Below are 57,671 nucleotides of genomic sequence, written 5' to 3'. Positions count from 1 at the left end.
ATGATGGCAGGCAAAGAGGCTAAGGCAGCTCAGGAGCTAGCCAAAGATACGCTTAAAGACAGTATCTGGAAGCACAAGACTCCTTTTGACAACAGCCCACTCGCCTACTGCTTCAATCGCCTTAATACTAAGGATCGAGTGCTTGAAGCAGTCGCACAGGTGGCATTGGCACCCACGACGGATACGCCCGAGGATCTACGTGCAGAGGCCGCAGTCCTTCACGGAGCAAGTGATACCGTGCTCCCGCCTATACCTGCGATAAAATTTACAGGCGTTGAAATTGAAGCAGACCCGATCTTAGTAGAGGTAATTTCAGGTAGCGGAGATTCCTACCTTTCGGCTCTGATACAGGAATTTGGTAACTCAGATTGGGTGAAACACGCACTCAAATTTGAGTCACATGCGAAAGACCAGTGCCCCCTGTGCCAGCAGTCGCTACCTCATGACTTTTACGGAGAAGTGCGCAAGGTCTTTGACGTGACCTATGAGAAACGCCTGGCTGCATTGAACGCACTACAGCAGAGGTACCAAGGTGCTGTCGAACAGCTTCTCCGCCAGTGCAATGGGGCAGCCTATGAAATAGAGGCGATCCAAATCCATGCCGTAAATCTGCGGGCGCTTCTGCAAAGGAACCTTCAAATCTTAGCGACGAAGGTTTCTAACCCTACAACTGCCGTATCTCTGGACTCTAGCGCAGCCCTGCTCAAGTCTTTGAATGACTCTATTGCCGTTGAGCAGCATAAGGTTGATGAGTTCAACGCCAAGGTCAAGAACAAGCAAACACACCTGGATAGCATCAAAGACCGTTTTTGGGTTTGGCTAAGAAATGCTTGCGAACCCCAGTTAGCGGCGTTCGAGACAGAAGACCAGCAGCTATCGAAAAAAAGGCAGCAGGCCAAGGACGGCGTCGTGCAAATGAGGGCTGAGATCGCCGTTCAGCGAAATTTAATTGCCGCATCGCGCGCCGCGACCACGAACGTAGATCAGTCCGTGGAAAGCATTAACCAATGGCTCAAGATCCTTGGGTTGAAAGGGTTCGAGTTGGTCAAGGAGGAGGGCGCGGTTCCCCGATACCGCCTTCAGCGTGAGGCGGTGAACGATGGCGTGTTCAGGACACTGAGTGAAGGGGAAAAAACCCTGATTTCATTCCTGTACTTCCTGGAGGTGTGTAACGGTGAGCTGAATGCCCAAGGAGGTACGCTGAAAGGTGAGCGCATTATTGTTATTGACGACCCTATTTCGAGCCTGTCACATAACTACGTCTACGACATTGCTTCCTTGATTCGCCGCCAGGTGCTTCACCCGAGGACTCGTTTCAAGCAAGTAGTCATCCTGACCCACAATTTGTTCTTCTTCCATGAGATGCACAAGCTGTTAAAAGAGGACAAGGAAGACTCTCTGGCCCTTTTCCGCATTACCAAGGCCGACTACAGCACCGTGGTGCCTATGGGTGAAAACGAAATCCAGAATGATTACCAAGCCTGCTGGCACACACTCAAGGACGCCTTGAATGGCTCAGCTTCAGCCAGCGTCATTCCCAACGTCATGCGTAACATCCTTGAGCATTACTTCACCTTCGTACATCAGAAGGAGAGCTTGCGCAGGGCATTAATGGAGCTCAGTGACGAGAACCCACAGTTCCGGGCCCTCTATAGGTATGTAAACCGAGAGTCCCATGCCGACTCCATCAATTTAACGGACTTCGGCGAAATTGATCCACACGCGTTCATACAACGGTTCAGAGAGGTTTTCGTAAAAACCAATTTTGAGGCCCATTTCGACAAAATGATGGCCTGACAGCGATACGTGTTTACCCAAGGGACTGGCCCTAGCTATCGCGCGCTGATAGCATAAGGCCTGCAGCTACCACCTAGGACTCTCCATCCTGCCTGTCATGCATAAGCGCGCTTTGCATATGTCGTGTAAAGGCTGTCAGCGGCCCGCTGAGATCAGATGGAGAAAACGCCATGAATGATGGAAAAGTTGTCCTGGTTCGCCAGTATGACCGGTTCCGGCTTGGGCAATGGGAGACCGTGTGCCAGCACATGCGCTCCCTTCCGCGCCGGTAATTGAACGTCTCCCTACGTGGTAGCTGCACCTCTCACAGCCCCCCCCGCCAAGCTGCATATCTCACGCCGTAAGTCTCCCTTCCCAGCCTCTGACGATGCCTCGGCATCATGGTTCTGCTCAAAGATGCTACGGCTGTGGCGCGAGTTTTCGCTATGAGACCTTTAGCAGCTTTTCGTAAGGGGCCGGTGAACACACCTACCGAACCCCAGCATTAAGGGCGATGTTGTCCGCCTATTTTTAAGCGGACGCGATCACCCTAATCGCCAGGATTTCCATGCGCCAACGAAGCTCTTATCCGAAGCCCTTCAAAGCCCAGGTCGTTCAGGAATGCCTGCAACCTGGAGCCTCAGTTTCCAGCGTCGCCATCAGCCATGGCATCAACGCCAACGTTATCCGCAAGTGGCTGCCGCTATACCGCGACAAGGCGGTCGCTCCACTTCCGGCATTCGTACCATTGCACCCCATGCCCAAGCGGCACGCTGATGAGGCGGTGGTTTGGCCAAACCATCACGGTCAAATGGCCCATCTCCGACCCGGAAGGCTGCGCCCGCTTTATCCGCTGCCTTTCCCAATGATCCGCATCGACGCCATCTGGCTCGCCACCGAGCCTATGGACATGCGCGCCGGTACCGAAACTGCCCTTGCCCGTGTGATCGCCGTGTTCGGTGCGGCGAAGCCGCACTGCGCTTATCTATTCGCCAACCGCCGCGCCAATCGGATGAAAGTCCTGGTGCACGACGGCGTGGGTATCTGGCTGGCTGCGCGCCGCCTGAACCAAGGTAAATTCCATTGGCCTGGCATGCATCGAGGCCACGAAGTTGAACTCGACGCCGAACAACTTCAAGCGCTGGTGCTTGGCCTGCCTTGGCAACGGGTGGGTGCTAACGGCGTAATTACGTTGCTCTGAATCGGGTCTGGGCTGCTTTGGTAAAATCCACGGCATGACTTCCACGCCCAATCTCGACCAAATGCCCCCTGATCAACTGCGCGCACTCGCTGCGCAGTTGCTGTCGAAGGTCGACACCATGGGCCGCAAGATCCATCGTGACGAGACGATCATCGAGCAGCTCTCTCACGAGATCGCCATTCTCAAACGCCACAAGTTTGCCAAGCGCAGTGAGCAGATCAGCCCGGCGCAAGGCAGCTTGCTGGATGACTTGCTCAACACCGGCCTCGAAGCCATCGACGCGGAGTTGAAAGCACTTCGTCCCGCTCCCGCACCGGACGAGCCACGCCAACAACCCAAGCGTGCAGCGTTGCCACCGCAGTTTCCTCGTACCGTCATTCATCACGAGCCTGAGAACACCGAGTGCTCCTTGGCTGCCAACTTCAACGCATCGGCGAAGACGTCAGCGAGAAGCTGGATTACACGCCGGGCGTGTTTACGGTTGAGCAGCATGTACGTGGCAAGTGGGCCTGCCGTCAGTGCGAAACACTGATCCAGGCACCTGTACCTGCACAGGTGATCGACAAGGGCATCCCCACCGCCGGCTTGTTGGCTCACGTGATGGTGGCCAAGTTCGCCGATCACCTTCCGCTATACCGGCAGGAAAAGATCTTCGGTCGTGCCGGCCTGGCGATTCCGCGCTCGACACTGGCTCAATGGGTGGGCCAAACCGGCGTACAACTGCAACCACTGGTAGATGCACTGCGCGAAGCCGTGCTTGCCCAGCAGGTCGTCCATGCGGATGAAACACCGGTGCAGATGCTGGCACCGGGCGAAAAGAAAACACATCGAGCATACGTCTGGGCCTACTGCACCACACCGTTCTCGGCACTGAAGGCGGTGGTCTACGACTTCAGTCCCAGCCGTGCGGGCGAACATCCGCGTAACTTCCTGGGCACTTGGAACGGCAAGCTGGTGTGCGATGACTTCGCAGGCTACAAAGCCGGCTTCGAGCAGGGCATCACCGAAATCGGCTGCATGGCCCATGCCCGGCGCAAGTTTTTCGATCTGCATGTGGCGAACAAAAGCCAGTTGGCCGAACAGGCGCTGCACTCTATCGGTGGCTTGTACGAAGTCGAACGGCAGGCCAAGGACATGAGCGATGAAGATCGCTGGCGATTACGCCAGGAAATGGCGGTGCCCATTGCTGAAAAGTTGCATGAGTGGATGCTGGCTCAGCGCGCACTTGTGCCCGAAGGGTCGGCCACGGCCAAGGCGTTGGATTACAGCCTGAAACGCTGGGTCTCGCTGACGCGCTACTTGGCTCACGGTGCCGTGCCCATCGACAACAACGCCGTGGAGAACCAGATCAGGCCATGGGCGCTTGGTAGGTCGAACTGGCTCTTTGCTGGATCGCTGCGCAGCGGTAAACGGGCGGCGGCGATCATGAGCCTGATCCAGTCGGCGCGCATGAACGGGCATGATCCGTACGCGTATCTCAAAGATGTGCTGATGCGGTTGCCGACGCAGAGGGCGAGTCAGATCGAGCAACTGCTGCCGCATCAGTGGATACCGGGCTGACCTGCGCAAGGCTTATTCCCCGTACGCTTACCGCTTACGTACAGTGAAGTCTACAAGAGCTTAAGATCCCACGTTCGTGACGAAATTAAAAATGGCCAGGGTGAGTTTTTGGTTCGGTACGCACAGCGAATGAGACCTGAAGCAATCCCATTCTGAATTGCCATTCGTCAGAGTTGCCCTTGTCGGGTGCCAAGGGCTGAAATAGTTGGAAAGGTCTAGGTGTGCCCAGATTTTTCGCCGTTACTCATCCAGTCGAAGCCCGGCAACACCACAGGGAGATACGTCGCTTTTATGCGTTTTCCATCCCATCGTGTATTGCCCACCCTGAGAGAACGATTTGTATTTCAGAATTTCGGCCTCGATTTGGACGGTGTCTGGGTCTGTTTCAGGTGTTTCAGTGATAATTAACGAGTCTGAATGTGGGGGTGGGTTTTTCCAAAATCGACTATCGCGTTCAAACGAGAGAATCGCACCATAGATGGGGGCGCCAGTAATGAGATAGTCGTTCAGATGGCCTTCCATCAGTTCATGGCTGTGGTGCGTGAGCCTGACTGCGTTTCGGGAGTAGCCAGAGAGGGGATTCTGCGAATTTATCTGCGTGACAACGACAGAACCTATATTTGAAGAGATTATTAGCGCTGGGAGCTCAGAGATGTTGAAGGTTGTTCCTTGTACGCGCTTTGTTTCTGCATAGGCTTTTGCGGACTTGAGTGTCGTATGCATGCAGCCGGGAGAGTATCTGGCGATCCAAGTCGAGTGCCATGCGTTTCTCCCGGTATGAACGTAAAATGCGGTGATTTCCTTGAGTCCGGTGATGCTCTCACCGACATAACGCCTGGCATTACTAAGCTTAGAAAGCTGGGTCATGGCTCTAACTCTGATAGTCCTTTAAGTCAGCCAGCGCTGGCATCGATGGCTAGCTGACGTTATCACGACTCAAAGCTATGTGAAAAATGCCCCGATCTCGTTTGGGTCAGCGAAGCCATTTTGTCCCGGCTTTGAGCTTTATCCGGGCGTGGACGATTACGTCCTTTGCTTTCAAAACGTCGGCGAAGCTGGCAGTGGGAAGCTTGGCGGCGGTCTTGAGTTTTTCGAGCATTTTGGTGGAGATTTTGATTGCCGTTGGGTGGTGGTTGCCTGAGCTGTAGAAACGGTGCCAGACGTGACGGCCTGCGTGCTCGCCAGAGATAATTTCGCTGACCTGCGCAAGGCGTAGTCCCCGTACGCTTACCCTAATACTGGAGTTCGGTAGGTGTGTTCACCGGGCGCTTACAGCTTTTCCAACTCCGCGTGCTCCCATGTGCTCAACAGCTCAACCGGATCAGTACCAAACTGCTGCGATGAGTCGAAGGTGTACGCACGGCCGTCCGGGCAATAGCAGCTGTCGCAGTAATCCAGCGTCTCGCGATCGTTGTAGAACGTGATGACCCAGCCATCGGTTTCAACGGTCATCATGCCGCTGTACATTTCAGTCCATGACTTCTCACCCAAGCGGCGCATCGTGCGAACGCCTAAGGCGATGTCGCGGAGCACTTGGTAGGCCTCGCGGGCAGTAAGCGGTTTTGCTGACAATCGAAACGTGCCTTTGTGGGACTGTGTCGGCCCCATGGTATATGAAACTTCGCACGGGAAGCGTGTCGCACTGCCGGCGATTTGGTAGCCTCGGGCTCTATTTGGAGATCTCGAATGACAGTCAACGCACAATCAAAACTGGCTTCCCGCTACGGCGCCGCGGACATCTCGCCTCTCATGCCCTGGAACGAGACGATCGATCAGTTGCTCGACCATCGCAGCGTTCGTGCTTTCACAGATCAGCCACTGCCTGACGGCACCATCGAGACCCTGGTCGCTGCGGCGCAATCAGCGTCGACCTCGTCAAACTTGCAGGTCTGGAGCGTTGTCGCTGTCCAAGAGGACGATCGGAAGGCACGTCTGTCGGCACTGGCAGGAAATCAGGCCTACATCCGGCAGGCGCCTCTGTTTTTTGTATGGCTTGCCGACCTGTCTAGGGTCACCCGCGTTGCTGAGCAACAGGGTATAGAGCTCGAAGCGGTGCCTTACTTGGAGAGCTTGTTGCTTGGTACGATCGACGCAGCCTTGGCCGCCCAGAACGCCGTGGTCGCTCTGGAATCTCTAGGACTTGGCAGCGTGTACATTGGCGCCATCCGCAACGACATTGAAGGCGTGGCCAAGGAGCTTGGTCTGCCTGCGCAGGTTTATCCGGTTTTCGGACTCTGCGTAGGGTATCCATCTACCGAGCGACCAGCGCAGGTAAAACCACGGCTGCCCCAAGCCGCAGTGCTTCACCACGAGACCTACTCGGCAGCGGCAGATGTGGAAGCGGTAGCTGAATACGATGAGCGCCTGGGTGCGTTTTACCAGCGTGAGGGAATGAAGGCCTCTGGGTGGTCGGAGCAGGTGGTAAATCGGCTTCGTAGTGTCTCGAACCTGCACGGGCGGGAAGAGCTGGTTGAGGAGCTGAAGCGGATGGGGTTTGGACTGCGCTGATCGGCCAAGCGTCGTACTTTCGGACGTGCATGGCTCGCTGTAGAGAATGTTATTAGTGCGGGTACTTGAGCGCATAGGGGGCTAGGGCCGCCGCAGCCCGTTTGCGTGCGGCGGCTCCTTCGAGCGTTAGGCTGGCGGGCGGTCAGGCCTCTCGAGTTTGAAAATCAACTGGGGCCGGGCAGGGCTGCCGACAAAAGCACATATGTTGAACTCAGCGGGATCGTCGTAGGCGCTAGCGCTAGAAACCCATTGCGTGGCTTCCTCATCAAAACCTGGGCTAAAGAAATTATGGTCTACAACTTCGTAGTCGCCTTTTCTGGACTTTACGGCGCGGAAGGTGAATGTTGTGTGGCCATCTTATGCATCCTTCTTATTGTTGTTTTTGTCGTTTTTATTCTTATCAGCATATGAAGGGAGTAAGGACTATTACTAGTTCTAAATTGCTAGGATGTAGTGCTCTTTGTGCTCGTGTAGAACGTGGTGTGCGTTTCGGAAGCCACCCTCAATGATCTCAGGACGGCGTTCAACACCGGCGATGATTTTTGGAATCGTCAAAAAGAGGGGTCACGCAGGTCATACATTTACGAAGAAATTGTGGAAAAGCTAGCTCCTGTTCTCAAACATTCTGGTGACCGTGGGGGTCATTATCTCAGCGGGTTTAGTGAAGCCGAGCGAGATTATCTAGCGACACTGCAAGCATACATTCGGGACTTGCCTCTGGGGATGCCAGAAGACTTCAAGGCAATGCGGGAATCGATGGATCGGGGCGAGCTATACCGCATGATCCACCATTATCAAATAATGCTGGCGCAAAACCTCAGCGCAACCGAGTGGCAATCGTTCCTGAGCCATAACATCGATTTGGTCGTCAAATGCTTGCAGCATCCGGACTGCGGCGTGCTGGATCCGCCGCTGGGTGCGCAACCCAAATCAGCTGTCGGGAGCCCAATCATTTACGGGCATGAAGCGTTGGTGCTGACTGTGAGGTCGCCTCATGCGACGCTCATGATACGTGACAGCTTAGGTCGTATTGGTGATTCTGGCCTACAAGGTTCTGGGGAGCCGCCAGGAAGGTTGAAACCCCATCCCGAGTTGGCATCTGCGATAGAGGAAGGTCGAAAGCTGCGGCCTGATATTCCGGGACAGATCCAAAAACCGCGGTGCGTCGTGGTTGCCGGGCTCATGCCGGCGAACGCGGATGAAGCGGCTGCCTACATAGGTTACCGAGAAGCGGCTAGGCAATACAACGGGATCCATTTGGTGGACTTCGGCACGCTGCTGAACGGGTTTCGCTTGCTTGCCTCGGCAATAGAGACTTGAGGGATCGCTGCCGGGAGAGCCCGCTGGGTTGAAAATCTCACCAAACTTCCGACCGGAAGTACTAATTTGATAATCCTTACCGGAAGATAAATTGATGCTAAGGCATGCGGTTTTGAAGAGAAACGAAGGCTACGGCATACGATTTGAAGGAAGTTTGGTGCTACGGCATGTGACTTTGAAGGAATCCTGATGCTAAAGCATGAGTTTTTGAAGTAAAACTCAGGTCTGGGCATACATGCAACTTGAGCCCTCACGCGGGGATCGCAAGCATCAGCCATGGACTATACTTTTTACGAGTATCGTCGGCTGTATGGTTGCGTAGACGTGTAGGCCAACGAGATTTCACGCTTTCTCTCATCCAAATGGATAGATCTGCGAGGTTTGGAAGTAAATGCAACCTAGAGCGTGCAGAGAGGGAAAAGCTGTCGGAGATTTGAAGGAATCGGTGTTTAAGGCGTACATCGTCCAGATTCGGCGCTTGAGAGGGAATCTAGGGCTATTGTTACTTCAGAGCACTGCCACCTCATTCAAGGAATCGTCATGAACACTATGGACATGGCCCGTTGAGAGAGTAGACGTCAATTACGAATTCGTCGAATCAGTGCCTTAGGAGGCTCATGAACATTTCTAACATGGCATCTGGTTTAACATAATACACATTATGCGTACCTAAGAATTACACGCCCAGGGCAAAGGCGTGATCATTTCAGCACGTTGCGACCGCCACGACTGGTGTCACCAACAACCGTGACACGAACACCGTGAACATGATCGGTATCAGATACCGGCTTCTGGTCAACGGCTGCGAGCCCTCGCCGCAGACCGCCAGCCGGATTTTCCTTACGAGAAGACAAACCACCTTGAGACTGGGCATATGCGGGCATCTGCTTAGTGTCGTCAAAATAACCGTTTTGAACTACTGAAATACAGAAATCGAAAGATGTGGACATTCGTGTGGCCTGCTGGCTGTAACACTGACAGACGGTATCCTCACCATTGTTTACTCCGACACTAAGGCCTCTAGACTTTGCAGAAAGCAACATACGAACATCCGTAGATGCCATACATGTAGGTCGCGGAAAATCGCGAGGCTTATTAACGTCATCAAAACGAGGAGCAGACTGCTCTACATCGGTAATGCGAGGTTTGTACTGACCGACATAATCATCAACTGTCTGAACCTTATTGGGTTGAGGCAAGGAAGACCCAGCGTGAGCAGTAGGAACTGACGACTTTGACTGAACCGAAGGAGAGTGAGTACTAGAGGCGGTAGCAACTATTGATTCGCCCTCCTCCTTTTTTGACTTGATGAAGTAATAAGTGGAGGCAGCAAAGGCAAGAACAATAAAAAGAACAAACACCAAAGAAAGAACAATCAACTTGTGGTACGCCGGATGAAGTGGGTGCCGTAGCCGCTCTGCTGATGGGACAGGATGGTGGTTTCATCACCGGCAGCGACTTCCTCATGGACGGCGGTGTCACTTCGTCCTATTGGTTCGGCGACCTGGCACCTGAATGATCCCGTCACGGCTGCTCGCAGTAGCAGCCGTTGATTTCCGAGCAATGCTATCGAATACAAGCCGGCAGGCTACTGCGATGCAGTAGCCACGCGAACTACATCACCATTGGCGATGCCGTCAGGAGGGCTATTGATCACACGATCACCCTCCTCTACGCCATCGGTCATCTCCACCACATGGCCCAGATCACGCGCGATGGTCACTGTACGCAAGCGGGCCCGGCTCTGGTCGTCAAGCAAAGCGATCTGTACGCCGCTGCGTCCAACGATCAACGCACTGGGAGGCAGGCCGATGGCTTGTGTATCCGCCGCCCCCTCGAATTGAACATTCACAAAGCCTCCCGGCATCAATCGCCCCTCGGAATTGTCGACCGTGAGCTGTACCCGCATTGCCCCGGTACCGGCATCAATGGCACGAGCCAACGACTGAACGGTAGCCTCGAATGTCTCTCCGGAATGCTCAGGCACACTCAACAATGCTTTGGTACCGCTGCGAATGGACGCTACCTGGCGTTGAGGGACGCTCACGTAAATGCGCAGACGTCGCACGTCCGACACAACAAACAGCTCACGGTCTGTACTTGAGCCGACGTTGATCAAGGCACCTACATCAGTATTTCGCGAGGTGACGACGCCATCGAATGGCGCAGTGAGCCTGCGGTATTGCTGCATCGTCTGAAAGCGCTCGACATTGGCCTGCAAAGCCATCATCGCAGCGTGCTTGGCGGCATGATCGGCAATGCGCTCCTCTACCTCCTGGCGCGCCACCGAACCGCTGGACAACAGCGACTGCCAGCGTCGGGCAGTCGTCTCGGCAAGTGCAACCTCGCTACGCGCACGGACCAACTCGGCACGTGCCTGCTGCAGTTCCTGGTCAAGGTCAGGTGTATCGATCTCGGCTAATACTTGCCCGCTTTTGACCGACTCGCCGATATCATGCGACCAGCCTTTGAGGTAACCGCTGACACGCGCATGGATTGGCGCACGCGCCCAGGCCTCAATACGGCCCGGCAGCACCAGCACGTTCCCCGAGAGCAGGATCGGAGAAATTAGCCCGACGGTACGTATGTTCTGCACCTCGGCGCTCTCACTCAACTCTTCTGCGCGGGACCACCTTGTCAGCAAGCCAATGACTACGATCGCCACCGCTGCCGCCATAAGGATAATCGCGGGCAGGTACCGGCGTCTGGAAGAAACATTAATCATCTCAGGAAACTCCAAGGGCCGGTTGCGGCGTAGACTCGGGACGGCGGGAAGGCCGACCATGTACCAGGCTGAACAGCACCGGCACGAACATAAGGGTGGCAACGGTGGCGAACAACAACCCGCCAATCACTGCACGGCCAAGCGGCGCGTTCTGCTCTGCGCCCTCTCCCACGCCCAATGCCATGGGAAGCATGCCTATGATCATTGCCAGAGCAGTCATCAGAACCGGCCGAAAGCGCACGAACCCGGCCTCCAGCGCGGCAGCACTAGCATCGCCCAGCTCAGCCAGCCGCTCACGGGCGAAACTCGTCACCAACACACTGTTGGCGGTTGCAACCCCCATGCACATGATCGCCCCGGTGAGTGCTGGCACTGACAACGTGGTATCGGTTGCAAACAACATCCAGACAATGCCGGCCAATGCGGCTGACAACGCCGACACGATCACGGCGGGGTCCAGCCAGGACTGGAAATTCACAACGATCAGCAGATAGATCAGCACGATCGCACCCAGGAGGCCGAAAAACAGCCCGGAGAACGCGCGCTCCATGGTTTCCACCTGCCCCATCAAATGCACGGTGGTCCCTCGTGGCACGTCGCCTGCTGTTTGCGCCATTACCTTGCGGATATCGGCAGCTACTGCGGCCAGATCACGTCCTTGGGTAGCAGCATGGATTTGCACCATAGGCTGGATGTTGTACTGGCTAACCAGGGCGTTGGCGCTGCCACGAGTGAAACGCGCAACACCTCCCAGCGTGGTATCACTGCTGACCGTGCCATTGCCCACCGGCAGATTGGACAAGGCAGCCAGCGAATCAAGCTCGCGCTGCGGCGTCTGGATCACGATGGGGTAACTCACGCCGTTGGCCGGGTTCAACCAGAAATTCGGCGCAACCTGGCTGCTGCCTGCCAAGTTTGTCACCAGGCTGTTGGTGACATCCCGCGTTGTCAGCCCTAACAGTTGAGCCTGGGTACGATCCAGCGTCACATCGAACTTCGGCGCCTGGTTCGATTGCTGTATACGTGCGTCAACCACCCCCGGGATGCTGCGGATGCTCTTTAGCAGGTTCTGGGCATAACCGAAGTTGGCGTCGAGATTCGACCCGCGTACCTGGATGTCGATCGGGGCCGGTGCGCCGAAGTTCAGGATCTGGCTGACGATGTCGGCTGGCGGGAAAGAAAAGGTCGCGTCCGGAAACTGCTCCGGCAATACTTTGCGCAACTCTTTTACATACTCGGCAGTCGGACGGCTTCCATCGCGCAATGCAATCTGGAAATCGCCGTCCTGCGAGCCCATTACCCCGGTGTTGTTGTAGGTCAGATTGATGTTGCTTGGAGGCAGGCCGATGTTGTCCACCAGGGTCTCTATCTGCTCGGAAGGAATTACCCGACGTATCGCTCGCTCGATCTCGGCGAAACGCGATGCGGTCTCTTCTACGCGGGTGCCTACCGGCAGGCGCACGTGCATCAGAACCTGCCCCGAGTCCACCGAAGGGAAGAAATTGGCGCCGAGAAACGGCACCAGCGAAAAGGACATGCCTGTCACCGCAACAAAACCGATCAGGAACCGTTTTCGACTCGCCAATGCGCGCTGCAGCAGGCTGCGGTACCCATCACGGAAACGCTCGAAACGTACTTCAAAACCCTGCTGGAATCGCACCAGAGGATTGTTGGAGCGTGAAGTGGCATGCGTATGAGGTGAGTGCGGTTTAAGCAGGTACTTGGCCATGGTCGGCACCAGGGTGCGCGAAAGAATGAACGAACAGACCATGGCAAAGATCACCGACAACGCCATTGGCACGAAGAGAAAGCGCGAAACGCCTTCGAGAAAGAACATCGGTACAAAGGCAATGCAGATGCAGAGCAGGGAAACAAAGGCAGGGGTTACGATCTGCCGAGCCCCGTCGATGATGGCGGGCTCTACATCCTTGCCCTGCTCAAGATGCCAGTTGACGTTCTCGATGGTCACAGTGGCATCATCGACCAGAATACCGATGGCCAATGCCAGCCCTCCGAGGGTCATCAGGTTCATGGTCTGCCCCAGCGCCGCCAGGGCCATGATCGAGCCGAGGATGGACAAGGGAATGGAGACGGCGATGATGATCGTAGAGCGCCAACTGCCAAGAAACAGCAGGATCATCAAGCTGGTCATTGCCGCAGCGATCACACCCTCCAGAGCGACACCCCGGATGGCTGCCCGAACAAACACCGACTGATCGTTGATTGGCACAACCCGCAGCGCCTCGGGCAAGGCGCCACGCATATTGTCGAGCATGTCTCGAATACCATCCACAATGGCCAGCGTAGAGGCCGAACCACTCTTGAGTACGGTCATCAGTACCGAACGGTTGCCGTCGACATGCACGATGTTGGTCTGGGGTGCATTGCCATCGCGTACATCGGCAACATCGTGCAGATAGATCGTGGCACCATCGACAACCTTGACTGGCAGCCCGCCGATTTCGTCTATGGCCGAAGGCGCACTGTTGAGTTGCAGTGTGTACTCGCGATCATCGATTTTTTGTGTGCCGATGGGTGTCAGTACATTGTGCGCGGCCAGTGCTGCCGATACATCTTGCGAAGATAATCCTCGGGCTTGAAGCGCCTCGGGCTTGAGGTCAATTTGCACCTGACGCTGAACGCCTCCGTAGGGCAACGGAATGACGGCACCCGGAACGGTAATCAGCGGAGTGCGCACGGTATTCATGCCAAGATCGAACAGGTTCTGCTCTGACATGCCCTCGCCTGACAACGCCAGTTGCACAATTGGCACGGTAGCGGCGTTGTAATTGAGAATCACGGGAGGCTGGATACCGGCGGGCATCTGTCGAAGCGCCACCTGCGACGCTGCGGTGATCTGAGCGTTGGCAGTTGCCACGTCGACACCTGGCTGGAAAAAGATCTTGACGATACCCACGCCGGGATAGGTGCTGGCCTCAATCCGCTCGATGTTATTGACCGAGGCGCTGAGGATGCGCTGGAACGGCGAGGTAATGCGGCCTGCCATTTCATCTGGCGGCAGGCCTGTGTACTGCCAGGCCGTAGCAATCACCGGGATACGGATCTCAGGGAAGATATCGGTCGGCGTACGCAGCATCGTCAGAATGCCGCCGATCATAATCAACAACGCCATAACGACGAAGGTATAAGGCCGCCGCAGGGCGACAAGGACAACATTCATCAACATGGTGCGACTCCAATACGCTGGATCATCCTGGAACTCCGTGTGAAACAGATATTGAGATCACCGGCCCCGCCAAGGCAGACGGACGCCTGCCAGGTAGCCGCGACAAAACTTCGGCTATTCAAGACCTTGCGATGACAGGTTTGATCGGAGAGATATCGCTAGCTTGTGGGACCGCCATTGCAGCGACCCAAATTACAGATAATGATCGTTCACGATTAGATGGCGTAATCCGCATAGTGCCATGAGGTCAGCTCATCAATAACTTTCCGATATAGACAACGGATGAGGGCACCAGCCTGAAACGGGTACTGCCGGTCAAGCAGGAACAGGTTTTTCAATCACGCGCACGACCTGGCTGCCATGGATCGACTTACCAGCGGCCGCACCATGCTAATCAACCCTAAAAACGCCAGCCCCGCTCCGACCCACAACGGTCCACGCAGGCCATACCCGGCATTGATCGCCTCTCCGCCCGCCCAGCTACCCAAAGCGAGGCCCGCGGTGATGACTGATGTGTGAAGCGTATTAACCAGTGCGCCCGGTTCGGCGGCTTTCATCACTCGTGCTGCCATGGCCGGGTTCAGTGCGACACCTGTTAAACCGATAGTGATGAAGCACACCACATTCAACCACTGATGCTCACCAGCCAGAGCGAAGCCGCTCAATGCCAGGACCAACAGAGCAAGCCCCCAGCCCAATGCAGGGAAAGTATGGCGATCGGCGATGCGTCCGACGACCATGTTGCCTGCCAGGTTGGCCACGCCATAAAGCGCCAGCAGAGGCGCTATGTAGCTGGGAAGTACACCGACTTCCTTGATCAGAATCGGCGTGATGTAACTGAACGCCGCGAAGGTCGATCCAATGATCAGGCCGCTGGTGAGGTAAGCCCCCCAAAGGCTGAGGTTATTGAGATCGCCCAATTGCTGGCGTAACGCTGGTTGTTTGTCTGTGCCGCCATGAGGCAGTCTGGTGGTGACCAGGAATGTACACACCAACGATAACGCCACAATCAGCCATGAACTCACACGCCATCCAAAAGCATGCTCAATCACATTGGTCATCGGCACGCCTGCTACAGGCGAAAGCATGAGCCCGGCCAGAACAACTGAGACCGCCCGCCCCCTGGCTTCAGGCTGCACAAGCCCGGCGCAGATTGTCATGCATAACCCGATGCATGCGGCGCTGGCCACGCCCATGATGACTCTGGCCACCAACAGGGTCTCGTAGCTTTGCGCAGCAGATGCCAGTGCTCCGGCTGCAACGTACAGGGTCAGTAGCCCGATGAGCGCATGCTTGTTGCCGATGTTGCGGGAAATCAGAAGCACCATGACCGGTGGCCCGCCCAGCGCCATGCCCAGTGCATAAAAGGCGATCAGGTTACCGACTTGGGCAAGGCTCACCGAGAATGAGTCTGCCAGCGCCGGCATCATCCCGGCCACCATGAACTCTGCGGTGACAAGTGTGAAGATCGTCAAACCCAGCAGGTAGACGGTAGGCGGCAGTTTAGAGCGGTTGGTCATGGCAATCTCAAAGCAAGACAAAGCGCGCTACCCTAAGCAGATATGACCGTTCGGTCAAATATCCGGGCTCGGTTATCGATGCGACGGGGCTTTAAACAATCCCCGACAACCCTTCCCTGTCCAGCCGCCGCTCAATGCTTCCGCCCTTGATCAGCACGGCCCTGTCACACAGATGTGCAACCGTATTCATGTCATGACTGACCAGAACCATGGTCATCCCGGTATCGCGCCGTAACCCTTGAAGCAGATTGAGGATTTCCGCCTGGACGGTCATGTCCAGCGCCGAGGTGGGTTCATCGAGCAACAGCAACCTTGGCTGCAGTTGCAAGGCACGCACAATCGCGATTCGTTGGCGTTGCCCACCGGATAGCTGATGCGGATAACGGTCCAGCACCTCGGCCGGTAACCCGACCTGCTCCAATGACGCCACCAGACTGGCTTCATCAAAAGGCAATCCGTTGATTTGCCGTGGTTCGCGCAGGCTACGACGAATTCGATGCAAGGGGTGCAATGAGGAGTACGGGTCCTGGAACACCATCTGGACATCACGGCGCAGTTTGCCCGTAAAAGCTCGCTGCGCCACAAGGGACTGGCCGAACAATTGAACTTCGCCTTGCCAGTCACGCTGCAATCCCGCAAGGACCCGCAACAGGGTCGACTTGCCAGAGCCGGAGCCACCGATCAAACCGTAACATTCACCAGGCTCGATATGTATCTGCTCGACTTCCAGCGCCTTGAAGTGGCTCAACCCCCGCTTGAAACTCACCGCCAACGAACTGATATCCACTGCGCTCATTGACGCTCCTCAAGCAGGCTTCTGTCCAGAGTGGGCAATGGTTGCCCGTAGCTCTGCGCCGAAGGCTGGCAGTTCCACAAGGTTTTTGTATAAGGATGGCTGGCAGTCGCCAACTCTGATGCCCGGCACCGGTCCACGATGTTGCCGCGATACATGACCAGCACGCGATCGCAATATTTGGCAACCAGAGGCAGATCGTGGCTGATCAACAGCAGGCCCATGCCCCGCTCCTCCACCAGGCCCATGATCAAATCGAGCATCTGGTCGCGCAGGCTACTGTCGAGTGCTGACGTCGGTTCATCAGCAATCAACACACGAGGATCATTGATCAGCATCGCTGCCAGCATGACCCTCTGGCCCATGCCTCCGGACAGTTCATGAGGATAAAGGTCATAAAGCGCGGCAGGATTTGGCAAGCCCACCGCGTCGAGCATTTCCAGCACTTTCTCACGGCGCTCGCGGCGTCCGAGCCGAGTGTGCAATACCAGTACTTCCTCCACTTGGGTACCGACTTTAAGTACCGGGTTCAGGGAATATTTGGGGTCTTGCAACACCAGTGAGAGCCGCGTGCCGCGCAGGGTCTGCCACTGTTTTTCGCTCAAGCCCAGCAAATCATTGCCTCCCAGGCGCAGATGCCCGGCAGACACCTGTCCTGGGCGAGGAACCAGCCCAAGAAGCGCACGGGCGGTCAGTGACTTACCCGAGCCAGACTCACCCACCAAGGCAACCTTTTCAGTCCCCACCGTGAAATCGATCCCTTTGACGACATCAATCCGCTGGGCATCAGGCCCGGGAAACCCGACACTCAGGCCTCGTACATCCAGAAGGGTTTCATCACGTACCATGACGGGGATCCAGAACATCGCGCAGGCCATCGCCCAGCAGGTTGAAGGACAGGCTCGTCAGTAGAATGGCGATACCCGGTGCAGCCGCAACCCACCACTGATCAAAAATGACACGGCTTCCATCGGCAACCATCGAGCCCCACTCGGCAGTCGGTGGCTCGACACCCAGCCCGAGAAAACCGAGCCCGGCAGCCGCCAGAATGATGCCGCCCAGATTCAATGCCACCCGCACAATCACCGAAGGCAGGCACAGCGGCAATACATGCCCGAGCAACAAGCGCGCACCCTTGATCCCTTGCAGATGAGCCGCAGCCAGATAGTCACTGTCGCGCAGGACACTGGTCTCGGCCCGTGCCTGACGGGCATAAGCTGGCCATGCAGTGAGCGACAAAGCCAGCGCGCCATTGAGTAACCCAGGCCCGAGAATGGCGACGAAAGCCAAAGCCAGAACCAGTTGCGGAAAAGCCATGACCACATCGGTCATGCGCATCAGGATTCGCTCTGGCCAGCCGCCGTAGAACCCGGCTGTAACACCCACCAGTACACCGATGGGCAAGGTCAACAACAAGACCAGTGACACCAGCAATAAGGTGGGACGAGTGCCGTAAAGCAACCGCGTAAACAGATCCCGGCCAAAGCCGTCGGTGCCTAGCCAATGACTGGCTGACGGTGGTAACAACCGCTGTTCGATATCTTGGTGGTTTGGATCAAAGCCGCTTAACAAGGGTGCGAACAGCGCAACCAACAGCAGCAATACAATCAACGATCCGCCAAGGGTCAAGGCTGGCGAACGACGCCACCAGCGTCGCCCCGACACGCTATCGAAGGCTACAGAAAGACTCATAGCAACTCCCTCGTCCGTGGGTCGATCATGCCTGCCAACACATCGGCGATACCGTTGACGATCACGAAACAAAGGCCGATCACCAAGGTGCTACCCAGAATCGCCGGCACATCGCCTGCGAACAATGCAGTCGTCAGATAGCGGCCGATGCCCGGCCAGGCAAAGACGGTTTCAGTAAGAATGGAGCCCTCGAGCAAACCGGCATAAGCCAGGGCAACCACAATCACCAACGTACCTGCGACATTGGGTAGAACGTGACGAAACAACACTCGACCACGCCCTGCACCTTTGGCCAGAGCGGTTATCACGTATTCCTTGCCCATCTCACCCAGTAACGCAGAGCGTGTCAGCCGACAAATCCCCGCCATGGCATAAAAACCCAAGACCGTCACCGGCAGTACCAAGTGCGAGAAAGCATTACGCAAAGCCCCCTCCTCGCCGGATCGCCAGGTGTCCCACAGCATCCAGCCACTGGGCAGTTCGATGGTGTAAAGAAACGAGTCGTCCAGGCGGCCAGGCCCTCCCGCCCACTGCAATTTTGCATAGAACAACAGCAGCATCAGCAGCCCGAGCCAGAATACCGGCACCGAGTAGCCGATCAGCGAGAACAGCCTCACCAGAGTGTCGATCCAGCCGCCCGGCCGCCAGACAGCCAGCAGGCCCAGTGACAGACCAAGGGACGCCCCCAGCACAATCGACAGGGTTGCCAGCTCCAGAGTCGCGGGCAAGGCACGCTTCAAATCCTCCAGCACCGGTTTGCTGGAGGTATTGGAAACGCCCAGATCGCCCTGAGCCAGTTGCTGGAGGTAATTACCGAAACGTACCGGCCAGGGTTGATCCAGTCCCAGGTCAGTGCGTACCTGAGCCAGCGATGCCTCGCTAGCACGATCCCCGGCAATCCGTAACGCTGGATCGACCGGGGACAACGTGGTCAGCAGAAAAGTAAAGAAAAGCAGGCCGAGCAGCGTGACCAGCAAGGTTAACAATCCCGTTCCTGCCACTCGAAACCTTCGCGAGGCCCCTACCCTCACTTGGCTTTGCTCACCTGATCGAAGTACGGCAGAGAAACCGTGATGTTCTGCAGAACACCCTCGACGCCTTCATGGACTGCAACCTGATTACGACCTTGCAGCGCCACTACATAGGGCGAACTTTCCTGCACGGTCTTTTGCAGATGGCCATACAAGGCGGTGCGTTTCTGTGGGTCGCGCTCAGCCGCTGCGGCACGAGTCTCCTGGCTTAGCTGGGGAATATTCCACTGGGTACGCCATGCCAGCGTTTTTGGCCCATTCTTCACGTTGTAGGTGAAGGTACTGGCGTTGGAGTTCGGATCAAGGTAGTCCATGCCCCAATAGGTAAAGATCAACTGGAAATCACGGCTCCGCATTTTTGCCCACAGCTCGCTCTCGACCAGAGGACGAACAGCAATGTCGATGCCTGCTTTCGCGAAACTGGATTGCAGCGCCTGGGCAATGTCGGTGTAAGGCGGCTGATTGAAGACATTCAATTCAACCTTGGTGCCTTCAGCGATGCCGGCATTTTTCAGGATGCTTTTGGCTTTCTCCACGTCCAGCTTGAATGGCTGATCACTCAATGAACCCGCCACGCCTGCCGGCAGGAACGACTGGTGCACGCTGTACTGCCCTTTCAGCAAGTTATTGGAAATGCTCTGGTAGTCCACAAGCCAGCGGGCGGCTTCCCAGAAAGCGGGATTCTTCAGGGCGGGAACCTGAGTGTTACCGCTGTTGATGCCCAGGTAGTAGATCATCGATGAAGGGAAGCGCTGGACTGTCACCCCCTTCTGCTTTTCCAGAGCGCTGAACTGGTCGGCTCCCAGATCAAACGCAAGGTCGGCATCACCTTGAACCACCAGCAGGCGACGGGTCGCCGGGTCAGTGACATTCTTGATCACGACCGTCTTCAGCTTGGGAGCCACGGCGGCATGGGGGTTGGCCTGCAAAACCACTGCTTCATGGGGCGTATAGGAACGCAACGCATAAGCACCAGTGCCCGCCGAGTGATTTTTCAGCCAGCCATTCCCCAGATCGGCGCCCTTCGCATGCTTCTCGACTTCTGTCGCATCGACAATGAAACCAACAGGAGTAGCCGACAGGATACTCAAGGCAAACGAGCTGCCTACACCTGCGGGCCAGGCGACTTTTACGTGGTTTTCATCAACCTTGGTGAGGAAGCCGTCAATGTTTTCTGCATTCCAGCCCAGCTCACCCAGGATGAATGAGGGAGTCTTGTTCAGTTTGACGACGCGCTTGAAAGAGTAAATGACGTCCTCTGGACGTACCGCGTTACCCGAAGAGAAAGTCGCTCCGGGGCGCAGTTTGAAAACCAGGCTCTTGTCGTCACTGGCGGCCGTCCAGCTTGCCGCCAACGCCGGGACCAGTACGGACGGGTTCTGGCGATCAGGCTCAAGCAGACGCTGATACAGATTAGTCAGGGTATTTGTAGCGGTAATTTCAAAACTTTCAGCAGGATCAAGGCTGACGATATCGTCAATTGAACGAGCCACAATCAACGTATCCGCAGGCGTCTTCGCCCACGCCGAACCACTGATTGCAATAGCCATTGCCAAAGCCGTAAGACGCCGCATTCCTGATCCCTCATTCCAAAAAAACATCGTTCATGTGAATCGACGATATATTGCCTTTAGGAATAAGAAAAATAGTTTTTAGTCATTAACTTATGACTTTTCAGGTTGACGCTGAGACCGGATTCGATCGAGAACAGGGTCATGGCCTTGATCATGAAGGCCCTCACACTTGCCACATCTCATCCCTTTGTTCAGGATGACGACCGTTTTCAAAAGTCCGAAAAGGCTCTCTTCATGAATCTATTGCGCAAATGGCGCGAGCACCGGGAACGCAAAGCCCTGCGCAATTTGTCCAGGCTCGAACGGGTTACACAGAAATTGCGTAATCGCTATCCGCAATTCAGCTTTGGCCTGGGCACCTACGGCGACCTGCGAGTCCACGACTGGAGCGAAGGCACAACGTTGCGTGTGGGCGCCTACACCTCCATTGCAATGAATGTCGAGGTTTACCTGGGTGGCCATCATCGCAGCGACTGGCTCAGCTGTTATCCGTTCCCGGCGATGATCGAGGAAGTCGCTCACATAGAGGATTTTGGCGGCAGCAACGGTGATGTGGTGATCGGCAATGATTGCTGGATCTGCTCGCACACCAAGATCTTGTCAGGCGTGACCATCGGCGATGGTGCTGTTGTAGCGGCTGGCTCACTGGTTACCCGAGACGTTGCGCCATATTCGATTGTCGGTGGCAATCCGGCAAAGCATATTCGCTGGCGTTTTGACGAGGGCATGCGGCGCTTGCTTACAGAGTCCGCCTGGTGGGACTGGCCCGAGTCCGAGGTCAGGTCTGTGGCACACCTGCTTTGCTCGACGGATCCTGCGCCCTTTGCAGAGTACCTGACACAGCGCGTCAGCCCCCCACAAAAAATCTGAATATCGACACGCCGGGCAGTACCTATGCCCGGCGCGTCATTCCTGGATTACCTGTTACGAGTCACCCTCCAAACCGTATTCGCAAGGTCGTCCGCGATGATCAGTGCGCCACGTGGGTCGACAGTGACACCCACAGGCCTGCCACGGGTTTTCCCGTCGGTACCACGGAAGCCCGTAGCGAAATCAAGCGGCTCACCTGCAGGACGGCCGTTACTGAACGGTACGAAGATCACTTTGTAACCCACCGGATTATCCCGGTTCCAACTGCCATGCTCACCGACAAATACCCCGTCTGCATATTTGTCGCCCATGGCCGGTATCGAGAAATCGACGCCGAGTGCGGCGACGTGTGACCCCAGGCTGTAATCCGGCTTGATCGCAGCGGCAACCTTTTCAGGGTTCTGCGGCTGTGCACGTGAGTCCACGTTCTGACCCCAATAGCTGTAGGGCCAGCCATAAAACCCGCCTTCGCGCACTGAGGTCAGGTAGTCCGGTACCAGATCGGGTCCCAGTTCGTCGCGCTCATTGACCACCGTCCACAACTGACCGGTCCCGGGCTGAATCGTCAATGCCGTCGGGTTGCGCAAGCCGGTTGCATACGGTTTGTGGGCTCCCGTCTGGGCGTCGATCTGCCACACCATGGCACGGTCAACCTCCGCTTCCATCCCGCGCTCGGTAACATTGCTGTTTGAACCGATGCCGACATACAGGAAGCGGCCATCGGGGCTGATGGTCAACGCCTTGGTCCAGTGGTGGTTGATCTCGGAAGGCAGGTCGGTGACCTTGGTGGGCGAGCCGCTGGCCTTGGTCTGGCCTTCTGCATAATCGAAACGCACCAGCGCATCCTGGTTTGCTACATACAGCTTGCCATCGGCAAAGGCCAGGCCGTACGGCGCGTTGAGGTTTTCGGCGAATACCGTTTTCAATTCATAGGTGCCATCGCCGTCGGCATCGCGCAGCAATGTCAGACGGTTGCCGCCTTTGACTTTGGTATTGCCCTCGGCCTTGATGACACTTGCAATCACGTCCTTGGGCTTGAGCTTCGCAGCTCCACCACCACGGCCTTCTGCGACGAGGATGTCACCATTGGGCAGGACCAGGATCTGGCGCGGGATTCTCAGATCAGTCGCGATCGCCGTGATGCTGTAACCCTGAGGCACCGTTGGCTTTTGATCACCCCACGCCACCGGCTCGGCAATTTTCATGCTGGGCAACAGGCCGCGCTGCGGTTCCGGCAGCTTGGGATCGGGGCCGAGCGACTGGGTACTGTCCGCTTCGCCACCACATGCGCTCAACAGTAACGCGACGCTCAAGACAGACAATGCGTTCAGGTGTCTCATTGCGCACCTCCCGACCGCAGACTGGTCAGTCCGGTCCAGGTCGCCACGAAGGCCAGCAGGGTCACGATGACTGAGAGAATCAGTCCAGAGGGCATGACGGCCCATGCATCTTTCGCATGCTCGAAGGCATTGACGAGCCCCAGCACCCAAGTGACCAGCAGTAGCAGGAAGTACAGCACCGGGCGTCCTGCCTTCTGCTGCGCCCGGATCAGGTTGGCGAGCGCGAACAACAGCGCCAGCCCGCAGAAAACAAGCCCTCCGGCAATCAGCCAGGAGGCGAAGTTGCTCCATTGGATCTGGAAGGTCTTGAAGTAGGCAATGTCGCTCAGCAAGGCACCGAGAAACAGCGGAACGGTTCCGGCAAGCAAGATCGCATGCAGCGGGCTTGGCGTGCTTCGGTAGACGGGGTTAGCGGTAACGGTCACGGCGGCTCCTTATCGTGTGGCGCACCTGGCGGATGCTCAGTACGAAAGCACTGGTCTGTCAGGCACGCGCGCGGACTGCGCAGAAAAGAGGATCGTTCTGCAGGAGTTTTAGTTCACCGCGTTTCGTATCTAAATATTTTGAATGTGATCCCAGAGAGTCGCGTGCTTATTTTGCCACCTCTCCTCCAATCACCACCTTGTCCCCGGCTTTCAGGCCGGAAAGCACCTGAACCCGGACCTTGTTATTGATGCCAGTGCGTATGTTTTCCGCTCTGACCTGGTCTTTTTCTTCGAGGATACTGACAGGAAAAGTGCCGTCGGGATTCTGTTCCCCCAACGCAGCAACCGGAATCGTCAGCACGCCCTCTCCCACTTCAAGCACCACTCGCACCTGTGCCGTCATGTTGATTCTCAAGCGCCCGTCCGGGTTGGGCACATCGAACAGGGCATTGTAGAAAACCGCCGAATCTGACCGCCCTGCTCCACCGGACTGGCTGGCGAAGCTGGTAGAGGCTGGTTCGATGCCGCGTAATGTGGCGTTGTAACGCTTGTCACGGTCCCCGAGTATCGTGAAGTAGACCGGCATGCCGACCTTGATCTTGACCACATCCGCCTCGGAAACCCGGGCCTTGATCGTCATCGTGTCGAGCCGGGCCATTTTCAGGATCACGGGTGCCAGTTGTTCGGCAATGACTGTCTGGCCTTCCTGAGTGACAATCGCCAGGATCTTGCCATCCATAGGGGCAAGAATGCGCGTATAACCCAGGTTTATGCGGGCAGTTTCTATCTTGATCCGGGCAGTGCGTACCTGAGCCTCAAGCGAAGCCAGTGTCGCGCTCAACTCTTCATAGTCATACTTTGCCTTGTCGAAATCCTCACGAGATACCGCCGCATCAGCCCCCAGTTCCTCATAGCGCCGATAAGTCAGGCGCGCGAGCTTCAACTGATGAGCCGCTGCATCTCTGTCCGCAGTGAGCCTTTCACTGTTGACGATTGCCTGACGCAACGCATTGCGCGCAGGCAGAGGATCGATCTGGGCCAGCAACTGATCCTTATGGACATTGTCGCCCGGTGCGACTTTGAGGGTTTGCAACTGGCCGGAAACCTGCGCGCCCACATCCACTTGCTGCTGCCCGTGAAGCACCCCGTCTGCCAGCACCGCATGTTCAATGGTGGCGATCTCTGCCGAGGCAGTCAGATAATTCGGGGTGTCGCTTTGAGTCGCACCTTTATAGAGGGCATAACCCGCCAGCGAAACCAGCAGATCGATGAAGATCACTCTCAAAATGATCTTGCGGTAGTTAAGGCCCCGCAGAAAGCGCCAGATCCTCACCGCCAGGCCCTTCTCTTGATATGCATGAAAATCCCCTCATTCCTCAAGCAAGGGAATGGAAGCATCCAGAAGCGGGCACGTCTGTCCTTGCATTTGGGGACAAGGTTTCTGTGGTTTTTTCCTGAGCGAGGGAGGCAGCACCTGTAGCAATATGCTCCCCTGAACCGGCAAGAACCTTCTGGTACAAGGGCTGTAGCGCCACCCTGCGCATGCATGACAGTTTGTCCCCAGTTTCCCTTACAGACATGGACTAAAGGCGATGTGTACATTCATCCATACATTAGGAGTCTTGTCCTACAAATGAGCCTGCAACAAGGCAGACATTGATGGAATTCCGAACTGGACGAGGTCTGGAATCCTGGCGGAAATAAATGCCATGGGGGCGCAAGTGTGATGAATGCCAATCTACGAATGACGGGAAAACAACCGGCTTACTTTCTGGAACTGGGACGTCTGATCTCGAGCGTCGGTGATGCGCAGTTCGTTTCCAACATGTACCAACTCATAGCAGCCTCAGTGCCGATTGACCTTCTTGACCTCAGCGAATGGACAATTGACGAAAACGAAGCAAGCATCATAAGCATCCAGCCGCTGGGGCGCGAAGCTACAGAGCGAAAGCAGGGAACGCCGACAGCATCGCCGGACAACCAGATGCTGCTCACGCGAATGCTCAACCTGGATGACTCACTGCTGATTCACCTCAAATATCCATTCAACGATGCACCCGGCAACACCGTAGGTTCTACGGCCGCTTACCAGTGCAATCTGGTTTCACGAAAGTCCAATCGCCGATGTGTGATCTCTCTGCAGCGCGAACAGCCACTGCGCGATTTCTCCCTTCACGAGCTGTCCTTTCTCAAGAATTTTTCCGAAACGCTGCTGCCCTTGCTGGAGCGACATGCCCAGGCAACACGCAATCTGTGCAGCACACCGGCCGAAGACGATGCGGGAATGCTGGGCGGACAACAGTTGCTGAAAGACTTCAACGAAAAGCTGACGCTTTCAGAAGTCAGGCTGTCATTGCGTGAAAAAGAGATCTGTCTTGGCTTGCTCGCAGGTTCGACCGTTCCGGAAATGGCTGAAAAGCTCCATGTCAAAAACAGCTCCATAGAAACCTACCTCAAGCGCGCAGCGGCCAAGCTTGGCGTCAAAGGACGTCACGGTCTGGTGAAGTGGATGATTGGTGTCTCTCAGAGTGCCTGACCCCCTGACTGCGGTGGGTTGCCGGTATCCACAAAGGTTATTTCAATGAAGTATTTTCTGCTCAGCGCCATAGCAGTTTCAGTGCTTGGCGGCTGTTCCCTCATTCCCGACTACCAACGCCCTCCCTCCCCTGTGGCTGCAAACTATCCCTACGCCTCGGCAGGCAATAACAATCTGGTGGATATTGCAGCGGCGGAACAAGGCTGGCGGAATTTCTTTCGTGATCCGGTGCTTGCCCAGTTGATCGAAAGCTCACTGTCCAATAACCGTGACTTGCGCGTAGCAGTGCTCAACCTTGAGGCCTATCAGGCCCAGTACCGCATACAGCGCAGCGATCTGTTTCCTTCGGTTTCGGTGAGCGGATCAGGTAGCCGACAAAGCCTTCCGGCCGATATGTCAGGCCTTGGTGAGCGCGCCATCAGCAGCTCCTACTCGGCCTCGCTGGGTATCAGCGCCTACGAGCTTGACCTGTTTGGGCGGAACCGCAGCCTTACTCAGGAAAGCCTGGAAACCTATCTTTCCAGCGAGCAAGCCAGACGCAGCACGCAATTGAGTCTTGTGGCCAATGTGGCAAACGCCTACCTCACCTGGCGGGCAGATCAGGAACAGCTCAAGCTCACCAGGGACACACTGAAAACCTATGAAAAGAGCCTCAAGCTGACTCTGCAGCAAGGCTCTGCAGGCACTGCGTCGGCTCTGGCCATCAGCCAGGCTCGTACGTCAGTGGAAAGCGCACGGGCCAACCTCGCGCAATACGAAAGACTGATTGCCCAGGACCTCAATGCCCTGACGCTTCTGGTAGGCACAAGCGTATCGGACACTCTGCCGGCACAGCCCTTGAGCAATGAGCTGCTGGGCAGTGTGCCCGCCGGGCTGCCTTCAGAATTATTGCAGCGCCGCCCCGACATTCAGGAAGCCGAACACCTGCTTAAAGCCGCCAATGCCAATATCGGGGCTGCACGAGCCGCATTTTTCCCGAGTATCAGCCTGACCGCCAACGCGGGTACATCCAGCACCGAGCTGTCCAGGCTGTTCAAGGCCGGTTCAGGGGGATGGCTTTTCCAGCCCCAGATCAATATTCCAGTCTTCAACGCGGGCAACCTGCGCGCCAGCCTGGATTACTCGAAAATCCAGAAAGATATCCGGGTTGCACAGTACGAGAAAAGCATCCAGACCGCTTTCCAGGAAGTCGCTGATGGCCTGGCGGCAAGGCAGACCTACACGCAGCAACTGGCCGCGCAACGTGACTCATTGAAGGCTAACGAGGACTATTACCGATTGGCTGAGGCTCGCTATCGCAGCGGCCTGGATAGCAGCCTTACCTTGCTGGATGCCCAGCGCTCGCTGTTCAACGCGCAGTCCACATTGATCTCGAACCGCCTCGCCCAGCTCACGGCCGAAGTCAATCTATACAAGGCCCTGGGTGGCGGGTGGACTGAATACAGCACTCCTGCAAGCCTCCCTTCAGCAAGCCTCCAGCCACCCCCCGCGTGAGCGGGCATCAGGTATCATCCATTCTAATGATGATAGTGGCCAAGTGACTCTCCACTCGATAATAGTAAGCGCTTAATATTAAAGAGCTAGCACTTCTCGCCCCCTGCTGCATTAATATTTTTTTACCTACACATCTGTATCTTTTTGGACTAACTAATTTTAATAGTGTTACTAATTCACTCAATCCAAAGACCCGAAGACAATCGCCCTCCGCACTCACTAGTCGAAAATGATGAAAGCTACTCCCCTACGGTTGCGCTAGATGCTGAAACGATATAGCCTTTTTCCACATCAAGGTGCATGAGTGAGTCCAGACATGGTTTTGTCGAATCTAATAGCAGACGGAACAGCGACTTTGAAAATCATGATTCTTTCAGGCCTGACAGAGTCCGGGGCCTTAAACACGTTAAAAGTCTCAAAATCCTTATTGAACTTCCTCAATCGTCTGTTGTCGTATGACCGCAACTCCTTCCGATGAAAACTCGCACTATTCAGCGTTCTTGACCGGATAACAGGCGCCGCTCATGCGTGGCAAAGATTGATATTTATCGGACTGACTCTATGCACAAAAAATTACCGGACTCCCAGGTATTGGATTTGCTCATCGAAGCGGAGCGCAATTTCCCTGCCGCCAGCGAGACGGAATATATCAGTTCGCTCTCCTCGCTGTTTGGCAAGTTAAACGTTGATTATTTTGCCTACCTGCACATGGACCTGACCCCGTTGGGCATTTCTCGAGTCTCCATATTCAGCAACTACCCGACCGAATGGATTGAGACCTATCGCAAGAAGTCGCTCTACAAGAAAGACCCCATCATCATTCACTCGGCAAACACCTCAAGCCCGTTCTTCTGGAGCGAGGTGTTACGCCCCAAGCATGCCAATCTGGAAGTGGTCGAGCAATCCGCACGCTACGGGATAGAACAGGGCTTTACCGTTCCCATGCATGAGCCGGGCCGCACCTTTGGCTCGATGCACCTGGCCGCCTCCCTTGCAAATAAAGCCTTTGTGCCCAGCATGCAGTCCCACCTTCTGGCGATAAAAGCCATAAGCGATATCGCCCATCACAACCGACCGTTGCCTTGCTCCACGTGCGAATCGCTGAGATTGACGCCCCGTGAAAACGAGTTTCTGAGATGGCTCAGTATGGGCAAGACTTACCGCGAGATCGGTCTGATAATGAATATCAGTGAGCGCACAGTGAAATTCTATGCTCACCAGATGACGGAAAAACTGGAGTGCGTGAATGTCAAACAAGCCATGATGAAAGCCATGTATCTCAACTTGGTCTAGTCCAGAAACAATGCGTGGTCTAGTCCAAAGATTAACTTGGTCTAGTCCAGAAACACCAAATACCGCCTTTACCCACCTATATCGAAAGGACTTTCCGCACTCAATTAGTGCGTCATCTGCGTGCCTCAGCGATATATCCTAATAACTTACGCCCTAAACATGCGTTTGAAACATCTATATGTTTAAACGACTCTGAGGCGCTGCCTTTGTTTAACCGCTGACCACCTCAAGAAATGTTCCCGATAAACATTAACTATTTGCGACATTGAAAAAAGTTATAACGACCTTCGCCCGACTTCATGAATCATTCCTGTACCTAGGTACAGTAGTAAAAGAGGGGGTCGAAAGTTAAAAATCAAGCACTGTTCAATATTCAGGCATCTTGAAAATAGTTGGCGACCACTTGATGTCGTTTTTGAGCAGCTCCTGTGTTTGGCAAGTTTGCAACCTTTCACTTGCCGCCAGGAAACAGCCCCCGAGTCGTCGGGGGAAGGCTTGGGCAGCGTACAGGAAGATGACTGCCCGGACCTTAAGCCATAAGCCCGGTCACGCACGGGTCGTGACTGAGGTTGAAGAGATTCAACTGAAAAAAATTTCATCTAACACAAAAAGGAAGTCTGATGAACGTTCAACAACTCTTTCCCCATCTGGGCAAAGTCATCACCGGTACTGGAAGCCGTCATTTTGCGCGTCTGCTTCACGATCTGATCAGCGCCTCGCTTCATGTGGATGCCACTCATGTGAGCCAGCACAGAACCAGGCTCGTGGAGGTTGCGGCAGGTGCCTCAGCGCCAGTCTCCATGGATAAAGACTCAAGCCAGGATGCGTTGCCTCAGGGCAGCCAGCAACGCCTGGAGCCTGTCTTGCTGAGCGTCGACCAGGTCGCCAATGCTCGCGTCGACAAAAGTATCAAGTTTGGCACGCCGGCTTATGACGCACAGGACATCGAGAACCCGTGCGAGGATCACAGTGAGGTGCCTCAAGTACACCTGGCATCGCACAGCAACGGCCAACGCTGCGTCATCTCGGTCTATCGCTCATCGTCCTCCAAACCCTTCACCAGCCAGGAGCGGGCTCAGCTCAAGGACATGTCCTGGATGCTGCTGCCCATTGTCGAGGAGCACATCGCGACCCTGACACCCGTGCGCGCAGCCGTTGCCCCTACGCCGATCATTGCCGGGGCCGATGAAGATGCCGCCATGGAAAGCCTTCGTCAGCGCTTCCTCGATCGGCTACAGGCGTCGGAACTGAGCCTGTCTCTGCGCGAAACAGAAGTTTGCGTAGGGCTGCTGGCCGGCCTCACCGTGCCTCAGTTGGCCGAACGGCTCGAATTGAAGGTCAGCACCGTAGAAAGCTATTTCAAGCGCGCAGCAGTAAAGATGGGGATCGGCGGACGCAGCCCTTTGCTTCGCTGGCTGCACGCCACGGACACCAAGCGCCACCCTGCTGCCGGTGTCTATCAGAAAGCGGTCTGATACAACTCTTCTCTTATAACCTCACTTCCTTATGCAGCGGCATCGGTTCTATATCCCATGGATGTACCAACCGATACCGTTGCGCCACCTCGTCCTTAACTGCCGCAATCGATTCAACTGCGGCAGTCAGTGTGCCTCAGTCCCGAGCCAGGGCATCGATCGGATCAAGCCGCGCAGCATTGCGTGCCGGTACGAAGCCGAACACGATGCCGATCAGGGTTGAGCAGACGAAAGCCGTAATGATCGAGCCCAGTGAAAACACCATTTGCCATTCCTTGACCAACAGGGAAAACACATAACCTATGGCAAAGGACAGTCCTATGCCGATCAGGCCCCCCAACAGACAGACCATGACAGCTTCCACCAGAAACTGCTGACGGATATCAGAGGGCCTTGCACCCACTGCCATCCTGATGCCGATCTCGCGGGTACGTTCGGTCACCGATACCAACATGATGTTCATGACGCCAATACCGCCGACCACCAGGGAAATCACTGCAATCAGCGACAATAGCAGCGCCAGCGACTGGCTGGTCTTCTGCACGGTCTGCATGATGCTGTCCAGGTTATAGGTGAAGAAATCCTTGGTGCCATGACGTTTCTCGATGAGTCTGGTCAGGTTTTCTTCCACCAGCTTGCTTGGCTGGCCGTCCTTGACGCGCACCGTGATGCTGTCCAGATAGCGCTGCCCCAGCAACCGGCCGGACGCCGTTTCGTAAGGCATCCATACATTCAGGTTCTTGCTGGTATTGAAGACGCTTTTCTTGTCTTCCGTCACACCAATAACGATACAGGGCAGGTTATCCACCAGTATCACCTGGCCCAACGGGTCGGTTTTCGGCCCGAACAGGCGTGTGCGAGTGTTGTGGTCGATCACCACCACCTGGGCCTGGCGAATACTGTCTTCTTTGCTGAACCCTACGCCCTCACCCATCTTGATGCCACGCACCCTGAAATAGTTGTCGCCTACCCCGTTGACGGTCGCGGTCACGTCGAGGTTCTGATAGCGCAATAACAGGTTGCGGCCGACATTGGGCGTTGCACTGTCGATGTAGTACTGGTCCCCCAGCGCAGCGACATCGCCCAGAGAGAGGGTTTCGATTGCCGCCGAGCGGCTGTCTCCCCAGTCAGTGCCGGGAAATATCTCGATTGTCGTACTGCCAATGGCGGCAATGTCATTGAGCACGTAACGCTTGGCCCCCTCACCGACTGCCACGATAGACACCACGGACGTGATGCCGATCACAATTCCCAACATGGTCAGCAAGGTACGCATGCGGTGCGATATCAGCGCTATCCAGGCCATGCTGAAGGCTTCGCGGAACAGCTCGAAGCTGGCCACCAGACGATTACCCTGCCGGGTTTTGCTCGGTAATACCTCCTGGTCATCGTCTTCCAGCGTCTGGCGGGCGGGATTGGTACGATCGCTGATGATCTTGCCGTCGGAGATCTCGATGATCCGATGCGCATGCGCCGCGACTTTTTCATCGTGCGTGACCAGGATAACCGTACGCCCGGCCGCATTGAGCTCCAGCAGAATCTTCATCACTTCCTTGCCGCTGGCAGTATCCAGCGCGCCTGTGGGCTCGTCGGCCAGAATGATCTCGCCGCCGTTCATCAAGGCCCGTGCAATGCTGACCCGTTGCTGCTGACCACCGGAAAGCTGATTGGGACGGTTACGCAAGTGATCGCCAAGGCCCAGGCGGGACAACAACTCTTGCGCTCGGTCATTGCGGGCCGACTCGCCTACCCCGGCATAGATCGCTGGCATCTCGACGTTATTGACCGCGCTCAAATGACTGAGCAGATGATAACGCTGGAAAATGAAACCAAAATGATCACGGCGCAGCGCTGCCAGCTCGTCATCGGTCAGCGAATGGGTTTCGCGCCCACTGACCTTGTAACTTCCGGCATCGGCATGGTCGAGGCAGCCCAGCACGTTCATCAAGGTCGACTTGCCCGACCCTGAGGCCCCGATGATCGCGACCAGTTCCCCATGATTGATCGTCAGGTTGATGTCATCCAGGGCAATGAAATCCTTGGCACCTGCGCTGAAACGTCGGGTAATGCCCTGTAGCTCCAGTAACGGCTGAGTCGTCATGCGCCTGCCCCCGAGGTTGAGGCCGCGGTCGCCGTTGCGGTGGACGGTTCGCCAATGACAACCTGATCGCCTTCCTGCAATCCGTCATCGATCTGTACCCGGACATTGTTATTGATACCGGTCTTGACCTTGCGAACCTGAGCCACTCCCTGAGCATCCAGCACTCGAATCGCAAAGCGGCCCTCCGCATCTTTGTCGCCCAACGCCGCAACAGGCACTGTCAGCACACCAGTCGCCTTGGAGAGCACGATGCGAACTTGCGCGGTCATCGATATCCGCAGCTTGTGTTCAGGGTTTGGCACATCGAACAGCGCGTTATAGAAAACGGCGGTGTTCTGGCGGCTGGAGTTGTTGGCCTGAGTCTCCAGGAAGTTCTGCGGCGCGGGCTCGATACCACGCAATTTGCCGTAGTAGCGTTTGTCGGACTCACCCAGGATCGTGAAGTAGACCTCCTGGCCTTGCTTGATATGAATCACATCCGCTTCGGAAACCTGAGCCTTGACGGTCATGGTGTCCAGATCGGCCAGCTTGAGCAGCACCGGCGCCAGTTGTTGGGCGATGACGGTCTGGCCTTCCTGAGTCACGATCCCGACCACGGCGCCATCGATGGGAGCCACGATGCGCGTATAGTCAAGATTGACCCGTGCAGTTTCCACCTGGATGCGAGCGTCCTTGAGTTGAGCGCTCAAGGACCGCAGGTTGGCAGCCTCGACCCGGTAATCCGACTCGGCGGTTTCAAAATCCTGTTTCGAGATCGCTTCCGCCGGCAGCAGGTTCAGATAGCGCTCGTAGGTCGCCTTGGCTTTGCTCAGTTGCGCGGCAGTGGCTTCCTTCTTGGCAATCAGATCCTCTTCATTGACCTGAGCCTGGCGCAGGGAATTCTGCAGGACGACCGGATCGATCTCAGCCAGCCACTGCCCTTTCTTGACCTCATCCCCCAGTTTGACCTTGAGTGACTTCAACTGGCCGGACACCTGGGCACCGACATCCACCTGCCTGACGCCTTGCAGAACGCCGGTGGCCAGCACCGAATTCTCGATATCGCTGCGTTCGGCCCTGGCCGTCAGATATTGCGGCGGCGCTTCCTCGGAGCGAGTAGCGGCATACAAGACCCCGGCGACAGTCAACAGGCCGAGGATGATAACGGTTTTGCGAAACTTGAACTTTGGCATATGAGACCACGAATACGTTGCTGGCAGACCCGGCTGGCTGGCAGCCGGGATGGAGGTGTCGATATGTGCCGTCGAGGCCGTTATTGCAGGATCGATGGATGGCTGACTTCCTTGCCGGGTGTAGCGAGCCCCTCGCGCCACCATTGCGCGAGGCGTTGTACATGGCCGTCCTTGAGGATCGTGAAATGGTTGCCCGGCCCGTACCAGACACTCAGGTCCGGGACATGAGACTTCCAGCCCTCCAGCATCGATTGCTGCTCGCGCTGGTTATGCGCTGCATCCAGCGTCGGGTCTTCGGCCAGCACCAGCCGGACGGGGCCGTCATAGCGGTGAACCGGCTGATAACGAGTTCGCAAGGCCGCGCCAAAGGCACGCGCCGGACCGTTCATTGCGGTGACCGGGGAGCGGGCCGGCAGAATTCCGGCGCGTACCATCCCTGCATGCAGCAGACGCATCTGCCCGGCATCGTCCTGTGCGGCGAAAGCGGCGGCATCGATGTGCAGTGATTTGCCTGACGACAACTGAATCGCCTCGATCAGGCGCATCAGCACCCCACTGCTCGTATAAGGCCGGCCCACTACGCCATTGCCGCCTGGCGACTCGCTGTCGATCAGGGTCAGCGACGCAACCTCACGACCCTGAGCCTGGAGACGAGCCGCCATTTCATAGACCACCCAGCCACCGAACGAATGGCCCAGCAGATGCAACGGGCCATGGGGATGGACCGAGTCGATGGCTTTCAGATACGCCTCGGCCGCGGTTTCCACCAGACCGAACGGCACAGTTGCGCCATCCAGCCCGCGTGGTTGCAGACCATGCAGCGGCCAGTGCGGCCCAAACGCATCAGCCAGGCCGATGAAACCGGTGACACTGTCCCCGGCGCCCGGTACGCAGAACACCGGCACGTGATCGGCGCGCCCGGACTGAATCGTCAGCAACGGCTGGAACGTCCCGCCACCCGGGCCTGTCGGGCCGCCCTCTGCCAGGGCCGCATTGATAGCCAGCCCCAGTTCCTGGATATGGGGCACCTCCATCATCGTCTGATGGTTGCCCGGGACCGATACGCAACGCAGTTGCGCAGCAGGCAAGACGGCCTCCCAGCCGAGATAGCCTTCATGCAGCGGCGCATCCTCGGCCCGCTCCTCGGCCACGAACAGATGGACCGGAACCGGCACCGGATACACGGTGTAGTTGGCAAGGGCGTGGCCATGGGCGACTTCGCGATCGAGGTAATGCCACAGTTCGTCGCGGCCCAGCGCCGCTATCTCCGCAGGCAGCAGGTTTTGCTCGCGGCAGGCTTGCAGTAGCGTATCGAAGTCCACCTGACGAGCCGTCGATTGCAGCGCTGCCAGTGACGCAGCGATACGGGCTCGCTCTTCACTGCTGGATGCCGAAGCGTTACCCAGAACCTCGCAACGATCCAGCAGATGCAAGGCATGCCCGTGCTCGCGGGTCCAGCGCTGACGTCCCTGATCCACGCAACGCGGGTAATAACTGTCGATCAGACCAAGAAACTCGACCGTCTCCTCAAGTGCGATCAACTGGTTGGCGATTTCATAGGCCAGAACGCCACCAAACGACCAGCCCGCCAGACGATACGGGCCATGCGGCTGAACCTCACGCATCAGCCCGATCAGTCGGGTTGCCATGCATTCCATCGTCTGCAACTGCTGCTCGCCCCAGGCCAGGGCAGGCAAACCATAGACCGGCGTGTCCGGGGCGATATGCTTGCCCAGGGCCGGGAAGTAAAGATCCAGGCCGCTGAACTCATGAACCAGGAACAATGGCGTACGGGTGCCACTGCGTCGTACAGGAACTGCGCCTCCTGCGTGCGCCTGGCCACTCTCGCGTTGCTGGATAAGCCCGGCCATGGCAGCAACACTGTCGTGTTCAAAGACTTCGGACAAGGTGATACGCGCATCTGTCTGAGTCAGAACCCCGACCAGACGCACCGCCAGCAACGAGTGACCGCCCAGCTCGAAGAACCGTTCATGGCGTCCCACCCGCTCCAGTTGCAACACATGCGCCCAAGCCTGGGCCAGTGTAGTTTCAAGGCCCTCATGCGGCGCCTCATAACCGTGGCTGACCAGCGCCTGTTCATCGGGAACAGGCAATGCTTTCACGTCGAGCTTGCCGTTTGCAGTCAATGGCATGTTTTCCATCCTTACATAAGCGCTCGGCACCATATAGTCCGGTAGCTGGCTCTGCATGTGCGCTCGCAGCGCGTCGATACCCACGTCGCCGTCGGCAGTGAAGTAGGCCACCAGGCATTGCCCCGCCGCAGCCGATTGCCGCGCCAGCACAACACTTTCCCTGATTGCCGGATGAAGATTCAGCCTCGCATCGATTTCGCCCAGCTCGATCCGATAGCCACGCACCTTGACCTGGTTGTCGGTACGCCCCAGGTAATCCAGCGTGCCGTCCGCCTGCCAGCGCCCGGAATCGCCGGTGCGGTACAGCAACGCACCTTCGCCAGGGCTGAACGGGTCATCGAGGAAAGCTTTTGCTGTCAGCTCCGCACGATTCAGATACCCCAGCGCCACGCCGTCGCCTGCGATACAGATTTCACCCGCAACGCCCACCGGGACCGGTTTTTGCCGCGCATCCAGCACATACACCCGGGTGTTGGACAACGGTTTGCCAATCGGCAGGCTGGCCGTGTCTGGCGCAACATCCCCGAATGCATAAGTCGTGGCGAAGGTCGTGCTTTCCGTTGGCCCGTAGCCGTTGATCAACTGCAAGGCCGGAGCCAGTGCACGCATCTTGCCGAACATCTGCGCATCGGCCCGCTCACCGCCCGACATCAATACACGCAAGCCGGCAAGGGCTGGCCCTATCAGGCCCACGTACTGGTTGAAGACCGACGTGGTCAGGAACAACACGCTGACCTCGGTACGTGCCAGAACATCCGCGAAACGGGGAGGATCCAGCAGGCATTCATGGTCGATAATGACCAGTCGCCCACCATTGAGCAGCGCGCCCCAGACCTCCATCGTGCTTGCATCGAATGCCGGATTGGAAGCGAACGCCAATCGGTCTTCAGGCCTGAACTGCACAAAACGGTTATTCAGGACCAGACGCGCAATGCCACGGTGCGGCACCACCACCCCTTTGGGCAGGCCGGTGGAACCTGAGGTGTACAGCACGTATGCCGCATCGTTGCCGTTTGTTTCGACATCGCACTCAAGGGCTGCCCCCAGCGGTGCCGTCACGTCCAGCCAGCGAATCCCTTCCGGCATCGGCGTATCGGCGGTGCCCAGGGTCAATACAGCGGCGCTGTCCTCGATAATCAGACGCAGGCGCTCCTCGGGGGCCTGACGATCAAGCGGCACATAGATGGCGCCGCATTTGAGAATGGCAAGGGCACTGACCAGCCAGTCCAGAGACCGGCTCAGCAACATGGCGACACGCTCGCCCGGCCTGACACCTTCATGCCAGAGCTGACCGGCCAGCCGCTGTGCCTGATCGTCGAGAGCCCGATATGAGGTCTGGACGCCATCGTGTTCCACGGCAATAGCCAACGGATTCAAACGCGCCTGCGCCTCGAACAGGCGATGCACCGGCTGATCCGCAGGGTAGTCAGCATGGGTATCGTTGAACTCCAGCAATACCTGATGACGCTCGGCCATCGGCAAGACCTGCAATTCGTGAACGGGCTTGTCCGGGGTACGCTCCAGCGCCTCGACCAGGCTGTACAACGCCCGATTCATGTAGGCACAGATGCGTTCTGCTCCGGCCTGAGGCACGGCCTGGGCGGTCAGCACAAAAGCGTCGACCATATCGTCCACGTTCAACGCGACCGGATAGTTGCTCCACTCCTCCCCGCCCAATCCTTGAATACCGTCCCATGCCGCCTGTGCCTGGGCATCGACCTGCACGCCACTGTGACGATAGTTGAGCAAGGCGCTGAACAATGGCGCGGGGGCTTCGATCCCGCTGCAACGCTGGGCAAGCGCCAGTGAGGCGTGCTCATGGGCCAGCAGAGCCGCCAGTGAGGCATGGGTTGAGCGCACTGCATCTCTTGCGCTCTGGCCAGAGATATCGATGCGGATCGGCAAGGTATTGATAAACATGCCCAGAGCACGATCGGCACCCTCACCGCCCTGCATGCGGCCCATCAACAAGGTGCCGAACACGACATCTTCGCGACCGCTGACCAGGCTAAGCACCTGTGCCCAGGCCAGATGATGCAGGCTGGCCGGGCTAACGCCCAGTTGCCGGGCGCTGGTACGCAGCCTTTGCCCAAGCCCCTCGTCCAGCACCAGCCGGAACTGCTCGATACCGTTGCCGTCCATCTGCACATCATGCAGGCCGAATGGCAGCGTCGATGTACTGACATCACCGAGCATTTGCGTAAAGAACGCATCGTGCGTCTGCGCCTCAGTGCCCAGCCTGGCCTGCGCAACATAGTTGCGATAAGGCACCGCAGCGCCCAGTTGCGCCTCCTGCCCCGTGAGGAATGCCTGCATTTCAGCCTGCAAGACATCCAGAGCGGTATGGTCCAGTGCAATGTGATGGAACAGCAGAATGCCGACCCAGCGATCCTGCTCATTGTCGTAGGCGTAGGCCAGATGCAGCAGCGGTGCCTGACGTACGTCCATGCGGTAATGACGCGGGTCGAAATGCTCGCGCAAACGGGTTTCCAGCGCGCCATGGCTTGGGTCCAGCGTCACCACCTCGATAGGCAGCGGTGCATCGCGCAATACCACTTGCACAGGCTCGCTCAGACCTTCCCAGAAAATCGCCGTACGCAGGATGTCATGCCGCCCGATCACACCGCGCAACGCGGAGATAAAGGCATCCAGCCGCTCCTGATCCTCGAAGGTGAATACCGCCTGCTGCAAGTAGGAGTCACCGAGCCCGGCAGCCAGGTGGTGATAGAGAATGCCTTCCTGCAACGGCGCCAGCGGGTAGATATCCTGAATGTTCGCCACACCGCCGGGAACCGAAGCAGCCAGCCGGTCGATTTCGTCCTGAGTCAGATCGATCAGCGGCAACATCTCAGGCGTAATCCGTTCACATCCCTGAGCCGCGATCAGATTGGCGGGCACTGTCACTTCATGATCGCTGCCGACCGCCTGAGCCAGTGCAGCCAGTGTCGGCTGGCCAAACAGAACGCGAACATCAGCACTCAGCCCGACCTGACGCATGCGCTCGATCAGCGTGACAGCCAGCAGCGAGTGACCGCCCAGTTCAAAGAAGTGATCAAAACGACCTACTTGCTCCACATGCAGCAGCTCCGACCAGATTTCGGCCAGCATGACCTCCACCGCACCTTGAGGTGCTTCATAGCTGCGGTTGGCAATGCTGTCGCGATCCGGCGCGGGCAAGCGCTTGCGATCCAGCTTGCCATTGGCGCTCAGCGGCAGGCTGGCAAGTTTCACATAAGCGGCAGGCACCATGTACTCAGGCAACAGGCCCGACAGATAGCCACGCAGACTTTCGACTTCCAGATCCTGCTGTGCGGTGTAATAGGCAACCAGCCGCTTGTCACCCGGCGTGTCTTCACGCGCGATGACCACCGCTTCCAGAATGTCCGGATGAGTACCCAGACGTGCGGCCACTTCACCCAGTTCGATGCGGAAACCGCGTATTTTCACCTGGTCGTCATTGCGGCCCAGATAAATCAGCGTGCCATCGGCCAGGAAACGACCCAGGTCACCGGTGCGGTACATACGTGCCGTCGGGTCACTGCTGAACGGATCACGAAGGAAACGTTCGGCGGTCAGCTCCGGACGGCCCAGATAGCCCCGCGCCACTTGAATGCCGGCAATGTAGATCTCGCCCGCACTGCCCAGCGGCACCGGTTGAGCGATGCTGTCGAGCAGATAGATACCGGTATTGGCCACCGGTTTGCCAATCGGCGTGTTATCCGGGGTTTCAAGACCGCTGCAATCCCAGGCCGTGACGTCCACGGCAGCTTCGGTCGGGCCGTACAGGTTGTACAGAACGGCACCGGTCGGTTGTGCCTTGAAGCGCCTGACCAGATGCCCCGGCAACGCTTCACCGCTGCACATCACACGGGTCAGGCTATGGCAGCGTTCCAGGTTGCCGTGAGCCAGGAAGACTTCCAGCATCGAAGGTACGAAGTGCAGGGTCGTCACACCCAGGGCCTGAATCGTGTCGCACAGGTAGGCTGGCTCACGATGACCACCCGGACGCGCCATCACCAGACGGGCGCCGTTGAACAGTGGCCAGAAGAACTCCCATACCGATACATCGAAGCTGAACGGGGTTTTCTGGAGCACGACATCGGTTGCGTCCAGAACGTATTCATCCTGCATCCACAAGAGCCGGTTCACGACGCCAATATGTTCGTTCATCACGCCCTTGGGCTGGCCGGTGGAGCCGGAGGTATAGATGACATAGGCCAGATTCGAGGCGGTAAGGTTGGCAACCCGAGGGTTATCGCCAGGCTGACCGTCCAGTTCCTGGCCGTCGAGCATCAGCATCGGGCATTTGCAGTGTGGCAGGCTGTCACGCAAGGACAATTGGCCAAGCACCACGACCGGCGCGCTGTTCTCCAGCATATAGGCCAGTCGGTCCGCAGGATAATCCGGGTCCAGCGGTACATAACCGGCCCCGGCCTTGAGAATGCCCAGCAGGCCCGCAACCATATGCAGGCTGCGCTCCACACAGATGGCGATCCGATCCTCCACACCGACGCCCATGCCGATCAGGCGATGAGCGATACGGTTGGCCTGTGCGTTGAGCTGCGCATAGCTCCATGACGTGCCCTCGAACGTCAAGGCCGTTGCATCCGGCGTCCTCGCTACCTGGTCTTCAAACAAGCCGTGCAGCGTCAGGCCTTGCGGATAGTCCACGGCTGTCGCGTTGAATGTTTCGAGTAATAGCCGACGCTCATCGGCCTGAACCAGCGGAATATGGGTCGCGACTGCATGGCTGTCAGCGACCATGCCACGCAATACAGCTTCCAGATAACCCAGATGGCGCTCGATGGTGTCCCGGTCAAACAGCGCGGTTGCATACTCCAGCGAGCCATACAGGCGTCCGCCGACTTCCGCCATGTCCAGCAGCACATCGAACTTGGCGCTGCGACTGCTGGCATTCACGCCCTGCAGGTTCATATCGCCAAGGGCCAGGTCCTCGCCTGCGCCGTTCTGCCAGGACAACATGGCCTGGAAGATCGGGCTGTGAGCCAGGCTGCGCACCGGATTGACCGCTTCCACCACCTGCTCGAACGGCAAGTCCTGATGAGCCTGTGCTTCAAGGGTGCGAGCCTTGACCTGTTGCAGCAACGTCTCGACCGTCGGCTCGGCAGACAAGTCCACTCGCAGTGCCAGGGTGTTGACGAACAGGCCGATCAAGCCTTCGACCTCGACCCGCGTGCGGTTGGCCACTGGCGTTCCGATCACCACATCATCCTGACTGGCCAGGCGGCCCAATACCGTGGCCCAGGCCGCAAGTACAGTCATGAACAAAGTGGTGCCCTGGCGCTGGCTCAAAGCCTTGAGCTGGTCGGTCAGTGCCTGATCCAGCGCCAGGCCGACGGCATTCCCCGAATAATCCTGTTGCGCAGGACGAGCACGGTCAGTAGGCAGGCTCAGCAGCGCCGGAGCCTCAGCCAGAGCCTGTTGCCAGTAACCGCTTTGCTGCTGCAACACCTCGGCGGTCAGCCAGCAGCGCTGCCACATTGCATAATCGGCGTATTGCAGCGCCAGGGCCGGCAGCGGATCGGCTTCACCGTTGCGCAGTGCTTCATAAAGAATGCCCAGTTCACGGGTGAAGATATCCGAGGACCAGCCATCTGCAATGATGTGGTGGAAAGTCACCAGCAAGACATGATCGTCGCTGGCCATGCGTACCAGTCGGCCACGAACCAACGGACCTTTGCTCAGATCGAACGGTGCCCGTGCCTCGTCGGTAACCAGCAGCGCCAGGCTCTGTTCGGCAGTCGGCTGCCCGTCCAGTGCCTGCAAGCGCAGCTCGAAGCCGATATCCGACGGCGCAATACGCTGTTCGGCATCCTGCCCCGGCAACTGGACAAAAGTGGTGCGCAGCGACTCGTGACGGGCCACGATCATGTCCAGCGCACTCTGCAGTGCATTCGCATCCAGCTCGCCACGCAGACGCAGGCCGGCCGGAATGTGATAGGCCGGGTTGTCGCCTTCAAGACGCGCCAGGAACCAGAGTCGCTGTTGTGCGAACGAAAGCGGCAAGGCCTGATCACGGGAAACCGCAATCACGGAAGGCTGCGAACTGCGCGCTGCCTGCGCCAGTCCCCTGGCCATGGCTTCAAGGACAGGATGGGCGAAAACATCCATCAAGCGCAACTCAGCCCCCAGTCGCTGCCGTACATGGGCAATCAGCCGCATGGCCAGCAAGGAATGCCCGCCCAGTTCAAAGAAGTGGTCGTTGCGCCCCACCCGCTCCACATCGAGCAATTGTTGCCAGACCTGAGCCAGAGCGGTTTCGGTCGCGCCTTGCGGCGGCTCGTGGATCCGGCTGGCAAAGGCCTCACCTTCCGGTGCCGGGAGCGCCTTGCGGTCCAGCTTGCGGTTCGGCGTCAGTGGCATGGCTTCAAGCATCACAAAGGCGCTGGGCAACATGTACTCGGCCAGTTGTGGCGCGAGGGATTCACGCAGCACACCAGCAGTCAGTGTCTGCCCGGCATGAGGCACCACATAGGCAACCAGACGTTTCTCGCCCGGTACGTCCTCACGGGCAATGACCACGGCTTCCTTGACCCCGGCACAGTCGCCGAGACGGGTTTCGATTTCCCCCAGTTCGATACGGAACCCTCGCACCTTGACCTGGAAGTCGTTGCGGCCCAGGTATTCGAGACTGCCGTCTGCCAGGTAACGCGCCAGATCGCCGGTCCTGTACATGCGCGCATCCGGTTCGTCGCTGAAAGGATCGACCAGGAAACGCTCGGCGTTTACTTTCTCAAGGTTCAGATAACCGCGTGCCACGCCGTCGCCACCGATGTACATCTCGCCCGCGACACCGGCTGGAACCGGCTGCTGCCGGGCGTCGAGCAGGTAAATGCGGGTATTGGCCATCGGTTTGCCGATGGTGACGTTGTGACTGGCGCCGGTGCCGTCCACGTAAACGGCAGTACAGGACACCGTCGCCTCTGTCGGGCCGTAGGTATTGATCAATTGGGTATGGGCCGGGCGCAACGCCTGCCACCATTGCAGTTTCTGGGCCGACAGGGCATCGCCGGTGACGTTGATCAGGCGCACGCCCGCCAGTGCCTTGGCAGCCAGCGCTGGCTGATGGTGCCAATCACCCACCAGGGTGTGCCAGTGCGCGGCAGTCATATGCAGCATGCTCGGGGCTTCGTCTGCCAGACCTTCGCTACCAAAGATGTCCCGAGTGGGAACCAGAGTCGCGCCAGCCAGCAATGCCGGGAAAACCTCTTCCACCGACAGATCGAAGTTAAGGGAGTTTTGCTGCAGCACCGAATCCTCGGCTGTCAGCTCGAAAAGCCGGGCCGCGTCGAGGCTGTAGTTGACCAGCCCGCGATGCTCGATCATCACGCCCTTGGGATTGCCGGTGGAACCGGAGGTATAGATCACATAGGCCAGGTGGCGGGCGTTCAAGCCTTTGACGTCCGGGTTGTGCTCCTCGCCTGCCAGAGCGCTGTCCAGAGCCACCACCGGAATGCTCAGTTCCGGTAGCGAACGGTCCAGCCCGCGATGGCTCAAGACCGCCTTGGGCTGGCTGTCCTGCAACATGAATTGAAGGCGATCCGCCGGATAGGCCGGATCGAGCGGCACATAGGCTCCGCCGACCTTGAGCACGCCCAGCAGGCCGACCAGCATGTCGATGCCGCGCTCCACACAGATCGCCACCCGATCATCCGGGCCGATGCCCATGCCGATCAATGTGTGTGCCAGGCGGTTGGCCCGCAGGTTCAGTTGCGCATAACTCAGGCGCTCGCCTTCGCACACCACCGCAATGGCATCCGGCCGGGCAGCCACCCGCTCCTCGAACATGCGGTGAGCGGTGCTGGTTTGCGGATAGGCAGTCCGGGTGCGGTTCAAGTCGCTCAGCAGGCGCTGACGCTCTTCGGCATCCAGCAATTCAATTCTGGTGATCGCAGTACCATCACCCGACACCAGACCGCGCAGGACATTTTCAAAATAGCGGGTGTAACGGCGCACAGTGGCTTCACCAAACAGTGCAGTGGCGTACTCCAGACTGCCGACCAGTTGGCCCTGCAACTCGCTCAGGTCCAGAGAAAGGTCGAACTTGGACACGGTATTGGCAATGCCAATGCCTTCCAGAGCCAGGCCATCGAGTGTCAGGGCAGCGCCACCGGTGTCCTGCCAGCTCAACATCGCCTGGAACACTGGGCTGTGCGACAGGCTGCGTACCGGTTTGACCACTTCCACCACTTGCTCGAATGGCAGGTCCTGATGGGCCTGGGCACTCAGGACCCGATCCTTGACCCGCGCCAGCAGTGTGCCGACATCCGGGTCGTCCGAAACGTCGATACGCACGGCCAGTGTGTTGACGAAAAAGCCGATCAAAGGCTCGACTTCAGCACGCATGCGGTTGGCCATTGGTGAGCCGATCACCACGTCGTCCTGCCCGCTAAGCCGGCTCAGCAATACCGCCCAGGCAGCCATGACCGTCATGTACAACGTTGTGCCGTGGCGCTGGCTCAAGGCTTTCAAGTCCTGGGTCAGGGCTGCATCGAGCACGATGCCCAGGGTCGCACCGGCATAATCCTGTTGTGCCGGGCGTGGTTTGTCGGTGGGCAGCGCCAGCAATGCGGGAGCATCGGCCAGGGTTTGCTGCCAGTAACGGCTTTGCGCTTCCAGTACTTCGCCACTGAGCCAGCGGCGCTGCCAGACGGCATAATCGGCGTACTGAACGCTCAGTGGCGGCAGCGGATCTTCCAGTCCTTGTCTGAACGCTTCATACAATTCGGTCAGCTCACGGGTCAGCACGCCAAGGGACCAACCGTCTGAGACGATATGGTGAACAGTCACCAACAAGGCATGATCCTCGGCATCCAGACGCACCAGACGTCCGCGGATCAAGGGGCCGGTGGCAAGGTCGAACGGTGCCAGCGCTTCTTCCTGAGCCATGGCGAGCAATTGTTGCTCACGGTCGTTACTGGCTTGCAGGTTGAAACGAGTCAACGCGAATCCGCTGTCGACTGGCTCAATCAGTTGCACAGGTTCCTGATCCTCACGAACGGCGAATCGAGTACGCAAGGCTTCATGGCGAGCCAGAATGCGCTCCAGTGCCCGTTGCAGTGCGCTTTCATCGAGAGGCCCGCGCAGGCGCAGGCCGGCCGGCATGTTGTACGCCGTGCTGCCACCCTCCATTTGCGCCAGGAACCACAGGCGCTGCTGGGCAAAGGACAAGGGCAGATCCTCGTCGCGGGGCACTCTGACGATATCCGGCAACGTGCTGCGACCTGCCTGTGCCAGCAGCCCGGCGAGAGCTGACAGCTCCGAATGAGTGAACAGCTCGGCCAGGCTCAGCTCGACACCAAGGCGCAGCCTAACCTGGGAAATCAGGCGAATGGCGAGCAATGAATGCCCACCCAGATCGAAGAAACGGTCAAAGCGTCCGACCTTCTCGACCCCGAGCAATTCCTGCCAGAGCTGGGCCAGCGCCACTTCGATTTCGCCTTGAGGCGCTTCGTAGCCCTGACTGACCAGCGCCTGCAGGTCCGGTGCAGGCAGCGCCTTGCGATCCAGCTTGCCATTGGGCGTCAACGGCAGCGATTGCAGAACAACATAAGCCACCGGAACCATATATTCGGGTAACTGAGCCAGCAGGTATTCACGCAGATCCTCGATATCCACATCTTCGATGCTGGCGGTGAAATAGGCCACCAGACGCTTGTCGCCCGGCACATCCTCACGGGCCATGACTACAGCCTCTTTAACCGAGGCATGGCGGGCCAGCCGGGCCTCGATCTCGCCCAGTTCGATACGGAAACCACGGATCTTGACCTGATCGTCGTTACGGCCCAGGTATTCGATATTGCCATCTGCCAGCCAGCGACCCAGGTCGCCAGTGCGGTACATGCGGGCACCAGCGTTGAATGGATCCTCAAGGAAGCGCTCGGCGGTCAGGTCATCGCGATTCAAGTAACCGCGAGCCACACCCGCACCGCCGATATAGATTTCGCCTGGAACACCCAACGGCACCGGCTGGCGATGCTCATCCAGCAGATAGAACCGGGTATTGGCCACAGGCTTGCCGATATGGGCCGAGAAACCGTCTTCGCGGTCCATGGCCACCCAGCTTGAGTAAGTGGTGGTTTCCGAAGGTCCGTAAAGGTTGCACAGGCGTTTGACGCCAGTTTCAGCGAACAGCCTTTCAACCAGCGAACCTTTGAGTGCCTCACCTGCCACGTTGACGGTATGCACGCTCTGCCCCAGACCGCCCGATTCCAAGAGTGCTTTCAACGCTGAAGGCACGGTATTGATCAGCGTGACGTCATGCTCGCCGTCTTGCAGGGCCAGTACGTTCTTGACCACTTCAATGCTGCCGCCCGAAATCAGCGGTGCAAAACACTCGTAAACCGCAAGGTCGAAGTTCAACGAAGTCGAGAACAGGGTCCTGGCCAGGACTTCTGGCTCAAACGCCTGCTGAGCCCAGGTCAGGAAGTTGACCGTATTGCGGTGCTCGATCATCACCCCTTTGGGCAAACCAGTGGAGCCCGAGGTATAGATCACATAAGCCAGATGGCTGGAATTGAGGCCAGGCACCTGTGGGTTGGCAGCCGGCTCAGTGAGCCAGTTGCCCCGATCCAGTTCGATGACCGGTGCCGAAGACGTGGCCAGCAATTCATGACTCGCGGCATGGGCCAGAATGGCCGTTGGCGCACTGTCCTGCAGCATGTAGGCAATCCGATCCACCGGATAGGCCGGGTCCAGCGGCACATAGGCGCCGCCCGCCTTGAGAATCGCCAGCAGGCCGACCACCATATCGACGCCACGCTGAACACAGATCCCCACTCGCGAATCCGGCTGCACGCCCTGATTGCGCAGGTGGTGAGCCAGTCGGTTGGCGCGTTCGTTAAGGGTTTGGTAGCTCAGGCGCTCATTGCCATGTACCAGCGCAATGGCCTGCGGTGTACGTTCGACCTGGGCCTCGAACAGGCCGTGAATGGTCTGCGTTTCCGGATACGGCGCCTCAGTGTCATTGAATGTAACCAGCAACTGAGTGCGCTCGGCCTCGGACAAGACAGAAAGACGATTCAGATGAGTATGCGGCGCGTCTTCCAGAGCCGTGACCAGGCTCGACAATGCCGTCTGCATGAAATCACAGGTGCGTTGTGCGCCAATGGCCGCCACCGCCTGGGCAGTCAGCATGAATGAGTCACCCAGATCATCGACGTTCAGGGTCAGCGGATAGTTGGTGCGTTCCTCCATGGACAGGGTCTGGATACCGGCCCACGCCGCTACGGCTTCGGGTGCGGCAGCCTGACCTGCGCTGTGGCGATAGTTGAGCAACGTGCTGAACAGCGGCAGCGCGGAAGGCACGCCACTGCAACGCTGGGCCAGAGACAATGAAGCATGTTCATGGCCGAGCAATGCCGACAGCTTTTGATGCGTGGCACGCACACCGGCCTCGACACCCTGAACACCCACATCGATACGCAGCGGCAGCGTATTGATAAACATGCCCAGCGCCCGATCCGTACCGGCAGCGCCGCTCATTCGGCCCATCAGCACCGTCCCGAACACCACCTCTTCACGCCCGGCAAGCCGGCCCACCACCTGCGCCCACGCCAGATGCACCAGGCTCGCGGCACTGGCTCCCAGACGGCGGGCCTGAATGAGCAGACGCTGGCTCAAATCAGCATCCACTAGCTGATGCACTTCTTCGATACCACTGCCATCGCCCTGCACATCCTGCAACCCCAATGGCAGTGTCGGCTCGTCGATATCGCCCAGCATCTCGCGGAAGAAGGCTTCATGCTCTTCACGGCTGACGCCCAGACGGGCATTTGCCACATGATTGCGATAAGGCACAGCAACAGGCAGTAGCCCGGACTGACCGGTGAGGCTGGCCTGCATTTCCTGAACCACGACCTCCAGGGCGGTATGGTCAAGGGCCATATGGTGGAACAACAGCATGCCGACCCAGCGGTCATTGGCCGGATCAGCGGCACAGGCAAGGCGCATCAGCGGAGCACGGGAAACATCGAGGCGATAGTGACGCGGGTCAAAGCGCTGTTGCAGTTGCTCCAGCACATCTTCACTACCCTGCGCCATCACAACTTCTTCGACTTCCAGAGTTGCCGTGCGCCAGACCACCTGAACCGGCTCGCTCAGGCTTTCCCAGACCACGGCGGTACGCAGAATATCGTTACGATCCACGACGCTCTGCAAGGCACGGGCAAAGCTGTCCAGATGTTGCTGGCTCTCGAAACTGAACTGCACCTGCAACACATAGGGATCGCCTTCGGCGGCTGCCAGATGGTGATACAAGATCCCCTCCTGCAACGGAGCCAGGGCATAGATATCCTGCACATTGGCAACACCACCCGGCACACTGGCGACCACGCGGTCGATAGCGTCCTGATCCAGATCCGCCAGCGGCAGCATATCCGGGGTAATCCGCTCGCAACCTTCGGTAATCAGATTGGCTGGCACCACTATTTCTGTCTGCCCGCCGACTGCTGCGGCCAGCGCCGCCAGAGTCGGCTGGCCAAACAGCACACGAACATCGGCGCTGAGGTTCTGCTGACGCATGCGCTCGATCAGCTTCACTGCCAACAGGGAATGGCCGCCCAGCTCGAAGAAGTGGTCATGACGACCTACTTGCTCAACATCCAGCAGTTCTTGCCAGAGTTGGGCGATGATCACTTCGACTTCGCCTTGGGGCGTTTCATAGGCACGGCTGGCCAGTGCCGACTGGTCCGGCGCTGGCAAGGCCTTGCGGTCCAGCTTGCCATTGGTGGTCAGTGGCAAGGCTTCCAGCGTGACAAAGGCGCTTGGCAGCATATGCTCGGCCAGGGTTTGCAATAGCTGGTCACGCAACTCGGCGGCAGAAGGCGTCGCGCCCTCTTCAGGAATCACATAAGCGACCAGACGCTTGTCGCCTGGAATGTCTTCCCGAGCGATAACCACGGCTTCACGCACGCCCTTGCAGGCTGCAAGTTGGGCTTCAACTTCACCCAGCTCAATACGGAAACCACGAATCTTCACCTGATCGTCGTTACGACCCAGATAATCCAGGCTGCCCTCGGCGGTCCAGCGGGCCAGGTCGCCAGTACGATACAGGCGTGCATTCTTGGTCGAGCTGAAAGGATCGGCTATAAACCGCTCTTCATTCAGTTCAGGACGGTTCAGGTAACCACGCGCTACGCCCGCGCCACCCACATACAATTCACCCACAACACCGACCGGCACTGGCTCGCGATTGGCATCCAGCACATAGGTCTGCAAATCCGGAATCCGCACACCAATCGGGCTGACGCCAGCCTGCAAGGCATCGGCAGCCTGCAAGGCACGATACGTCACATGCACCGTGGTTTCGGTGATGCCATACATATTCACCAGTTGGGTTCCGGCGTTAACCGGCCTTGCGTACCAAGGCTTGAGTATCCCGGTTTCCAGCGCTTCGCCACCAAAGATCACCTGACGCAATGAATGCGCCTGATGGCTTTCACCCTGGGCAGCAATCAACTGGCGGAAGGCACTTGGCGTCTGGTTGAGCACCGTGACGCCAGCCTCACAGATCAAGGCATAGCATTCCTGCGGGGAACGGCTGACCAGTTGCGGCACGATCAGCAGTTCCCCGCCATGTATCAGCGCGCCCCAGATTTCCCAGACCGAGAAGTCGAAGGCAAAGGAATGGAACAGCGCCCAGGTATCAGTCGGGCCAAAGTCGAACCATGCCTGAGTGGCCGTGAACAGACGGGCCACGTTGCGGTGCTCGATCTGCACACCTTTCGGCAAACCGGTGGAACCCGAGGTGTAGATCACATAGGCCAGATGTGAGGCCGTCAGCCCTGAAACCTGCGGATTCGAGACGGATTGCTCCTGCAAGCGGGCATCGTCCAGATGGATGACAGGCACCGACACACCCGACAACACATCTGCCGTGGCCTGCTGAACCAGCACCGCCAGTGGTGCGCTGTCATTGAGCAGGTAAGTCAGGCGCTCGGCGGGATAAGCCGGGTCCAGCGGCACATAACCTGCCCCGGCCTTGAGAATCCCCAGCAGACCGATGATCATTTCCAGACCACGTTCGACGCAGATCGCTACACGATCATCCGGGCCGATGCCCTGCTCCATCAGGCGATGGGCAACCTGGTTGGCTTGTGTGTTGAGCTCGCCATAGCTCAACTGGCGACCTTCAAAGTGAATCGCCGTGGCTGACGGTTGTTTTGCAGCCCACGCCTCGAAAGCACGATGTATCAACAGGTCATCGGCAAAGGTCGAGTCATTGGCATTCCACCCGTGCAGCAATTGCTCACGCTCACTGCGAGGCAGAATCGACAGGCTGTTGAGCGACGTTTGCGGCGCCTGCTCCAGCGCATCGATCAACTGATGCATCACGCGCTGCATATAGCCACAGACACGCTCGGCACCTATTTGCGCTTCAGCCATCACCGTCAGGTTGAAGCCTTCGCCCAGATCGTCTACGGACAAGGTCAGCGGATAGTTGGTGCGTTCTTCCCCGGACAACGCCTGGATACCTTCCCAGGCCGCGACACTGGAATCACCGGTATGGTTTTCCAGATGACGGTAATTGAGCAATGAGCTGAACAGCGGTGTAGGCGCTTCGACTCCGCTGCAACGCTGGGCAAGCACCAGCGAGGCGTGTTCGTGGCCCAACAGTGCAGTCAGATTGGCATGGGTTTTCCTGACGCCGTTGCTGACGTGCTGATCCCCAAGGTCAACGCGCAACGGCAAGGTATTGATAAACATGCCCAGCGCCCGGTCGGCACCTGCGCCGCCCTGCATGCGGCCCAGCAGGACCGTGCCGAACACCACTTCATCACGCCCCGACAAGGCGCCCAGCACCCGGGCCCAGCCCAGGTGATACAGGCTGGCAGCACCGACACCCAGCTTGCGAGCCTGAACTCGCAACCGCTGGCCAAGGGAAGCATCCACCACCTGGCGGACTTCCTGAATGCCTTGTCCGTCCCCTTGCACGTCATGCAGCCCGAACGGCAGGGTCGGCTCATCGATATCGCCCAGCATCTCGCGGAAAAACGCTTCATGGGCTTCACGACTGACACCCAGCCGCGCCTGCGCCACGTAGTTGCGATAAGGCACCGAAGCGGGAAGCCTCTCACCGAGGCCGCACATGAAGGCTTCGATTTCCGAAGTCAGGATACCCAGCGACGTGGCATCGTCGACCATATGGTGGAACAACAGCATGCCCAGCCAGCGATTATTGGCTGGATCATGGGCATAACCGATACGCATCATCGGTGCCTGGCGAATATCCAGTCGATAATGACGCGGGTCCAGGGCTTCACGCAGTTGATCGGCGATATCACCCGCAGCAGGATCGAGACGAACCTCCTCCACCGCCAGTTCTGCATGACGCCAGACCACCTGTACCGGTTCGTCCAGCCGCTCCCAGAGCACACCGGTGCGCAGGATATCGTGCCGTGAAACCACGGCCTGCAAGGCAGCGGCGAATTGCTGGAGCCGTTGCAGACCATCAAAACTGAACAGCGCATATTGCAGGTACGGATCGCCTTCGGCGGCTGCCAGGTGGTGATAAAGAATCCCCTCCTGCAAAGGTGCCAGTGCGTAGATATCCTGAATATTGGCAATACCGCCCGGCACACTGGCGACCACGCGGTCGATAGCATCCTGATCCAGATCCGCCAGCGGCAGCATATCCGGGGTAATCCGCTCGCAACCTTCGGTAATCAGATTGGCAGGTACCAGAATTTCCGTCTGCCCGCCGACTGCTGCGGCCAGCGCTGCCAGAGTCGGTTGGCCAAACAGCACGCGAACGTCGGCACTGAGATCCTGCTGACGCATGCGCTCGATCAGCTTCACCGCCAGCAGCGAATGGCCGCCCAACTCAAAGAAGTGGTCATGACGACCTACTTGCTCAACATCCAGCAGTTCCTGCCAGAGTTGGGCGATGATCACTTCGACTTCGCCTTGGGGCGCTTCATAGGCTCGGCTTGCCAGTGCCGACTGGTCTGGCGCAGGCAAGGCCTTGCGATCCAGCTTGCCGTTGGTGGTCAGTGGCAGCGACTCAAGCGTCACAAAAGCGCTTGGCAGCATATGCTCGGCCAGGGTTTGCAACAGTTGGTCACGCAACTCGGCGGCGGACGGTGCTGCGCCCTCTTCTGCGATCACATAAGCCACGAGGCGCTTGTCGCCTGGAATGTCTTCGCGAGCGATAACGACTGCTTCACGTACGCCGGTACTGGCAGCAAGCTGTGCCTCGACTTCACCCAACTCGATACGGAAACCACGAATCTTCACCTGATCGTCGTTACGGCCCAGGTAATCCAGGCTGCCCTCGGCGGTCCAGCGGGCAAGGTCGCCAGTGCGATACAGGCGCGCTCCGGGACGCTGGCTGAAAGGATCGGCGATAAACCGTTCTTCATTCAGTTCAGGGCGGTTCAGGTAACCTCTCGCCACACCGGCGCCGCCGACATACAGCTCACCCACAACACCGACCGGCACTGGCTCACGATTGGCATCCAGCACATAGGTCTGCAAATCCGGAATCCGTACACCAATCGGGCTGACGCCAGCCTGCAAGGCATCGGCAGCCTGCAAGGCACGATACGTCACATGCACCGTGGTTTCGGTGATGCCATACATATTCACCAGTTGGGTTCCGGCGTTTACCGGCCTTGCGTACCAAGGCTTGAGTATTCCGGTTTCCAGCGCTTCGCCACCAAAGATCACCTGACGCAATGAATGCGCCTGATGACTTTCGCCCTGGGCGGCAATCAACTGACGGAAAGCGCTTGGTGTCTGGTTGAGCACAGTCACGCCAGCTTCACAGATCAAGGCATAGCATTCCTGCGGCGAGCGGCTGACCAGTTGCGGCACGATCAGCAGTTCTCCGCCATGTATCAGCGCGCCCCAGATTTCCCAGACCGAGAAGTCGAAGGCAAAGGAATGGAACAGCGCCCAGATATCAGTCGGGCCAAAGTCGAACCATGCCTGAGTGGCCGTGAACAGACGGGCTACGTTGCGGTGCTCGATCTGAACGCCCTTCGGCAGGCCAGTCGAGCCTGAGGTGTAGATCACATAAGCCAGGTGCGAAGACGTCAGCCCTGAAACCTGCGGATTCGAGACGGATTGCTCCTGCAAGCGGGCATCGTCCAGATGGATGACAGGCACCGACACACCCGACAGCACATCTGCCGTGGCCTGCTGAACCAGCACCGCCAGTGGCTCGCTGTCCTTGAGCAGGTACGCCAGACGTTCCGCCGGATAGGCCGGATCCAGCGGCACATATCCTGCCCCGGCCTTGAGAATCCCCAGCAGGCCGATGATCATTTCCAGGCCACGTTCGACGCAGATCGCGACCCGATCATCCGGGCCGATGCCTTGTTCGATCAGGCGATGGGCCACCTGATTGGCACGGGCATTGAGTTCGCCATAGCTCAACCAGTGGCCCTCGAAACGAATCGCCGTGGCCGACGGTTGTTTTGCAGCCCACGCCTCGAAAGCACGATGAATCAACTGGTCATCGGCAAAGGTCGCGTCACTGGCGTTCCACTGATACAGCAGTTGCTCACGCTCGCTGCCCGGCAGAATCGACAGGTTGCTCAACGGCGTTTGCGGTGCCTGCTCCAGTGCATCGGTCAACTGCTCCAGCGCGACCTGCACATAGTCACAGACTCGACGGGCACCGATGGTTTCCAGTGCCAGCACCGTAAAGTGGAAACCTTCGCCCAAGTCATCGACGTTCAGGGTCAGCGGATAGTTGGTGCGCTCGTCACCGCCCAGGGTCTGCATGCCTTCCCAGGCATTCAGGCTCTCCTGAGTAACAACGGCATTACTGTGCCGGTAATTGAGCAGCGCACTGAACAACGGAGTGGTGGCTGCCACGCCGCTGCAACGCTGGGCCAACGCCAGAGACGCATGCTCGTGGACCAGCAGCCCGGTGAGTCGGCCATGGGCCTCGCTTACCGCCTGACGCACACTGTTGCGGTCCAGGCTGACCCGCAATGGCAAGGTATTGATAAACATGCCCAAGGCACGGTCGGCACCCTCGCCGCCTTGCATCCGGCCCAGAAGTACAGTGCCGAACACCACATCGTCGGTGGCCGACACCTTGCCCAGTACCAGCGCCCAGGCCAGATGCACCAGGCTGGCAGCGCTGACGCCCAATTGGCGGGCCTGTTGCCGTAAACGATTGCAGACCTGTATATCCAGCGGCGCTCGCGCTTCCTCGATACCCTGACCGTCGCCCTGAACATCATGCACACCAAATGGCAGGGTCGGCTCGCTGATATCGCCCAGCATCTCGCGGAAGAACGCCTCATGGGCAGCCGGTTCTACACCCAGCCGGGCCTGGGCCACATAGTTGCGGTACGGCATTGCCGCGCCCAGTTGATCGGCAGTGCCCAGCAGGAAAGCCTGCATTTCATGTTGCATCACTTCCAGCGCGGTATGGTCCAGCGCCAGGTGATGGAACAGCAACGTGGCAACCCAGCGGTTCTGCTCCTTGTCCTCGGCGCAAGCCAGGTGCAGCAATGGCGCACGGGTCAGGTCGAGACGATAGTGACGGGCGTCGAATTGTGCCGACAATTGCGTGGCGACCGGGCCATTGGCCGGATCAAGTTCGACGAATTGCGGTTGCAGCACGACATTGCGGCAGACCACCTGCACCGGCTCATCAAGTCCAGTCCAGTGCACGGCGGTGCGCAGGATATCGTGGCGATTGATGACCGATTGCAGTGCTCCGATAAAAGCGTCCAGACGTTCGCGACTATCAAAGGCGTACTGCGATTGCAGCACATAAGGGTCGCCAGCTTCGGCGGTCAGGTAGTGATAGAGAATCCCTTCCTGAAGCGGAGCCAGCGGGTAAATGTCCTGCACATTGGCTGCGCCACCCGGCACTGCCGCCAGAACCCGCTCCAGCGAAGCTTCGCTGATGTCCAGCAATGGCAGCATATCGGGGGTGATGTGTGTGCAGTCCGGCTCGATCAGGTTGGCTGGCACACGGATTTCAGTGCTGTTGCCCACTGCGGCGGCCAGTGCCATCAGCGTTGGCTGGCTGAACAGAACGCGCACATCGGCGCTGAGCCCCTGCTGGCGCATCTTCTCGATCAGCTTGACCGCCAGTAACGAATGGCCGCCCAGCTCGAAGAAGTGGTCGTGACGCCCTACGCGCTCGACCTTGAGCACATCGGCCCAGAGGTCGGCGAGCACCGACTCGACATGCCCCACAGGCGCTTCATACTCACGGCTGGCATAGGCCTGGGCATCGGGCACAGGCAATGCGCGACGGTCCAGCTTGCCGTTGGCGGTCAGCGGCAGGCTGTCCAGTACCACAAAGGCCACGGGCACCATGTAATCGGCCAGCGAAGCAGTCAATTCACGGCGCAACTCCTGCACTGACAGGCTCGCACCCGGCAGAGCGGTGACATAACCCACCAATTGCTTCGGCCCACGGGCTTCATCGCCGTCCGCATCCTGACGGGCCAGAACTACTGACTCCTTGACCCCGACGCATTGCGCCAGACGCGCTTCGATTTCCCCGATTTCGATCCGGAAACCACGGATCTTGACCTGATTGTCATTACGGCCACGGTATTCCACCGAACCGTCAGGCAGCCAGCAGGCCAGGTCGCCAGTGCGATACAGACGGGCGGCTGGGTCATTACTGAATGGATCTGCAACAAAAACCTGCTCAGTCAGCTCTGCACGGTTCAGATAACCCAGCGCTACGCCATCGCCGCCGATATACAGCTCGCCGGTAACACCCAGCGGCACCGGTTGCTGACGGGCATCTAGCACATACAACCGGGTATTGGCCAACGGCTTGCCGATGGGAATACTGCCCTCGCCCACGGCCTTGATTTCATGGGTTGCCGAGAACGTGGTCGCTTCGGTCGGGCCATAGCCATTGAGCAGGTGCTGAGGTGCGCCGTGTTTCAATACTTGACTGATAACGGCTGGATCCAGCACATCGCCGCCGACAATCAAGTAACGCAACTGGGCAAAGGCGTCGTAGAGGCCCGAGGCGTATTGATGAAACAGACCGGCCGTCATCCAGAGTACGCTGACCGACTGTTCCAGCAACAGAGCCCGGAACTCAGGCAGCGACAGCAAGATATCCTGATCGACGACCACAACACTGCCGCCATTGAGCAATGGAGCCCAAACGTCCAGGGTACTGGCGTCAAACGCCGGGTTCGAGGCAAATGCCACCCGATCCTGCGCGTTGAAATCGGCATAGCCGTTATTGATCACCAACCGGGCAATGGCGCGATGCGGGACCAGTACCCCTTTTGGCGTACCCGTGGAACCCGAGGTGTACATGATGTAGGCGGCACTTTCGCTGGAACAGGCCAGCTCCGGGTTATTACCGTGCTCATGAGTCAGATCAAGGCTGTCCAGATCAATGCGAGCAACGCCTTGCGGTATCACCAGATTGCTATGGGTCAGGACATGGCGAGCACCGCTGTCCTGCACCATAAAGGCCTGACGTTCCTGGGGCGCATTGATATCCAACGGCACATAAATGGCTGCGCACTTGATGATTGCCAGTTGCGCTACCAGCAGATCCAGCGAGCGTGGCAGCAGAATCGCAACCGCATCGCCTGCAATCACACCCTGGCCAATCAGATGATGAGCCAGACGATTGGCCCGGACATTCAGTTCGGCATAGGTCAGCGCCTGTTTGCCATGCACTGCGGCAATAGCTTGAGGCCGTTCGGCCACTTGCCTTTCAAACAAGGCCTGGACGGAGCTGTCGCGTGGATAGTCGCAGGCACTGTCGTTGAAGCCATGCAGCAGTTGTTCGCGCTCGGCTTGCGGCAATACGGCAATGGCGTGAAGTGCGGTATCCGGTTGGTACTCCAGTGCATCGATCAGGTTTGCCACCGCACACGCCAATGTGTCGCAAACCCGCTGTGCGCCGATCTCGGTCATTGCCAGTGCTGTGATGGCAAAGCCTGTGCCCAGATCATCCACGGAGAGGGTCAGCGGGTAGTTGGTGCGCTCTTCGTTGCTCAGGCTTTCGATACCGTCCCAGGCCGACAGTGCCTGATCGGAGGTGACGTCGGCTGAGCTATGACGGTAATTGAGCAAGGTATTGAACAGTGGAGCAGGTGCGGCCACGGCACTGCAACGCTGGGCCAGAGCCAATGAAGCATGCTCATGACCAAGCAACGCGGTAAGGCGCGCATGAGTGGATTTCACGCCTTCAACCACACTGCGGGCATCGATATCCACTCGCAGCGGCAAGGTATTGATAAACATGCCCAGGGCACGGTCTGAACCCTCGCCCCCTTGCATACGCCCCATCAGCACCGTACCGAAAACCACCTGATCGCGACCGCAAGCCGCACGGGCAACCAGTGCCCATGCCAGATGCAATACGCTGGCTGCACTGCTGCCCAGTTTCCGGGCCTGAGCCCGTACTCGCAGGCTCAGTTCGTCATCCAGAGCAATTCTGGCTTCCTCGATACCGCTCCCGTCGCCTCGCACGCCTGCCTGACCAAATGCCAGGGTCGATTCCTCGATATCACCGAGCTGACTGCGGAAGAAGGTTTCATGGTCCTGCTCGCTCAACCCCAGGCAGGCCTGGGCCACGTAATTGCGATAAGGCATGGCGGCGGGCAGCGAATCCCCTTCGCCCAGCATGAACGCCTGCATTTCATGACGTACCACCTCAAGTGCGGTGTGATCCAGCGCCATATGGTGGAACATCAGCAGCATGACCCAACGGCCGTTATTCTGATCAAAGGCGCAGGCCAGGCGCATCAGAGGTGCCAGCCCCAGATCAAGGCGGTGATGGTGGGTAGAGAATCGTTCACGAATCTGGATGGCAACGTCGCCGTCCACGGGATTCAGCTCAAGGGTGTCCACCACCAGTTGCGCCTGACGCCAGACCACTTGCACCGGGCTTTCCAGCCCTTCCCAGAATACCGAGGTGCGCAAGGTGTCATGCCGGTCAATA

Annotated in this window: 27 protein-coding genes and 2 pseudogenes (2 of these 29 cut by a window edge); 12 read left to right on the top strand and 17 right to left on the bottom strand. The window is 57.9% G+C overall.

Features of this window, described 5'->3' with window-relative positions; all coding sequences use genetic code 11:
- The 3 genes and pseudogenes from ACODS3_RS06910 to tnpC form a co-directional block, all read left to right on the top strand.
- A protein-coding gene (locus tag ACODS3_RS06910) for an AAA family ATPase (RefSeq protein ID WP_489033857.1) crosses the window boundary here: on the top strand, positions 1-1,797 show its 3' portion. It extends 354 nt beyond the left edge of the window; only the last 1,797 of its 2,151 coding nucleotides appear in the window; the start codon falls outside the window, past its left edge; it ends in the stop codon at positions 1,795-1,797.
- Positions 1,798-2,344: 547 nt separating this feature from the next.
- A complete protein-coding gene (tnpB, locus tag ACODS3_RS06905; RefSeq protein WP_489033856.1) occupies positions 2,345-2,977 on the top strand; it encodes an IS66 family insertion sequence element accessory protein TnpB in 633 nt (210 codons plus the stop codon).
- A 34-nt stretch (positions 2,978-3,011) separates the two neighbouring features.
- Positions 3,012-4,537, top strand: a pseudogene (tnpC, locus tag ACODS3_RS06900) (IS66 family transposase).
- A gap of 240 nt (positions 4,538-4,777) precedes the next feature.
- Here tnpC and ACODS3_RS06895 read toward each other — a convergent pair.
- The gene (locus tag ACODS3_RS06895; RefSeq protein WP_489033855.1) at positions 4,778-5,404 is read right to left on the bottom strand and encodes a hypothetical protein; all 627 of its coding nucleotides are present in this window, start codon (positions 5,402-5,404) and stop codon (positions 4,778-4,780) included.
- A 79-nt stretch (positions 5,405-5,483) separates the two neighbouring features.
- On the opposite strand from ACODS3_RS06895, the gene ACODS3_RS06890 reads away from it, so the two are divergent.
- Positions 5,484-5,678 (top strand): hypothetical protein, encoded by a 195-nt coding sequence (locus tag ACODS3_RS06890; RefSeq protein ID WP_489033854.1) that lies wholly within the window; start codon positions 5,484-5,486, stop codon positions 5,676-5,678.
- 128 nt (positions 5,679-5,806) lie between these two features.
- Here the strand turns inward: ACODS3_RS06890 and ACODS3_RS06885 are convergent, their stop codons facing one another.
- Positions 5,807-6,109, bottom strand: coding sequence for a DUF7693 family protein (locus tag ACODS3_RS06885; RefSeq protein WP_489033853.1), 303 nt, complete (start codon positions 6,107-6,109; stop codon positions 5,807-5,809).
- A 114-nt stretch (positions 6,110-6,223) separates the two neighbouring features.
- Between ACODS3_RS06885 and nfsA the strand changes: the two genes are divergently transcribed.
- Positions 6,224-7,045 carry an oxygen-insensitive NADPH nitroreductase gene (gene nfsA / locus ACODS3_RS06880; RefSeq protein ID WP_489033852.1) on the top strand — a complete coding sequence of 274 codons (822 nt, stop codon included), beginning with the start codon at positions 6,224-6,226 and terminating at the stop codon, positions 7,043-7,045.
- 480 nt (positions 7,046-7,525) lie between these two features.
- A complete protein-coding gene (locus tag ACODS3_RS06875) occupies positions 7,526-8,365 on the top strand; it encodes a hypothetical protein (RefSeq protein WP_489033851.1) in 840 nt (279 codons plus the stop codon).
- Between the two features lie 701 nt (positions 8,366-9,066).
- Here ACODS3_RS06875 and ACODS3_RS06870 read toward each other — a convergent pair.
- Positions 9,067-9,744 (bottom strand): hypothetical protein, encoded by a 678-nt coding sequence (locus tag ACODS3_RS06870; protein ID WP_489033850.1) that lies wholly within the window; start codon positions 9,742-9,744, stop codon positions 9,067-9,069.
- 5 nt (positions 9,745-9,749) lie between these two features.
- On the opposite strand from ACODS3_RS06870, the pseudogene ACODS3_RS06865 reads away from it, so the two are divergent.
- Positions 9,750-9,884 (top strand): annotated as a pseudogene (locus tag ACODS3_RS06865) (SDR family oxidoreductase); the annotation flags it as partial.
- A 69-nt stretch (positions 9,885-9,953) separates the two neighbouring features.
- On the opposite strand, the gene ACODS3_RS06860 reads toward ACODS3_RS06865, so the two are convergent.
- The 8 genes from ACODS3_RS06860 to ACODS3_RS06825 all read right to left on the bottom strand — a co-directional run bounded on the left by ACODS3_RS06860 (position 9,954) and on the right by ACODS3_RS06825 (position 20,887).
- Positions 9,954-11,090, bottom strand: a complete 1,137-nt coding sequence (locus ACODS3_RS06860) for an efflux RND transporter periplasmic adaptor subunit (protein WP_489033849.1) — start codon at positions 11,088-11,090, stop codon at positions 9,954-9,956.
- A 1-nt stretch (position 11,091) separates the two neighbouring features.
- Positions 11,092-14,274, bottom strand: coding sequence for an efflux RND transporter permease subunit (locus tag ACODS3_RS06855; protein WP_489033929.1), 3,183 nt, complete (start codon positions 14,272-14,274; stop codon positions 11,092-11,094).
- Positions 14,275-14,615: 341 nt separating this feature from the next.
- A complete protein-coding gene (locus ACODS3_RS06850; RefSeq protein ID WP_489033848.1) occupies positions 14,616-15,797 on the bottom strand; it encodes an MFS transporter in 1,182 nt (393 codons plus the stop codon).
- A gap of 91 nt (positions 15,798-15,888) precedes the next feature.
- On the bottom strand, positions 15,889-16,593 hold the full coding sequence (locus tag ACODS3_RS06845; protein WP_489033847.1) for an ABC transporter ATP-binding protein: 705 nt from the start codon (positions 16,591-16,593) through the stop codon (positions 15,889-15,891).
- Complete coding sequence (locus ACODS3_RS06840; RefSeq protein WP_304575919.1) at positions 16,590-17,438, bottom strand: ABC transporter ATP-binding protein; 849 nt, start codon at positions 17,436-17,438, stop codon at positions 16,590-16,592. Before ACODS3_RS06840 ends, ACODS3_RS06845 begins: the two co-directional genes overlap by 4 nt.
- On the bottom strand, positions 17,428-18,282 hold the full coding sequence (locus ACODS3_RS06835) for an ABC transporter permease (RefSeq protein ID WP_201017117.1): 855 nt from the start codon (positions 18,280-18,282) through the stop codon (positions 17,428-17,430). Before ACODS3_RS06835 ends, ACODS3_RS06840 begins: the two co-directional genes overlap by 11 nt.
- On the bottom strand, positions 18,279-19,313 hold the full coding sequence (locus ACODS3_RS06830) for an ABC transporter permease (protein WP_236250131.1): 1,035 nt from the start codon (positions 19,311-19,313) through the stop codon (positions 18,279-18,281). Before ACODS3_RS06830 ends, ACODS3_RS06835 begins: the two co-directional genes overlap by 4 nt.
- Positions 19,310-20,887 carry an ABC transporter substrate-binding protein gene (locus ACODS3_RS06825; RefSeq protein ID WP_489033846.1) on the bottom strand — a complete coding sequence of 526 codons (1,578 nt, stop codon included), beginning with the start codon at positions 20,885-20,887 and terminating at the stop codon, positions 19,310-19,312. The genes ACODS3_RS06830 and ACODS3_RS06825 overlap by 4 nt, the downstream gene beginning before the upstream one ends.
- A gap of 234 nt (positions 20,888-21,121) precedes the next feature.
- On the opposite strand from ACODS3_RS06825, the gene ACODS3_RS06820 reads away from it, so the two are divergent.
- Positions 21,122-21,757, top strand: a complete 636-nt coding sequence (locus ACODS3_RS06820; RefSeq protein WP_489033845.1) for a CatB-related O-acetyltransferase — start codon at positions 21,122-21,124, stop codon at positions 21,755-21,757.
- A 47-nt stretch (positions 21,758-21,804) separates the two neighbouring features.
- Here the strand turns inward: ACODS3_RS06820 and ACODS3_RS06815 are convergent, their stop codons facing one another.
- The 3 genes from ACODS3_RS06815 to ACODS3_RS06805 form a co-directional block, all read right to left on the bottom strand.
- Positions 21,805-23,097, bottom strand: a complete 1,293-nt coding sequence (locus ACODS3_RS06815) for a PQQ-dependent sugar dehydrogenase (RefSeq protein WP_489033844.1) — start codon at positions 23,095-23,097, stop codon at positions 21,805-21,807.
- The gene (locus tag ACODS3_RS06810) at positions 23,094-23,522 is read right to left on the bottom strand and encodes a DUF2231 domain-containing protein (protein WP_201017122.1); all 429 of its coding nucleotides are present in this window, start codon (positions 23,520-23,522) and stop codon (positions 23,094-23,096) included. Before ACODS3_RS06810 ends, ACODS3_RS06815 begins: the two co-directional genes overlap by 4 nt.
- A gap of 166 nt (positions 23,523-23,688) precedes the next feature.
- Positions 23,689-24,837, bottom strand: coding sequence for an efflux RND transporter periplasmic adaptor subunit (locus tag ACODS3_RS06805; protein ID WP_489033928.1), 1,149 nt, complete (start codon positions 24,835-24,837; stop codon positions 23,689-23,691).
- 411 nt (positions 24,838-25,248) lie between these two features.
- On the opposite strand from ACODS3_RS06805, the gene ACODS3_RS06800 reads away from it, so the two are divergent.
- From ACODS3_RS06800 to ACODS3_RS06785, 4 genes are all read left to right on the top strand, one after another.
- Positions 25,249-26,058 carry a helix-turn-helix transcriptional regulator gene (locus ACODS3_RS06800; RefSeq protein WP_236123960.1) on the top strand — a complete coding sequence of 270 codons (810 nt, stop codon included), beginning with the start codon at positions 25,249-25,251 and terminating at the stop codon, positions 26,056-26,058.
- A 45-nt stretch (positions 26,059-26,103) separates the two neighbouring features.
- Positions 26,104-27,552: an AdeC/AdeK/OprM family multidrug efflux complex outer membrane factor gene (gene adeC / locus ACODS3_RS06795; protein WP_489033843.1), complete on the top strand. Its 1,449-nt coding sequence runs from the start codon at positions 26,104-26,106 to the stop codon at positions 27,550-27,552.
- A 528-nt stretch (positions 27,553-28,080) separates the two neighbouring features.
- Positions 28,081-28,845, top strand: a complete 765-nt coding sequence (locus tag ACODS3_RS06790) for a helix-turn-helix transcriptional regulator (RefSeq protein WP_201000654.1) — start codon at positions 28,081-28,083, stop codon at positions 28,843-28,845.
- A 620-nt stretch (positions 28,846-29,465) separates the two neighbouring features.
- Positions 29,466-30,320 (top strand): helix-turn-helix transcriptional regulator, encoded by an 855-nt coding sequence (locus ACODS3_RS06785; protein WP_201017125.1) that lies wholly within the window; start codon positions 29,466-29,468, stop codon positions 30,318-30,320.
- Between the two features lie 136 nt (positions 30,321-30,456).
- Here the strand turns inward: ACODS3_RS06785 and ACODS3_RS06780 are convergent, their stop codons facing one another.
- From ACODS3_RS06780 to ACODS3_RS06770, 3 genes are all read right to left on the bottom strand, one after another.
- Positions 30,457-32,421 carry a MacB family efflux pump subunit gene (locus tag ACODS3_RS06780; RefSeq protein ID WP_201017126.1) on the bottom strand — a complete coding sequence of 655 codons (1,965 nt, stop codon included), beginning with the start codon at positions 32,419-32,421 and terminating at the stop codon, positions 30,457-30,459.
- On the bottom strand, positions 32,418-33,593 hold the full coding sequence (gene macA, locus ACODS3_RS06775; protein ID WP_304575926.1) for a macrolide transporter subunit MacA: 1,176 nt from the start codon (positions 33,591-33,593) through the stop codon (positions 32,418-32,420). The genes ACODS3_RS06780 and macA overlap by 4 nt, the downstream gene beginning before the upstream one ends.
- A gap of 80 nt (positions 33,594-33,673) precedes the next feature.
- Positions 33,674-57,671, bottom strand: partial view of a non-ribosomal peptide synthase/polyketide synthase gene (locus tag ACODS3_RS06770; RefSeq protein WP_489033842.1) — the 3' portion only. It continues 6,875 nt past the right edge of the window; 23,998 of the gene's 30,873 nt are visible here — the last part of the coding sequence; its start codon lies beyond the right edge, outside the window; the stop codon is at positions 33,674-33,676.

It is taken from the genome of Pseudomonas sp. FG43 (assembly GCF_057809175.1).
The sequence above is the reverse complement of the archived record's forward strand: the minus strand, read 5'-3'. Positions and strand labels throughout refer to the sequence as shown.

Bases quoted from the DNA above. Each gene is read 5' to 3' on its own strand.
- tnpB (WP_489033856.1), top strand. From the start codon at position 2,345: ATGCGCCAACGAAGCTCTTATCCGAAGCCCTTCAAAGCCCAGGTCGTT.
- ACODS3_RS06895 (WP_489033855.1), bottom strand. From the start codon at position 5,404: ATGACCCAGCTTTCTAAGCTTAGTAATGCCAGGCGTTATGTCGGTGAG.
- nfsA (WP_489033852.1), top strand. From the start codon at position 6,224: ATGACAGTCAACGCACAATCAAAACTGGCTTCCCGCTACGGCGCCGCG.
- ACODS3_RS06860 (WP_489033849.1), bottom strand. From the start codon at position 11,090: ATGATTAATGTTTCTTCCAGACGCCGGTACCTGCCCGCGATTATCCTT.
- ACODS3_RS06850 (WP_489033848.1), bottom strand. From the start codon at position 15,797: ATGACCAACCGCTCTAAACTGCCGCCTACCGTCTACCTGCTGGGTTTG.
- ACODS3_RS06845 (WP_489033847.1), bottom strand. From the start codon at position 16,593: ATGAGCGCAGTGGATATCAGTTCGTTGGCGGTGAGTTTCAAGCGGGGG.
- ACODS3_RS06840 (WP_304575919.1), bottom strand. From the start codon at position 17,438: ATGGTACGTGATGAAACCCTTCTGGATGTACGAGGCCTGAGTGTCGGG.
- ACODS3_RS06835 (WP_201017117.1), bottom strand. From the start codon at position 18,282: ATGAGTCTTTCTGTAGCCTTCGATAGCGTGTCGGGGCGACGCTGGTGG.
- ACODS3_RS06825 (WP_489033846.1), bottom strand. From the start codon at position 20,887: ATGCGGCGTCTTACGGCTTTGGCAATGGCTATTGCAATCAGTGGTTCG.
- ACODS3_RS06820 (WP_489033845.1), top strand. From the start codon at position 21,122: ATGAATCTATTGCGCAAATGGCGCGAGCACCGGGAACGCAAAGCCCTG.
- ACODS3_RS06815 (WP_489033844.1), bottom strand. From the start codon at position 23,097: ATGAGACACCTGAACGCATTGTCTGTCTTGAGCGTCGCGTTACTGTTG.
- ACODS3_RS06800 (WP_236123960.1), top strand. From the start codon at position 25,249: ATGAATGCCAATCTACGAATGACGGGAAAACAACCGGCTTACTTTCTG.
- adeC (WP_489033843.1), top strand. From the start codon at position 26,104: ATGAAGTATTTTCTGCTCAGCGCCATAGCAGTTTCAGTGCTTGGCGGC.
- ACODS3_RS06785 (WP_201017125.1), top strand. From the start codon at position 29,466: ATGAACGTTCAACAACTCTTTCCCCATCTGGGCAAAGTCATCACCGGT.
- ACODS3_RS06780 (WP_201017126.1), bottom strand. From the start codon at position 32,421: ATGACGACTCAGCCGTTACTGGAGCTACAGGGCATTACCCGACGTTTC.
- macA (WP_304575926.1), bottom strand. From the start codon at position 33,593: ATGCCAAAGTTCAAGTTTCGCAAAACCGTTATCATCCTCGGCCTGTTG.